This is a genomic window from Sphingomonas faeni (assembly GCF_023195535.1).
Lineage (GTDB): Bacteria > Pseudomonadota > Alphaproteobacteria > Sphingomonadales > Sphingomonadaceae > Sphingomonas > Sphingomonas faeni_B.
The window spans coordinates 400,520-457,069 of record NZ_JALPNF010000003.1 but is presented as its reverse complement, the minus strand read 5'-3'; the positions used below and the strand labels follow the sequence as shown (position 1 = coordinate 457,069).

Here is a 56,550-nt window from a genome sequence, read left to right as displayed (position 1 = left end):
GCGATCCGGAAGCCCATCTGCCGCAGTTTGTAGAGCGTTTCGGCCGCGCGCTCGGCATCGTCGAAGATCGCGGTCTCGGTGATTTCGATCTGGAGACGCGCGGGGGCGATGCCTGCGCGCTGGACGCTCTCCATGATGTGCCCGACGAAATTGTGGCGGCGAAACTGGCGCGGCGAAAAGTTGACCGAGACATATTGCCCCGGCCATTGCTTCAGCACCTCGAGCGCCTCGCGCAGGACCCAGTCGCCGAGCTCGTGGATCAGGTTCGATTCCTCCGCGATCGGGATGAACGTCGCCGGGCTCATCAGCCCATATTCCTGCGTGTTCCACCGCACCAGCGCCTCGAATCCGACCACGTCGATCGCGTCGCGGGAAACGATCGGCTGATAGACGAGGCTGAGTTCGCCCCTTGCGATCGCCTGGCTCAAGCCGCCCTCGACGCGGCGACGGAAACGGATACCCTCGTCCATGCCCTCGTCGAACAACCGGACGATGCCTCGTCCGCCGCGCTTCGCATCGTTCAGGGCAAGGTCGGAGCGGCGCATGACATCGACCGGATCGCGGCCCTGACCGCCGGCCGTCACGACCAGCCCGGCGGACGCACCGCCCTGCACCGAATTGCCGAACACCTGAAGGCTGACCGAGCATGCCGCGACGATCAGGTCGCAGGCCATCACCGCAGCCTCCTCGCCCGACGTTTCGAACAGGATGCCGAACTCGTCTCCACCAAGCCGCGCGACGATCGCACCATCGGGTGTCGCGCGGTTGAGGATTGCGCAGATTTCACGGATCAGCGCGTCGCCTGCAAGATGCCCAAGCGTGTCGTTGACCAGCTTGAACCGATCGAGATCGATCATCACGGTCGCGAACAGGCCGTCGGCACGCGTCCGTGCGGAAAGCGCTCGCAGGAAGGCGAGCCGGTTGGGTGCGTCGGTCAGCGAATCATGCGTTGCCAGATGCAGCGCCCGGCTTTCGTTCGCGGCCAGCTCGGCAGCCTGTTCTTCGAGTTGCACCACCTGTGCCGCCAGCAGGTCGCGCGCGGCAGCCAGATCGCGATCGTTCCGCCAGCGCTGTGCGAGCGCCGTCGCGGTCTGCAGGATCTCGGCGACTTCGAAAGGCTTGGCGATGTAGAAGATCTTGTCGGCCGGCCCCGCAACCTTGCTGATTTCGACCGGCGAGAAGTCCGAGAAGCCGGTGACGATGACGAGGTTGATATCGGGATCGAGCGCACGAATCCGCTTTGCGGTTTCGCGGCCATCGATTCCCGGCGGCATCCGGATGTCGATGAACGCGACCGCGAACGGATCGCCCTCAGCCAGCGCCTGCTCGACCGCGACCACGGCGTCGAGCCCTTGGTCGCAATGCGCCAGCGCGAACGCCGGCGCATTTTCGACGGTATGGAGCGCTTCGTTGCCGAACAGCTCGCCCACCATTGCGTCCAGCGCCATGCCGCGGCTCGATCGCGGACCGGCGAAACTCCGCCGGTAGCTGTCGTGCATCGGCGACTCGTCGTCCACGATCAGAATGCGCATCGATAACCGCTCCTCGCGAGGCAGGACCGGAGCCGTCCGGCGATAGCCTACCTGCCTCCCGTCCTTGTGATGATGCGGTAACGAAAGGTGGTTAAGACGCCGTGAACGACGTTTCCAGTTGATGCCCGAGCGCCTGTCCGCCGAGAACGATCGCCCCCAAAGGCCCGGCATTGTTGCCGAGAGCGGGCGGCACGATGAACGTCTCGGTCAACGCCACCTCGGGCAGCGTGATGTACCCGCCCAGACTGCGCGTCATTGCCGCCCGAACGCGCGGAAACAGGTGCGACGCGCCCATCACGCCGCCGCCCATCACGATCCGTCGCGGAATACCGGTCAGCACGAGCGTGTGGCAAAGCTGACCCAGCGCGTCGGCGACGCCGTCCCAGACCGGATGCTCGGCCGGGGCTTCGTCAGCCGGGAAGCCGATCCGCGCGGCGATCGCCGGCCCCGCGACGAGTCCCTCGATGCAGGCGCCGTGGAACGGGCAATTGCCGATCCAGTCGTCACCGTGAAATCGCGCGGGACGAATATGGCCAAGCTCGGAATGCGTCAGCCCGTCGACCGGGCGGTTGTTCGCGATCATGCCGGCGCCGACGCCGGTGCCGACCGTGACATAGGCGATATCCGGCAGGCCCTTTGCCGCCCCCCAAAACGCCTCGGCGAGCGCGGCGCCGACGACGTCGCTGTGGAAACCGGTGGGCACGCCGTAGCGTCGCTGCAACCGTCCGGCGATGTCGGTTCCCGCCCAGCCCGGCTTGGGCGTTGTCGTGATATGGCCGTAGTCGTGCGAGTGGCGATCGATCGACACCGGCCCGAAACTGGCGATGCCGATCGCCACGAACCCGCTCCAGCGATCCAGCACCGCCTCGATCGCGGTCAGCGTCTCGTCGGGCCGCGTGGTCGGGATACGCACGGTTTCCTCGATCCGGTCGGGCCCGCGCGCAAGAATGCAAATGCATTTTGTCCCGCCGAGTTCGATCCCTGCGACCAGAGGTGCTTCCGTCATCCTGAACTCCCAACGCGTTGCTGGCGCCCGCTTCCTTCGCTGGAGCCCTCCCGTCAAGAGCGGGCCGGCCGTGCGATCACGGTGAACGAGGATTTCATCCGCTGTCGATCCGCCCGGTCATGCGTTATGCCTGTCGAGTTCAACCGAACAGACAGGAATCTCCCATGGCAAAGAAGCCCGCAAAACCGGCGAAGGCGAACACCAACGTATCGGTCGAAGCGCAGCCGCAGTACAAGGTCGAGTATCGCGAAATCCAGGCCTTCGGCACGCTCAAGCGTTTGCCGATCGCGCTCGAGGACAACGCACGCGCGCAGAGCGTGGCGACGCTGAACCAGGTTCTCGCGGACACGATGACGATCCGCGACATGTACAAGAAGCATCACTGGCAGATGTCGGGTGCGACATTCTATCAACTGCACCTCCTGCTCGACAAGCATTACGAGGAGCAGGCCGCGCTCGTCGATCTCGTCGCGGAGCGTATCATGGCGCTCGGCGGCATCTCGATCGCGATGGCGCACGACGTTGCCGAGATGACGACGATCCCCCGCCCGCCCAAGGGTCGCGAGGACGTTCCGACCCAGCTCGCCCGCCTGCTCGAGGCGCACGAGATCATCCTGCGCCAGGCTCACGAGGGTGCGCAGGCAGCCGATGAGTCGGGCGACGACGGCACCAACGACCTGCTGGTGAGCAACATCGTCCGCACCCACGAGCCGCAGGTCTGGTTCCTGGCCGAGCATCTCGCCGCGACCGAACTGGTCCGCGAGGACAAGTAAGGTGATGTTGCAATCCTCCCCCGTCAGGGGGAGGTGGCAGGCACTTGCCTGACGGAGGGGGAGGAAAGGAGTCACGGCTGTTGCGTGGTCCTCCCCCTCCGTCGCCTCCAGCGCCACCTCCCCCTGGCGGGGGAGGATTGAACCTGCTCGCGGTGTCCCGCTATTCGACGGTCACGCTTTTCGCCAGGTTCCGCGGCTGGTCGACGTCCGTGCCCTTCAGTACCGCGACGTGATACGCCAGCAACTGCACCGGCACCGCATAGACCAAAGGCGCGATCAGTGGGTGGACCTTGGGCATGGTGATCGTCGCCATGCAGCCTTCGCCGGCCGCCTGGATACCGTCGTAGTCCGAGATCAGCACGACCTTGCCGCCGCGCGCCATGACTTCCTGCATGTTGCTGACGGTCTTGTCGAACAGCGGACCGGAGGGCGCGATGACGATGACGGGGACATGCTCGTCGATCAGCGCGATCGGGCCGTGTTTCATCTCGCCGGCGGCATAGCCTTCGGCGTGAATATAGCTGATTTCCTTCAGCTTCAGCGCACCTTCCAGCGCCAGCGGGTAATCCGTTCCGCGCCCGAGATACAGCACGTCGCGGGCGCCGGCGATGTTATGCGCCATCGCTTCGATCGCTTCGTCATACGCCAGCGCACCGTTGAGCGCCGCCGGCGCCTCGGCGAGGTGGCGGACGATCTCGCGCTCCTGATCCTTCGCCACCAAACCCTTCGCACGTGCCAGATTGGCGGCCAGCGCGGCGAGTACGGCAAGCTGACAGGTGAACGCCTTGGTCGAGGCCACGCCGATTTCCGGTCCGGCATGCGTCGGCAGCAGCAGGTCCGCCTCGCGCGCCATGGAGCTGGTCGGGACGTTGACGACGACCGCGATCTTCTGCCCCTCGGCCTTGGCATGGCGTAGCGCCGCCAGCGTGTCCGCAGTCTCGCCCGACTGCGAGATGAAGAGCGCGAGGCCGCCCTCTTCCATTACCGGCGCACGGTAGCGGAACTCGGACGCGACATCGAGGTCGACGGGGACGCGCGCGAACTGCTCGAACCAGTATTTCGCGACCATGCCCGCGTAAAAGCTGGTGCCGCAGGCGACAATCGTCACGCGCTTGATGCTCGACAGGTCGAACTCCGGGATCGGCAGCGAGACCTCGCCCTCCATCCGCTTCAGATACGACCGAAGGGTCTGCGCAACCACGATCGGCTGCTCGTAGATCTCCTTGAGCATGTAATGCTTGTGGTTGCCCTTCGAGATCAGGTCGCCGGTGACGCCCGAGATCGTGATCGCACGCTCGACGGGTGCGTTGTCGCGATCGTAGACCTGTGCGCCGTCGCGGGTCAGCACGACCCAGTCGCCCTCGTCGAGATAGGCGATCCGCTGTGTCAGCGGCGCCAGCGCGAGTGCGTCCGAGCCGAGGTACATTTCGCCCTCGCCGTGCCCGACGACCAGCGGCGAGCCAAGCCGCGCGCCGATCAGCAGATCCGGATGCTGGCGGAACAGGATCGCCAGCGCGAACGCACCGTGCAGCCGCGGCAGGATCTCTCGTACGGCGGACACCGGGTCCATCCCTGCCTCGATCTTCTCGCTGACCAGATGCGCGACGACTTCGGTGTCGGTCTCGCTGGTGAACGTACGTCCGCGCGCGATCAACTCGTCGCGCAGTGGCTTGAAGTTTTCGATGATGCCGTTGTGGACCACGGCGACCTCGCCGGTGGCGTGCGGATGCGCGTTGTTGGTGGTCGGGCCGCCGTGCGTCGCCCAGCGGGTATGGGCGATCCCGGTCTTGCCCGGCAGCGGATGCGCGGCGAGTTCGTTCGCGAGGTTGACGAGCTTTCCCGACGCACGCCGCCGCTCGATCGCGCCGTCATGATCGGTGGCGATGCCAGCCGAGTCATACCCGCGATATTCGAGCCGCTTCAGGCCGTCGAGCAACCGGCCCGCGACGTCTTCGCCGCTCAGAATTCCAACGATACCACACATAACGCCTGTCCGTTCTCGTTCAGTCGACCGAGAGGAGCTGTTCGCCCCGCTCGATGACAACATGGGTCTGATAATAATATTTGCCGGTCGGGCGGCCGTCGTAGGTAAAGTTGATCCGTACCCGGCGGGCTTCGCCGTCGACATGGATCGTCCGCCCCTGCAACGCGGTGTCGACGGGGGTACCGAGCCGGCTTTCGAGCTGCGCCTGCGCGATCGGCCGAACCTCGAGCGAGAGGTTGCGCGGGTCGCGGTAGTCGCTTTCCGAATTGAGATAAAGGCTCGATCCCTGTCGTCCCGACGCACGCACCGTCATGACAAAGACGCCCGGATACGCACCGGGGGCCAGCGCCGCTGCCCGCTCGATCGCGACCATCGGCACTACCGCATCGCGCGAATTCTGAGGCGTGGCGCAACCAGCCAACGCTGCGAGTACCGCCAGTGCAACGATCCTCATGCCCGCTTCCTGGCAAGCATTCTCTCACGGAAACGCGCCGCCCAGCCGGGTTTGGCGATCTGTTCGGGGCGGACCAGCGCGAGCGCGTCGGCCTCGACATCGGCGGTCACCACCGAGCCGGCCGCGACGATCGCACCCGCGCCGATATTCACGGGCGCGACCAGTGCCGAGTTCGAGCCTATGAATGCGCCTTCGCCGACGACCGTGCGGTATTTGAAATAGCCGTCGTAATTGCAGGTAATCGTGCCCGCGCCGATGTTCGCGCCGGCCCCGATGTCCGCATCCCCGATATAGGTGAGGTGGCTGACCTTCGCGCCTTCGCCGATCACGGCCTTCTTCACCTCGACGAAATTGCCGACCTTGGCATCGGCGTGCAGATCCGCGCCGGGGCGCAGCCGTGCGAACGGCCCGACGGTCGCGCCCTTGCCGATCGTCGCGCCCTCGACATGGCTGAAGGCATGGATCGTCGCGCCGTCCGCGACGTGCACGCCGGCGCCGAACACGACGTTCGGCTCGACCACCACGTCGCGTCCCAGCACCGTGTCGTGGGCGAACCAGACCGTGTCGGGCGCGATCAGCGTGACGCCGTCGGCCATCGCCTGCGCGCGGCGCATCGCCTGCCACGCCGCTTCGACGCCCGCGAGCTCGCCACGACTATTGACGCCGGCCACCTCGTCCGCGCCGGTCTCGATCACCGCCGACGATCGGCCTGCAGCACCCGCGAGCCCGACGATGTCGGTAAGGTAATATTCGCCTGCCGCATTGTCGTTGCCGAGCCGGTCGAGCAGTGCGAACAGGTCAGCGGACCGCACCGCCATCAGCCCGGAGTTGCACAGCGTCACCGCGCGCTCCGCCTCCGACGCGTCCTTATACTCGACGATCCGGTCCATCCGGCCCGCAGCGTCGGCGATGACGCGGCCATAGGCACCTGGATTTGCGGGACGAAAGCCGAGCACGACGACGGCGGGCGAATCGTCGCCGCGCAGGCGGGCGATCATCCGCTGCATCGTCGCGGCGGTGACCAGCGGCACGTCGCCGTAGAGGATCAGCACGTCGCCCTCGAACCCGGCCAACGCCGCACGCGCTTGCGCGACCGCATGCCCGGTGCCGAGTTGCTCGGCCTGGAGCGCGGTGGCGATGCCGAGCGGCGCGACCGCCGCCTCGACCTGTTCGCGCCCTGCACCGGTCACCACGACCGTCTTCGCCGGGCGCAACGCAGCGGTGCTGGCGACGAGGTGCAACAGCATCGGCCGCCCCGCGATCGGGTGGAGCACCTTGTGCAGATCCGATTTCATTCGCGTGCCCTTGCCCGCGGCAAGGATCACGACCGCAACGGAATGGCCGGAAATCGGTTGGTCGGAAGAATGCGTCGTCATAGGATTTCCGCTGCCACGAAAGCCTTGCCAATTCTATACCGTGGCTGGCAGGCCCTGCCGCAATGACGCATTTTTTATTTGAAACCGTGGGTTTCGACCTCGACGGGACGTTGCTCGACACCAGTGGCGACCTCGCGGCGGCGGTCAACCATGCGCTGACGTCGGCCGGTCGGTCGCCGCTGACCGTCGAGCAGGTCAAGCCGATGATCGGCGGTGGTGCGCGGCATATGCTGAAGCAAGGCCTGACCGCGACCGGCGGGTATGAAGAGGCCATGCTGGACGAACTCCACGCCACGCTGCTCGCCTATTACGAAGCGAATATCTGCGTGCTGACCACGCCGTATCCGGGGGTGATCGACGCGCTGGACGCGCTGGCGGCGCGCGGTGTGACGCTTGGCATCGTCACCAACAAGATCGAGCGGTTCGCGCGGACCGTGCTGGCCGCGTTGAACCTGACCGACCGGTTCGCATGCATTCTGGGTGGCGATACGATGGCGGAATCGAAGCCGTCGCCGATGCCGATCCACGAGATGATACGGCAGTGCGGCGGGGGACGTGCTGCGTTCGTCGGCGATTCGATCTTCGACATCCAGGCGGGGCAGGCGGCGGGCGTTCCGACGATCGCATGCAGCTTCGGCTTCCTGATGCAGCCCGTCGGGGAATTGGGCGCGGATGCGGTGATCGACAATTTCGGCGAATTGATCCCGACGCTCGAAAGGGTCGGCGCATGAACCGGACCGTCCTTACGCGGGTCGCGCTGGTGCTGGCCGTGGTATTCGCCGTGACGATGGCGCTGCTGCCGAAGCCGCCGCATGTGCCGATCGATCAGTTCGGCGACAAGTTCGAGCATATGCTCGCGTTCGCGACGTTGGCGCTGCTGGCCGCGCTGTCCTATCCGACCGCGCGGCTGTTCCGGATCGGCGAGCGACTCTCGTTCCTCGGCGCGCTGATCGAGGTGCTGCAGTCGATCCCGTCGCTCCACCGCGATTGCGACATCCGCGACTGGATCGCCGATACGGTGGCGATAACGATCGTTTTGCTGATCGTCTGGATCGTCCGGCGCGGTCGGGGCGCGCGACTGCCCTAGGACTTGCGCCACTTCGTCCAGAGGTGCCGTGCGAGCATCGCCGGCGGCATCCGCAGCCAGTGCGAGCGGACGTAGAATGCCAGCCGCGTGACCGGCCGGATCGGCCTGCCCCAGCCATCGCGCGCGGTGATACGGCGGATGTAGAGACGATCGGTGCCGCTTGCCTTGCGGTCGCCGAACAGCGTGTCGACCAGGCGTAGCGACCGGGTCATTTCGCGCGACAGACCGTGTCGCTGCGCCTCGGCATCGAGCCCGTCGGTACCGAACTCGTCGATCAGGCAGCGGATATCCCACAGGTTGCGGAGGCCGCCGGCAAGGTCGCCGTCGGCGAACAGGTGGGCCGCCGCATGGACCAGCATGCCGTTGGGGGAGAGCGTTCGCAGGCCGCTCTCGAGCGCCACGCTGTCGTCGATCAACGCCCCCGCATCGGGCGTGACCCGGGTGGTCAGCGGCAGGATCGTATGATGGACATCGATCATCCGGTCGCGCTCGCGGTGGATCAACGGCGGGAGTTCGTGCATCCAGCGCCGGTAATAGGCGTCGTCATACGGGTCCGGCTTCACCCACTCCCAGCCCGCCGCGAGCAATGCCGCCTCGACCGCGTCGATCGCTGCGCGCGGCACCAGTATGTCCAGATCGCCGATCGACCGCCCCTGCCCCGCCGACAGTCCCGCCGCGACGAACGCGGTGCCCTTGAGCAGCACGGGCTGACATCCGATCGCGGCCAATGCCCGCCGGGCCATCTCCGCCTCCCACAACGCAGCGCGGCGGCCGTGCTCCGCGGCGGCGCGCGCATCCGCGAGGATCGCTTTCGCCGCATCCGGCATCGGCAAGCCGTCGACGCGCAGGGCAAGCGTACCGATCAACTGCTCCGCCCGCGCCATGGCCAGCAACGCCGTCCAACCGGCGGCATCGAGCCCGACCACGCTGCCCGGATCGGCGAGCGCGCGCGCGAGTAGCCGAGCATCGTTCACAGCGCCGACCATAACGCCTCGACCTGGTCGATCGCACTTGCCCCATCCGGATAGTCGACCGCGACCGAGGGGACGTCCGCGATCAGCCCCGTCAGCGCGCGAAACCCGGCCTCGCCGAGCGCCACGTAATTGGTCGAAGCCTGCGTCATCCGCACGAACGCTTCGGCGGGCGGCACCGGTCGCGTCTCCGCTTCGAACCCATAGCGCGGAAACAGCAGCAGCGCGGGCGTGGCTGGCATATCCATCAGCGCGATCGCCCGCGCATCGGGCACCATGTGGCGAATGTCGCCCTTCGGCGTTGCCGGAAGCAGCGGCCCCATCCGCGCATCCGGCCATGCCGCCTCGGCCGCGGCAATGGCGTCGTTCTTCAGGCTGATCAACCGTGGAAAGGCGTGGATCAGCCCGGTCGCGGGATCGAGCAACGCGAACTCGTCGCCCATGAACCGCCAGCCCTTCGCCGCGAGCAAGGTCGCCAGCGTCGACTTGCCCGCCCCGGAAATCCCGGTCATCAACAGCGCCCGTCCATCGCGCTCGACCGCGGACGCATGCAGCAACAGATAGCGCCGCGCGCCGAGCGCCATTTGCAGGTTCATCGCCATCTCGGCGGCGAGCAGCCCTTGCCGCAACGGCAAAGGCGCCGCCTCGGGCAGCATATAGTCGCCGCCGATCTCGACGGAGGGGCGGATAAACCGCCGCCATGGCCGCCGCGCGAACAGGCGCACGGTGAAGTCGGGTATGCCGTCATGCGGCTGGGGGTAATCGCGGTAGAGGGTCTCGAGCGCAGCGATCGGCGCGCGCCAGTCGGAGCCGATGCGGAAGCCGACCGGGCCGATGCGGACGGAGAAGGCGTGCTTCATGCGCGCTCGACGAGCCCCGCATCGACCAGTTCGTCGAGCCGGGCCGCCAGCGCCTCGCGTGTGCCGTCATCCAGATCATAGTCCCGGCCGAGCCGCGCCAGCAACGCATCCAGCGACGATGCCCCCTCCCCCAGCACCGCCAAAATCTGCGGTGCGGGTTCGGCCAGCAGGTGGGTGATCCCCGATGCGCGGTGATAGGCTGCGGTGAACGCGTCGAGCGGAGCGATCAGCAGGCTGCCGTCGGGCGCCGCTCGAAAGATCGGCTCGGGCACGGCCTCAGCCGCGCGGCATTTGCAACGATGCGAAGCAGGTGAAGCCGCCCTGGCCGCGCTGCAACCGGCGGATGTATTTGACATAGGCACGACTGCGCTCGGATTCGGTGCCGGGCAGCGTGCTGCCGCTGGCCATGGCGCGCTTGACGTCTTCGCCCTTGAACGGACGCGATGACGGCGGAAATGCACCCCGGGTCCGCGCCGGCACGACCTTGCCATCCGCATCGATATAGCTGCCCGCCCGACCTGGATCGGGGACCGGAATCTCGCAGTTCAATACCGAGCCGGCGGTCTGGGCCAGCGCAGGACGGATCGAGACGACCGCCCCCGCCGTCACCGCACCCAGAGCCAGCACGCGTCGACGCGTCGGTACACCCGCATCGGCGCCTACGCTTGCATCGGGGTCCTTGTCAGGCAGCCCCTGGGTTAGTCGCGTGTCGTCCATGATGCCCCTACTAGACGACAGCCCTTTCACAATCCTGAAGCGCTGACAATATCGCCGCATCAAAGCTTGCGGGAGCGTACCGGAGTAGGACGATCCGGCAGGCTGGCCCGGTATCCGATTACGTATCGCGCCGGTAGCGCCGAGCATCCTCATTCACGACGGCATACCGGTTTGCGGCGCGCCGCTGTATGGCGCAGTGGGTGGGCGCCGATTCCGTCCCAGGAGACCGCAATGCTTTCCGGATTTGGCCTGCGTACGTTTTGGGCGATCATCGTCGTCGTCGTCGCGGCGGTGGCGGTGTTCGTTATCACGCGCGACGTGCAGGGCGCGATCGTCGCGCTGGTCGGCGGGATTGCGGCGGCGCTGGTCGCGGCGGGAACCGGCGACGAGACCCCTGCCCCGACCGATACGACCACCGCGACATCCTCCATGCTCGACGATGTGCTCGATGCGATCGTCGCTCCCGTCATGCTGGTCCAGGACGGGCGGGTCACGCTCGCCAACCGCGCCGCACGGACGTTGCTCGGCACGCATATCCTCGGCGAGGACGCCCGCGTCGCGATCCGCCATCCCGCGGCCGCCGAGCGACTCGGCACGCCGGGACCGATCGATGGCGAGCGGCCGATCGAGCTGGTCGGGCTCGGCACGCGCGACCAGCGCTGGGAGATGCGGCTCGGCGAGGCGTCGGACGGCCAGCGGATCGTCCACCTCGTCGACCAGACCGGCAATTACGCCGCCGAGCGGATGCGGATCGATTTCGTCGCCAACGCCAGCCACGAACTGCGCACGCCGCTCGCCTCGATCCTCGGCTTCATCGAGACGCTGCGCGAGGAGGCGGGCGAGGATGCCGAGGTCCGTGCGCGCTTCCTCAAGGTGATGGACGACGAGGCGCGGCGGATGCAGCGGCTGGTCGAGGATCTGATCTCGCTGAGCCGGATCGAGGCGGAGAAGTTCCGCTTGCCCGACAGCGCGGTCGACCTGGCACAATTGGTGGCGGACGTCTGTGCGGAGGTGGCCGATGCGGCAGGCGACCGCGGCCTCGACTTGGTCGCCACGCTCGACCCGCGTCTTGCCCCCGTATCCGGCGACCGCGCGCAATTATCGCAGATGCTGCACAACCTGATCGGCAACGCGATGAAATACGGGCGCGCGGGCACGCCGGTGTCGATCGACCTGAAGCGCGACGATCTGAACATGATCCGCCTGTCGATCCGCGACGAGGGCGACGGGATCGCCGCGGTGCATATCCCGCGGCTGACCGAACGCTTCTACCGTGCCGACGCCGGGCGCAGTCGCTCACTGGGCGGGACGGGTCTCGGGCTCGCGATCGTCAAGCATATCGTCGAGCGCCATCGCGGACGGCTCGACATCGCCAGCCAGGTCGGCGTCGGCACGACGGTTTCGGTCCTTCTGCCGCCAAGCGGATTCGCGCCAAAAGGCGGTGTCATAAAAGGGTAACTCAACTGTCACACAGGATCGTCTTAGCGCCGCTATGGGCGGTGGATGACGGGAATTCGGGTGCAACGGCTTGCTCTTACAGGACTGATGGTGGTGGCGTCGGGCGCGCTGGCGGCGTGCGTCGATCAGGCGAACGGCGGCGGTGCCGGCTCGCGTGACCAGATCACCGCGGTCGGATCGTCGACGGTCTATCCGTTCACGACGATGATCGCCGAGCAGCTCGTCGCCAACGATCCCGATGCGAAGGCACCGGTGATCGAATCGACCGGCACCGGCGCCGGGATGAAGCTGTTCTGCGCCGGGATCGGCGCGGCGCATCCCGATATCGAGGATGCCTCGCGCCGGATGAAGGCGAGCGAATACAAGAGCTGTGTCGAGAACGGTGTCCACGACATCCTCGAAATCCAGGTCGGGATCGACGGTATCGCCTTTGCCGAGGCGAAGAACGGCCCCAAGATGCAATTGACGCCGACCGATCTCTATAAGGCGCTGGCGGCAAATCCGGGCGGTAAGACCAACACCGCGCGTGTCTGGCGCGACGTGAACCCGGCGCTGCCCGCGGTGCCGATCCAGGTCTACGGCCCGCCGGCGACCAGCGGGACGCGCGATGCGCTCGCTGAGCTGATCCTCACCAAGGGCTGCGAGGAGAGCGATCCGGCTGCGAAGCCGCTCGCGAAGTCGGATCCGGATGCGCACAAGGCGCTCTGCACGCGGGTCCGCGAGGACGGGGTGTATGTCGATGCGGGCGAGAACGACAATCTGATCGTCCAGAAACTCCAGTCCAACCCGAATGCGATCGGCGTGTTCGGCTACAGCTATCTCGAAGAGAATAAGGACGACGTGAACGGCGTGTCGATCTCGGGCGTCGCGCCGACCTATGCGTCGATCGCGGACAATGCGTATCCGGGGTCCCGGCCGCTCTATATCTATGTGAAGAAGGCGCACCTGACCGCGATCCCGGGCTTGCGGAACCTGCTGAAGCTGTACGCCGCGAACTGGGGCGTGACGGGGCCGCTGGTGAAGCGCGGACTGATCGCGGCACCGGCGGCGGTGCAGGCGCGCTCGGCGGCGATTATCGCGAATGAGACGGTGCTCGATCCGGCGGTGCTGTCGTGATGCGCTTTTCGTCCAACCGCATGCCCGTCCTGGTTCCCCCGCGAACGCGGGGACCCAGGAGCCAAGCTCGATATCGGAACTTAGCCGGCCCCCCGCGTCCGCGGGGAAACCGGCGTTTGGCGATGCGGGCTGAGCATTTCACCACCACCCCGGCGAAGGCCGGGGCCCAATTGGGCAACGCCCCGTTGGCTGATGCCACGCGCCATTACCTCGACCTTCCCAATTGGGCCCCGGCCTCCGCCGGGGTGGTACTTATGGACGGGCGAGAACTATAATGTCCGCCATCGCGCTCCTCTTCCTCGTCGCTGGCCTCGGCCTCATCGGCTGGCTCACCGCACGCGTCCGCGCCACCCGCTTCCGCGCGGGCAGCACCGCACGGTTCAGTTCGCTCCCCGCGCATCACGGCTGGTACGTCGCGCTGTGGACTGCGATCCCGCCGCTCGTCTTCCTCGTAATCTGGTCGGTGACGTCGCCCGCGCTCGTCACCGATGCGGTCCTCGCAACGCCGGCGGCGATCCAGCTTCCCCCACCCGGCTTCGACCGCGCCTCGATCCTGTCCGAAGCGCGCAGCCTGGCCGAAGGGCAGAGCTTCGGAGCCTTCCACGGCCTCGCGCAAACGCTCGCGCCCTCCTACGCCGCGGCGCAATCACGCTACGACTGGATCGCCACCGCACTCGCGCTGCTGCTCGCCTTCGCCGGCGGCGCGTTCGCGTTCACTCGCGTCAAACCCGGGTTCGGCGCGCGGACGCAGATCGAGCGGGTCGTCATGCTCGCGCTGCTCGGCGCGTCGCTGATCGCGATCCTGACCACGGTCGGCATCGTCGCGTCGCTGCTGTACGAATCGGTGCGGTTCTTTTCGGTCGTGCCGATCACCGACTTCCTGTTCGGCACGCATTGGAGCCCGCAGGTGATCGACGCGCGCGATCCGGGCGCGTCGCTCGGCGCGGTGCCGCTGTTCTGGGGGACGTTCTTCATCGGCGCGGTAATCGCGATGATCGTCGCCATTCCCTTCGGGCTGATGAGCGCGATCTACCTCACGCAATACGCCAAGCCGACCACGCGCAAGTGGATGAAGCCGATCCTCGAGATGCTCGCGGGCGTGCCGACCGTCGTCTACGGCTATTTCGCCGCGCTGACCGTCGCGCCGGCAGTGCGCGATCTCGCCGTGTCGATCGGGATCAGTTGGGCATCGTCGGAAAGCGCGCTCGCCGCGGGGCTCGTGATGGGCATCATGATCATCCCGTTCGTCTCGTCGATGGCGGACGATTCGATCGCCGCCGTCCCCTCGTCGATGCGCGACGGCAGCCTCGCGATGGGCGCGACCTCGTCCGAGACGATCCGCCGCGTGCTGCTGCCGGCCGCCCTGCCCGGTGTCGTCGGCGGCGTGCTGCTGGCCGTGTCGCGCGCGATCGGCGAGACGATGATCGTCGTCATGGCCGCAAGCGGAGTCGCGACGCTGACGCTCAACCCGTTCGCCAGCACCACCACCGTCACCAAGCAGATCGTCGACCTGCTGACCGGCGAGGCGGAGTTCGACAGCCCCAAGACGCTCGCCGCGTTCGCTCTGGGCTTGACGCTGTTCGTCGTCACGCTGCTCCTCAACATCGTCGCGCTCCGCGTCGTCAAACGGTACCGCGAAGCCTATGACTGACACGCTCGTTCCCTCATTGCCGACCAGCGGCGCGGAGCCGGTGCGTCGCGTGCCGACCGACTGGACGACGCAGGCGATGCAGTCGCGCATCCGCCGCCGTTACGCGTCCGAGCGTCGCTTCCGCTTCGCCGGGCTCGCCGCGGTGTGGATGTCCGCCGCCTTCCTCGCCTTCCTGCTGGTCTCGATGCTGAGCCAGGGCGCGAGCGGGTTTGTCGAGACGCGCGTTGCGCTGCCGGTCGATCTCGCCGCCGCAAAGCTCCCGATCTCGCCGTCGCGCTTGGTCGGACGCGGGGCCGATCTCGCGCTTGCCGGCGCCGGCCTCGAAGGCACGGTCCTCGCCGCCGCCAGTACCGCCTACGGCAAGGACGGTGCGAACCTGTTGTCCGACGGCGCCTGGGCGGTGGTGCGCGACGCGATCAAGGCGGACCCGTCGCTGCTCCAGCGCCGGGCCGTGTTCGAGGTCCCCGTGTCGAGCCCGATCGACGTCGCCGCCAAGGGCGTCGGCACGAACGAAGCCGAAGCGATCTATGCGCGCCTTACCGCACGCGGCGTGCTGTCGCGCGGGTTCAACACCGGCTTTCTGACCTCGGCCGATTCGACCGACGCCACCCGCGTCGGTATCTGGGGCGCGTTCAAGGGATCCTTGCTGACGATGGCGGTCACGCTGCTGCTCGCCTTCCCGATCGGCGTGCTGTCGGCGCTGTATCTCGAGGAATATGCGCCGAAGAACCGCTGGACCGACCTGATCGAGGTGTCGATCAACAACCTCGCCGCGGTCCCCTCGATCATCTTCGGGCTGCTCGGGCTCGCGGTCTTCCTCGGCACGTTCGGGATGCCACGATCCGCGCCGATCGTCGGCGGGCTCACGCTCGCGCTGATGACGATGCCGGTGATCGTGATTGCGGGGCGCAACGCGATCAAGGCCGTCCCGCCGTCGATCCGCGATGCCGCGCTCGGCGTCGGCGCATCGCCGGTGCAGGTCGTGTTCCACCACGTATTGCCGCTTGCGCTGCCCGGCATCCTCACCGGCACGATCATCGGCATGGCACGTGCGCTCGGCGAGACCGCGCCGCTGCTGATGATTGGCATGCGCGCCTTTATCGCCGCGCCGCCGTCGGGCCTGAACGATCCCGCGACCGTTCTGCCCGTCCAGATCTTCCTCTGGTCCGATCAGGTCAGCCGCGGCTTCGTCGAAAAGACGTCGGCGGCGATCATCGTCCTGCTCGTCTTCCTGCTCGCGATGAACGGCGTCGCGATCTACCTCCGCAACCGATTCGAGACCCGCTGGTGATGACCAAGAACCTCAAGATGACCGCGCGCAACGTGTCCGTCGCGTACGGCAGCAAGCTGGCGATCGACAACGTCTCGATCGACGTCGACCAGGACGAGGTGGTGGCGTTCATCGGCCCGTCGGGCTGCGGCAAGTCGACCTTCTTGCGCACGCTCAACCGCATGAACGACACCGTCGCCAGCGCCCGCGTCACCGGCGAGATCAAGCTCGATGGTCAGGATATCTATTCGCCCGACATGGACGTGGTGCAGCTCCGTGCCCGCGTCGGTATGGTGTTCCAGAAGCCGAACCCGTTCCCGAAATCGATCTACGAGAACGTCGCCTATGGCCCACGCATTCACGGTCTGGCCGGCGCGAAGGCGGACCTCGACCGGATCGTCGAGAAGTCGCTGCGCCGCGCCGGCTTGTGGGACGAGGTCAAGGATCGCCTCTCGGACAGCGGCACGGCCTTGTCGGGCGGCCAGCAACAGCGGCTCTGCATCGCCCGCGCGATCGCGGTCGATCCCGAGGTCATCCTGATGGACGAGCCGTGCTCGGCACTCGATCCGATCGCGACCGCGAAGATCGAGGAACTGATCCACGAACTGCGCGGCCGCTACGCGATGGTGATCGTCACGCACAACATGCAGCAGGCCGCGCGAGTCAGTCAGAAGACCGCGTTCTTCCACCTCGGCACGCTGGTCGAATACGGCAACACCTCGGACATCTTCACCAATCCCCGCGAAGAGCGGACCAAGGATTACATCACCGGCCGTTACGGCTGAGTCGGGAAACGACCATGAACACGCATACGGTCAAGGCCTTCGACAACGACATCGGCGAGCTCCGCGGGTTGATCTCGCAGATGGGCGGGCTCGCCGAGGACGCGATCGACAAGGCGATGCTGGCGCTGCAACGCAACGACATCGCGCTCGCCGAACAGGTCCGCGCCGCCGACAAGCAGATCGACGTGATCGAGGCGGAGGTCGAGCGCCTCGCGGTCCGGATCATCGCCTTGCGCGCACCGATGGCGGTCGACCTGCGCGAAGTCGTCGCTGCGCTGAAGATCGCCGGCGTCGTCGAGCGGATCGGCGATTACGCCAAGAACATCGCCAAGCGCGTGCCGATGATCGAGAGCGAACACCGGATCGAGCCGATCTCGATTCTGCCCGCGATGGGCCGGATGGCGAGCGAGATGGTCCACGACGTGCTCGACGCATTTGCCGCGCGCGACGCGGAAGAGGCAGTGCGGGTGGTCGAAAGCGACGCCGCGCTCGACGATTTCTACGACAGCATCTTTCGCACGCTCGTCACCTACATGGTCGAGAATCCGAAGACGATCAGCCAGGTCGCGCATCTGCTGTTCGTCGCGAAGAACCTCGAGCGGATCGGCGACCACGCCACCAACGTCGCCGAGATGGTCTATTTCGCCGCGACCGGTACGCAGATGGTCGACCGTGAACGCGGCATCAAGCAGGAGCAGGCATAATGGCACGCGCGAAAATGCTGCTGGTCGAGGACGATGCCGCCCTCGCCGAATTGCTGGTCTGGCATTTCAAGCGCGAGGATTTCGAGATCGCGCATACCCCCGATGGCGAGGAAGCCTTGCTGCTCGCCAAGGAGAAGGTGCCCGACATCGTCCTGCTCGACTGGATGGTCGAGGGGTTGTCGGGGATCGAGGTCTGCCGTCGCCTGCGCCGCGCGCCCGAGACGCAGAACGTGCCGATCATCATGCTCACCGCGCGCGGTGAGGAAGAGGATCGTGTGCGGGGGCTGGAGACCGGCGCCGACGATTACGTGACCAAGCCGTTCTCACCGCGCGAGCTGGTCGCCCGCGTCGGTGCGGTGTTGCGCCGAGTCCGCCCTGCCCTCGCGGGCGAAGCACTCAGCTATGCCGACATCGAGATGGATACCGTCGGCCACAAGGTCCGTCGCTCGGGCGAAGTCGTATCGCTCGGACCGACCGAGTTCCGCCTGTTGAAGCATTTTCTCGAGCATCCCGGCTGGGTGTTCTCGCGCGAACGGCTGCTCGATGCCGTGTGGGGTCACGACAGTGATATCGAAAGCCGCACGGTCGACGTCCACATCCGGCGGCTGCGGAAAGCCATCAACGTCGGCGAACGTCCGGACATCATTCGTACCGTCCGGTCGGCCGGCTATTCGCTCGATACGGGCGGCTAAGGACACTGTCCCGCTCTGGGTCTAGCGGTGGGGCGAATGGAATCGGATGCGAAACGAAGGACCTATGCGCGACTTAGTGCGTTCAGACGTCGCGCTACCAAAATGGTGCACCCATTTAGGAGATTCGTATGAAGACCATTCTTCTCGCCGCCGCCGCTCTTCTCGCGTCGCCCGTGATCGCCCAGACGACCCCGCCGGCCGATCCCGCCGCGCAGACCGCACCGGTCGATCCCGCGATGCAGACGGCACCTGCAGACCAGGCCGCACCGGCCGATCCGGCGATGGCAGCCCCTGCCGATCCTGCGATGGCCGATCCCGCGATGGCCGCTCCAGCCGCACCGATGGCAGCACCCGCACCCGCTGGTGGCGTGACGTTCGGTCAGCCGACCGTTACCCCGCCGACGCCGGCACCGGCCGAGTATCCGGTGTGCTCGAAGACGGTCAAGGACGGCTGCCGCAACCGCGGCGGCAAGTAAGCCCTTCGCGCAGGCGGTAGTGATCCTGCCGCTTGCGTAGACGGCTTTACGTTCTAGGAAAGGCGCTCCAATCATAAGAGAGGGGCGCCTTTTTCCATGTCTATCAGCTTTGAAAATCGAGTCGCGATCGTCACCGGCGCAGGCGGCGGTCTCGGTCGCGAATACGCACTCGAACTCGCCCGCCGCGGCGCCAAGGTGGTCGTCAACGATCTCGGCGCGTCGCGCGACGGCACCGGCCATTCGGATGCCGCGCTGAAGGTCGTCGAGGAGATCGAGGCGGCCGGCGGCGAGGCGATGTCGAACGGCGGCAGCGTCACCGACTACGACCAGATGGTCGAGATGGTTGCCAGAGCGTCCGAGAAATGGGGCGGCGTCCACATCCTGATCAACAACGCCGGCGTGCTGCGCGACAAGAGCTTCGCCAAGATGGAGCCCGCCGACTTCAAGTTCGTCGTCGACGTCCACCTCAATGGCTCGGCGAACGCCACCAAGGCGGTGTGGGACACGATGCGCGCGCAGAATTACGGCCGGATCCTGATGACCGCGTCGTCGACGGGCCTGTACGGCAATTTCGGCCAGGCGAACTACGGTGCAGCCAAGCTCGGGCTGGCCGGGCTGACCAAGACGCTCGCGATCGAGGGCGCGAAGACCAACATCAAGGTGAACACGATCGCCCCCACCGCGGGCACGCGGATGACGCAGGACATCTTCCCCGAAGAGGCGTTCAAGGCCTTCTCCCCCGACAAGGTGGCGCCAGCGGCCGTGTTCCTCGTGTCCGAAGACGCGCCGACCAACATGATCGTCGGCGCAGGCGCCGGCGTGTTCCAGGCGGCGTACGTGACGCTGACCCAGGGCAAGCTGCTGACCGGCGACGACCTGTCGGTGGAGGGTGTCGCGGCGAACTGGGACGCGATCATCGATCGTACCGGCGAGATCGTACCGCAGTCGGGTTCCGAACAGTCGATGACCATCCTGGGCAAGCTGCAGGGACGATGACCTCCGCAACTCGGGGAACGCGCGGTCCAAGCGAGCCCCGACTTCGGTTCGGGGACGTGAATGATCCCGTGCGGTTCACGACTCGTCAAGGGATCAGCCGAACCAGGTCGTCTCGATAGCGGCTATAAAACACGGCATTATTCAGCCCGGCATCAAGGTCGGGGCCTTTTGGTTCCGTCGTGATAGTGGAGCGACGGCGTTCTTGCTCGTCCGTACGTCGCTCCACCCGTCACGTTTATCTCTACTCATAGAGTCATGATGCGGTACGCCCGGCGATCACTGCGGACCGGACCCGCGCAACGGCGCTACGGCCTCCTTGCCGAATTTCATGATCATCTCGCCGATCTCGCGGGCCTGGCTCATGCTGCGCCGGCTCTGCTCGCGGAGATATTCGCTCTGGATCTTCATGACCTGCGTCAAATCCTTCGCACTGGCCGCCTCGCGCATCGCGGCAAACGCCTCACGGGCATTCTGCTCGGCCTGGTCGATCATGGTCTTGCCGATCGTCGCGCCGCCCTCGGCAATCTTGCCGCCCGACTCTTTCATGGCCTCCCCGGCTCGCTTGGCCGGATCGATGATCTTCTCGGAAAAAGTATCGCGCGCTTGCTCTGCACCGGCGCGCATCGTGTCGGCCGCGTCCTTGGCGACGCCCGCGGCGCGATCGGTCGCCGCCTTGTTCTTTGCAGCGCCTTCGTCGATCGCGCTTTTGAGGTTCTCGGCCATGCTATCGCTCCTGTGTAAATGAAGGATAATGATGCGCCTTCAACCGGCGCCGCACAATTTGGTTGCGCGTTTCCGGTCAACCCCACCAGCCGGCTGCCGCGTCCGGGCGCCACCGCACTAAACCGGATTGACCGGTATTTTTACAAGTCACGCCCGTTCGCTTGCATGCCCCCCTGTTTATCCCAATAGGGATGCGGGATTTCGAAGGACGTCAATATGCGCATTACGATGATCGGTTCAGGCTATGTCGGTCTTGTCTCGGGCGCCTGTTTTTCGGATTTCGGGCATGACGTGATCTGCGTCGACAAAGACCAGTCGAAGATCGACGCGCTGCATGCCGGTCGCATGCCCATCTTCGAGCCAGGCCTAGATCAGCTCGTCGCGTCCAACGTCGCGGCAGGACGGCTGACCTTCACCACCGATCTCGCCAGCGCTGTCGCCGGCGCCGATGCGATCTTCATCGGCGTTGGCACGCCCTCGCGCCGCGGCGATGGCCACGCCGATCTCAGCTATGTGTTCGCCGCGACCGAGGAGATCGCCGCCGCCGTTACCGGCCCGACCGTGGTCGTGACCAAGTCGACCGTCCCCGTCGGCACCGGCGACCGGGTCGAGGCGATCCTGCGGGAGAAGCGTCCCGACATCGACGTCGCGGTCGTGTCCAACCCCGAATTCCTCCGCGAAGGCGCCGCGATCGGCGACTTCAAGCGTCCCGACCGGATCGTCATCGGCACCGAGGACGAGCGCGCCAAGCAGGTGATGCGCGACGTCTACCGTCCGCTGTACCTGAACGAGTCGCCGATCCTGTTCGTAAGTCGCCGTACGTCCGAGTTGATCAAATACGCGGCGAACGCGTTCCTCGCGACCAAGATCACCTTCATCAACGAGATCGCGGACCTGTGCGAGGCGGTCGGCGCCGACGTGCAGGACGTGTCGCGCGGGATTGGTCTCGACAACCGCATCGGCAAGAAGTTCCTGCATGCAGGACCGGGTTATGGCGGCTCGTGCTTCCCCAAGGACACGCTGGCGCTGCTCAAGACCGCCGAGGATTACCAGACACCGGTCCATATCGTCGAAGCGGTCGTGAAGGTGAACGACAGCCGCAAGCGCGCGATGGGGCGCAAAGTGCTGGCGGCGCTCGGTGAAAACCCGCGGGGGAAGACGGTTGCGCTTCTCGGCCTGACGTTCAAGCCCAACACCGACGACATGCGCGACGCGCCCAGCCTTGCGATCGCCACCGCGCTGGCGGATGCGGGCGTGAAGGTGCGCGCGCACGATCCCGAGGGCATGGAACCGGCCAAGGCGCTGCTACCCGATCTGGCGTATTGCACCGACGCCTACGACGCGGCCGAAGGCGCCGATGCCGTGGTGATCGTAACCGAATGGGACGCATACCGTGCGCTTGACCTCGCACGGTTGAGGGGGCTGCTCGCGGCACCGGTGATGGTCGACCTCCGCAACGTCTACCAGCGCGCCGACGTCGAACAGGCCGGATTCGCGTACACTGCAGTAGGCCGCTGAGCAGAGCGCAACGGCGACACTGGGCCGCACCATTTGCACCACCCCGGCGAAGGCCGGGGCCCAGTTGGAAAGATGGTCGCAACGGGGCGCCGCCCTCGATTGGCAAAACGCCCCAGATGGACCCCGGCCTTCGCCGGGGAGGCGCTTGGTTCGAACGATAAATGCGGGGCCATCGCCCGCAATTGACGGTGCCTCAATATGCCAGCGCGCACCCGTCGGCACGCATCTCGCTCGCGGCTGCGTAAACCCGCGTGGACCCGTCCATCCGGTGCTCGACGCTTTCGTAGCGGCCGAACCCGCCATCGGGATCGCCGATCGTCCAGCCGATCTCCGCCAGCCTTTGCCGCGTCGCGAGCGGCACGCCGGTCTCGAGCCGCAACAGCCCGGTTGGGCCCATTCCAGGCGAGTCCTCGCCCATCGATTGCGACGACCCCTCGTGATGCCAGCGTGGCGAATCGCCCGCCGACTGTATCTCCAGCCCATAGTCGACGCGGTTGACGATGATCTGCGTCTGCCCCTGAGGCTGCATGTCGCCGCCCATGACGCCGAAACTCATCCACGGATCGCTTCCGCGCGTCGCGAAGCCGGGTATGATCGTCTGGAACGGCCGCTTGCCCGGCGCATAGATGTTGGGGTGGCCGTCCTTCAGGCTGAACAGCTGGCCGCGATCCTGGAACATGAATCCAAGACCGTCCGCGACCAGTCCCGATCCCATGCCGCGGAAATTGGACTGGATCATCGACACCATCATGCCGTCCTTGTCGGCACAGCTGAAATAGGTGGTATCGCCGCGGCTGGGCGCCTGGCCCGGATAGACCGGCGTCAGGATACGGTCCGGCCGGATCAGTTTCGCGCGCTCGGCCGCGTATTGCTTCGAGATCAGCCATTCGACCGGCTGCTTGGCAAAGTTCGGATCCGCGTAATATCGCGCACGATCCTCATAGGCCAAGCGCTTAGCCTCCGCCTGGAGATGGATCGACAGCGCCGATTGGAACCCAGCACCCTTCAGGTCGAAGCGTTCGAGGATGTTGAGCATCTGCAAGGTCGCCAGCCCCTGCGTGTTCGCGCCGAGCGCGTGCACCGTCGTCCCGCGATAGTCGGTCTGGCTGGGCTCGATCCATTCGGAACGATGCGCGGCGAGATCCTCGTACCGAAGCCAACCGCCGATCCGCTTGAAGTACCGGTCGACGGTCCGCGCCACGTCACCCTGGTAGAAGGCATCGCGCCCACCCGCCGCGATCGCACGATAGGTCCGCGCGAGATCCGGGTTGCGGAATACCTGTCCCAGCGCAGGCCCCCTGCCGTCCGCGAGGCCGTAGGTGCGCAGTGCGTTGGCGACTTCCTCCAGGCCGTTGCCCGGACGCTTGAACGCGGCGAGGCTGCGGCGGATGTAATAGGCGACGATGTCAGGCACCGGCGCGCCGGCCTCGGCATGCGCGATCGCCGGCTGGAACAGGTCCGCCCAAGGCAGCTTGCCGTAGCGCTGGTGCATCGTCCACCAGGCGTCGACCGTGCCCGGCACCGACACGCTGATCGCACCCAACGCCGGCAGTGCGCCGTTCTTCGCGCGCGCCCGCACCGTATCGAGGCTGAGGCCCCGCGGGCTCTTGCCCGAACCGGCGAGCCCGACGACCTTCTTCAGCTTGGGGTCCCAGATCATCGCATAGGCATCGCCGCCGATTCCGCTCGACGTGGGTTCCAGAAACCCGAGGCACGCGTTGATCGCGATCGCCGCATCGACCGCCGAACCACCGCGCTTGAGGATGTCGATCCCCGCCTGCGTCGCCAGCGGATGCGCCGTACCCGCCGCGCCGTTCAGACCGTAAGCCGCGGTGCGCGAGGCGAAGCTCGCGCCGACCGGGCGGTCGCCCGCGTGCACGTCGGGCCTGATGAAACGGTCCAGCCCGGTCTCCCACGTCGGCGGCAACGGTGCTGCGGCAGCGGTGGTGGCGGGCTGTGGCGCACCGCCCTGCCCTGGTCCCTGAGCGCCCTGTGCGCCGGGTGTGCCGCGCGTCGCGCCGGTCTGGGCCTGCGCCATGTTGGGCAAGAACGCAGTGGCGGGCAGGGCCGCGATGAAGGTACGACGACGCATGATGGGCTCCCCTTGTACGGCGGCATGATTGCGCGACAGGCGATAAACGGCAAGCCCGCTGCTCCCCGATCGGTTTCTGACCGCCCGCTACGCGCAGAACTCGGGGGCAACTCACTGGACCTTTTGCGCTTTTACCCTATATACCGAACGGTATGAATAGGCTTTGCACGCTCACCGCCCCCAAGGGCCGCCCCCGCGAGTTCGATCTCGACGAAGCGCTGGCGGGTGCGTTGCGCGTGTTCTGGCGCAACGGCTACGAAGGCGCGTCGATGGCCGAATTGACCGCGGAGATGGGGATCACCAAGCCCAGCCTCTACGCGGCGTTCGGCAACAAGGAAGCGCTGTTCCACAAGGCGCTCGACCTCTACGAGCGCGAGAAGCTCGCCTACATGACCTCCGCGTTGGAAGCGCCGACCGCGCGCGCCGTAGCGGAAAGGCTTCTCCGTGGGGCATTGCAGATGCAGATGAGCACCTGCGATCCCAAGGGATGCCTGAGTGTCATCAGCAGCGTCGCGTGCAGTGCGGAAGCCGAGCCGATCAAGGCCGAGGTCGCCAAGCGTCGCGCGTCGTCCGAGGCCGCGTTGATGAAGCGCTTCGACGAGGCCAAGGCTGCGGGCGAGTTCCCCGACGGTCTCGAATCGCATGCCTTGATGCGGTACCTGTTCGCGATCATGCAGGGGCTGTCGATCCAGGCCGGTTCTGGCGCGACCTGCACCGAGCTCAACCAGCTCGTCGAGACCAGCCTGTCGGTGTGGCCGACCAAGTAAGCCGGTCGGTCCGCCGACATAAAAGTCACGCTTCGTTACGGTCGCGATAAAAAATACCGGCCGGTACAAAAGTCTGTTGACTAGATGAACCCCAGGTTTATATACCGACTGGTATCGAAGCTCTCTCCTACTTCGGAGGGGGCAACCGGGGACACAAACCCATGACCACGGTTCAAACCTAACACCGGACGGCTTCGGCCGACCGGACTCTCGAAAATTCAAGCGGGCAAGCGCGGCACGAGGATGTGCCGGCAACGACCGCGCACGCCTTGCGACCAGCTGACGTCGGTGGATCGTCCACCGACGAAGGCCAGCGCTTGCCCGAAAAATCAAAAGGGGGACAATCCCATGGCTTATCTCGACCTCGACAACATGTTCGCTTCGCCCGTCACCAGCCGCACGCAGGCTGTAGCAGCCCCCGCCCCGACCGGCTTTTCCGCGCTCGAATGGAGCGTCATCGCGCTCGCCAAGCGCGACACGTTGCGCAGCCTGTCCGGCCCGAGCCGTATCTCGCGGGCGATGGGCAGCCTGTTCGGCCTGAGCACCGCGTCGCGGCTCGCCGACCCCCGGCTTGAGGCGTTGCGCCGGATGGCGGTGTACGCCTGGCGCCGCGGCTTCGCGTTGCCGATGGCCGAGATCCAGAACTTCCTCGCTGCCGGCTTTGCCGAGGCACAGATCGAAACGCTCGTCGAGAGCGTCACCGGCATGCGCGTCGGCGCCCAGCAGAAGCGGAGCATCGCAGCGTGAACCAACTTACCACGATCACGGCCGCGAACGATGCCGACGTCGCATCGTCGCCGCCCACCGACCGTCATCGACGGCCCGCATGGCAGCGCGGCGCGATGGTGCTCGTGCCGATCGCGTTGCTCGGCGCAGTCAGCGTGAAGATGTTCGATCACCCCGACGCGGCGATGGCGGCACCCCCGCCCGCCTCCGTCACGGTAGCCTCGCCGCTGGTGCGACAGGTCAGCGAATGGGACGATTACGTCGGTCGGTTCGCGCCGAGCCGCACGGTCGAGATTCGTCCGCGCGTCGCCGGCGAAGTCACCGGCATCCACTTCCGCGACGGCGAAATCGTCAGCAAGGGCCAGTTGCTCTTCACGATCGATTCTCGGCCGTTCGCCGCGGCCCTCGCCGAGGCGCATGCCAACGTCGCGAGCGCTAAAAGCGCGTTGTCACTGGCCCGGACCGACCTCGGTCGCGCGCAGCGACTTGTGGCCGATGAGGCAGTCTCGGCCGGCGAAGTCGACGCCCTCCGCGGTAAACTCGAAGCAGCCCAGGCCGCGCTCGCCGCGGCGCAGGCCCGTGAACGCGCCCGCGCTTTGGACGTCGGCTTCACGCAGGTTCGCGCACCGATCGGCGGTCGTATTTCCGATCGCCGTGTCGATGCCGGCAACCAAGTCGCGGGCGGCGAAGGCACCGGCGGGACGGTGCTGACGACGATCAACGCGCTCGACCCGATCTACTTCACGTTCGACGGCTCCGAGGCGCTGTACCTCAAGACGCAGCGTGCACGTCAGCCCGGCGCGACGCCGGCAGCGGTCGAGATCCAGTTGCAGGACGAGACCGAACATCGGTGGAAGGGCAAGCTCGACTTTACCGACAACGGCCTCGACCAGCGCTCGGGCACGATCCGTGGCCGCGCGGTGCTCGCCAACCCGGGGTATTTCCTGACGCCGGGGATGTTCGGCAACATGCGCCTCGCGAGTGCGGGCACGCGGCAGGCGCTGCTGGTGCCCGACGATGCGGTGCAGACCGATCAGGCGCGGAAGGTTGTGCTGACGATCGATGCGAAGAACGTCGTAAGCCAGAAGCCGGTCGAGCTTGGGCCGGTGGTCGATGGCCTGCGGATCGTGCGCTCGGGGATCGGGCCGAACGACCGGATCATCATCCAGGGCACGCAGATGGCGATGCCCGGCGCGACCGTCGCGCCGAAGGTCGGCCGGATTTTGGTGGCCTCGGGTACGACGGCGCCAGCCTCCGTCCAGCCCATCTCGGGTGAAGCCACGCTCGCGCAATAGGCGTCCACCCCGGCGAAGGCCGGGGCCCAATTGGGATAGCGTTTCGACTTATCACTGCGGTTCGTCCAATTGGGCCCCGGCCTCCGCCGGGGTGGTGTTGGCGCGCGTCCGTCGCTCTTCTTTCGAGGACACAAACCATGCGCTTCTCGCGCTTCTTCATCACCCGGCCGATCTTCGCGGGCGTGATCGCGGTGATCATCACGATCGTCGGCGCGATCGCCTACATGACGCTGCCGGTGTCGCAATATCCCGACATCGTCCCCCCCACCGTCACCGTCAGCGCGACCTATCCCGGCGCCTCCGCCGAGACGGTCGCCGAAACCGTCGCCGCGCCGATCGAGCAAGAAATCAACGGCGTCGACAACATGCTCTACCAGTCGTCGCAATCGACCGGCGACGGCAAGGTGACGATCACCGTCACCTTCAAGATCGGCACCGACCTCGACGCCGCGCAGGTGCTCGTCCAGAACCGCGTCGCCGTCGCCGTCCCTCGTTTGCCCGAAGACGTTCAGCGCCTCGGCGTGGTGACGCGGAAGACTTCGCCCGACTTCCTGATGGTGGTGAACCTCGTCTCGCCCGACAACTCGCTCGATCGCGGCTATATCTCCAACTACGCGCTGACCCAGGTCCGCGATCGCCTCAGCCGCATCGACGGCGTCGGCGACGTGCAGCTGTTCGGCGCGCGCGATTATTCGATGCGCGTCTGGATCGACCCCGGTCGCGCCGCCGCACTCGACCTCACCGCCGGCGAGATCGTCGCCGCCCTGCGCGCGCAGAACGTCCAGGTCGCCGCGGGCACGCTCGGGCAGCCGCCCTATGACAAGGGCAACAGCGCCTTCCAGCTCAACGTCGAGACGCAAGGGCGCCTCACCGATCCCAAGCAGTTCGCCGACGTCGTCATCCGCACCGACGCACAAGGCCGCCAAGTCCGCGTCTCGGACGTCGCGCGCGTCGAACTCGGCGCGCAGGATTACGGCGCCAACACCTATCTCAGCGGCAAGCCCACGGTCATCGCCGCGGTCTTCCAGCGTCCCGGCTCGAACGCACTCGGCGCGGCGCAGGCCGTCACCGCCGAGATGGAGAGCATGTCGAAGCGCTTCCCCAAGGGCCTCGAATACAAGGTCATCTACAACCCGACCGAATTCATCGCGCAGTCGATCGACGCGGTGAAGCACACGTTGTTCGAGGCGATGATCCTCGTCGTGCTCGTCATCCTCGTCTTCCTGCAGAAATGGCGCGCGGCGATCATCCCGATCGTGGCGATCCCGGTCTCGCTGATCGGCACCTTCGCGGTGCTCGCGGCCGCCGGATACAGCCTCAACAACCTGTCGCTGTTCGGGCTCGTCCTCGCGATCGGCATCGTCGTCGATGATGCGATCGTCGTGGTCGAGAATGTCGAGCGCAACCTCGAACACGGGCTCTCCCCACTGGAGGCAGCGCGTACGTCGATGGACGAAGTGTCGGGCGCGCTCGTCGCGATCGTGCTCGTGCTGTGCGCGGTGTTCATCCCGACCGTGTTCCTCACCGGGCTGTCGGGCGCGTTCTACCGCCAGTTCGCAGTGACAATCTCGACCGCGACGATCATCTCGCTGCTGATCTCGTTGACGCTGTCGCCAGCGCTCGCCGCGATGCTCCTCAAGCCGACCGCCCCCGCTGATTCCGGCAACCGCCTGACCCGTACCGTGCGCCGCGCCGGCGATGCCTTCAACCGCGGGTTCGAGCGGATGAGCGACAGCTATGCCCGCCTCACCGCGCGCCTAGTCACCGCGCCGCGCCGGATGATGGTCGCCTATGCCGCGCTGATCGCGGTCACCGTGGGCGTGTTCATGGTCACCCCGTCGGGCTTCGTCCCCGCGCAGGACCAGGGCTATTTCCTGACCGTCATCCAGCTTCCGCCCGGCTCGTCGGTCGAGCGCACTGATGCCGTCATGCAGAAGGTTGCCAAGCGCATCCTGCCGCTCGCCGGCGTCAAGGGCGCGGTCATGCTGGCCGGTTTCGACGGCCCCTCACAGACACTCGCCCCCAACTCGGCCGCCGCCTACATCCCGCTCAAGAGCTTCGAGGAACGCAAGAAGCTCGGCGTCACATTGGCCAGCATCATGGCCGAATCGCAGAAGGCGACCGGCGACATCACCGAAGCGCGCCTGCTGATCGTCCCGCCGCCGTTGATCCCGGGCATCGGCTCGGCCGGCGGGTACCGCCTGATGGTGCAGGACCAGGGTGGCCACGGTTACGCCGACCTCGGCAAGACAAGCTACGCGCTGATCGGCCAGGCGAACCAGACCAAGGGTCTCGCGCAGGTCTACACCTTCTTCGACACCGCCACGCCGCGCATCTTCGCCGACGTCGACCGCGCCAAGGCCAATCTCCTCGGCGTTCCCCCCGAGCGCGTTTTCGAGGCGTTGCAGGTCTATCTCGGCTCGGCCTTCGTCAACGACTTCAACCTGCTCGGCCGCACCTACCGCGTCACCGCGCAGGCCGACGCGCCGTTCCGCAACACCACCGCGGATATCGCCAACCTCAAGACGCGCTCCAACTCGGGCCAGATGGTCCCGGTCGGTTCGGTCTCGACCTTCAAGGACAAGACCGGCCCGTACCGCGTCGTCCGCTACAACCTCTTCCCCGCGGTCGAGGTCGATGGCGACACCGCCAAGGGCTATTCGTCCGGCCAGTCGCTGGTCGCGATGGAGAAGCTCGCCGATGCGTCGCTGCCCGCCGGCTACGCGCATGAATGGACCGGCATCGCCTATCAGCAGAAAGCCGCCGGCAGCACCGCCGCGCTCGTCTTCGGCATGGCGGTGGTGTTCGTCTTCCTCGTGCTCGCCGCGCAATATGAGAGCCTGACGTTGCCACTCGCGATCATTCTGATCGTGCCGATGTGCCTGTTGGCCGCGATGACCGGCGTGAACCTGCGAGGTATGGACAACAACGTCCTCACGCAGATCGGCCTGGTCGTGCTGATTGCCTTGGCGGCGAAGAACGCGATCCTCGTGGTCGAGTTCGCCAAGCAGGCCGAGGAACAGGACGGCCTCACCCCGGTCGAGGCGGCGGTCCGCGCGGCGAAGGACCGGTTGCGGCCGATCCTGATGACGAGCTTCGCGTTCATCCTCGGCGCGGTGCCGCTGGTGATCGCGACCGGGGCCGGTGCGGAACTCCGCCAGGCGCTCGGCACCGCGGTGTTCTTCGGGATGATCGGCGTGACCGGGTTCGGTCTGCTCTTCACCCCCACCTTCTATGTCGTCGCGCGAGCGCTGGCGATGCGGTTCGAACGCCGCCGGCCTGCCCCCGCCGCGACCCTTCAGCCAGCCGAATAGGACCAGCATCATGAAGTCCGCCCTCCTCGCGAGCCTCTCGGCGCTGACGCTCCCCGACTATGTCGCGCCGATCACCCCACCCAAGGCGGCGGCATCGTTCGTCACCGCGAATGCTGCCACCGTCACGACCGCGCCGGATAACGATTGGTGGCGGATGTACCGCGACCCGGTCCTCGACGGCCTCGTCGCGGACGCATTGGCCACGAACACCGACCTCCGCGTCGCCGTCGCTCGCCTCGACAGCGCCCGCGCCTCGCTGCGCGGCACGAAGACCGACCGCGAGCCGCAAGTAAACGCCGGCGCGAGTGGCAATTACGCGCGCACCTCGCAACTCCAGAACCTCCCCGGTTTCGACCGCCAGCGCGCTACCTATGATGTCGGGCTCGACGTCAGCTACGAGGTCGATCTCGCCGGCCGAGTCCGCCGCAACGTCGAGGCCGCGCGCGGCGACGTCGGTGCGGCGCAGGCCGATGCCGACGCGGTCCGGGTCTCGATCGTCGCGGCCACCACCCGCGCTTATGTCGACGCAGCCTCGTCCGCCGAACGCCTCGCAGTCGCCAAGCGGATCGTCGAGCTGCTCGACAAGTCGAACACGCTGACCGGCAAGCGCGTCGACGCCGGTCGCGCAGCCCGCCTCGATCAGGTCCGGATCGCCGCCCTGCGTGACCAACGCGCCGCCAACATCCCGCAGATCGAAGCCGAGCGCCAAGCCGCGCTCTTCCGCCTCGCCACGCTTACCGGTCGCACCCCGCAGGACCTGCCCGCGACAGCCGGTGCCCGCACCACCACGCCGCGCCTCGACCAGCCGATCCCGATCGGCGACGGCGCGACGTTGCTAGCCCGCCGACCCGACGTCCACGCCGCCGAACGCCGCCTCGCCGCGGCCACCGCCCGTATCGGCGTCCAGACCTCGCAACTCTATCCGCAAATCTCGCTTGGCGGTTCGATCGGCTCGACCGCGCTCAGCGTCGGCGACATCTTCACCGGCGGCCCGATCCGCTGGCTGCTCGGCCCGCTGCTGAACTGGTCGCTCAACCAGTCCGCCGCCCGTGCCCGCATAGCGGGCGCCGAAGCCGACACCCGCGGTGCACTCGCCAATTTCGACGGCAGCGTCCTCACCGCACTCGAGGAAACCGAGACCGCGCTCTCGAACTACGCCCGCGAACTGGACAGGCGCACGCAGCTCCAGTCCGCGCACGACAACGCCGCCACCGCCGCCCGCATCACCCGCGCCCGCCAGCGCGAAGGCCAGATCGACTTCCTCGACGTCCTCGACGCCGAACGCACGCTGGCGGATACCGACACGGACCTCGCCGCGGCGGACGCGCGTATCGCCGGCGCCCAAGTCGACCTCTTCCGCGCGCTAGGCGGCGGCTGGCAGACGCGGACGTAACCTTCACGATCCTCCCCCGCCAGGGGGAGGTGGCAGGCGCTTGCCTGACGGAGGGGGCGGTAAGCGACCCATTCGTTCCGTGTCCTCCCCCTCCGTCGCCTGTGGCGCCACCTCCCCCTGGCGGGGGAGGATCGTGACGTCCTTTTCCTACAACCCGATCTGCAAGCTCGCGCGCAGCGACAGCGCCACGCGGCCCTGCTGCTGCTCGGCGCCAAACTCGCCGCCGAGCCGGAACACCGAACTCCCGCCGACCGCGCGCAGCTTGCCGACCCAACCGCTAGTCCGCTCTTCCGGCGTCAGTGTGAACGACTGCTCGCCCTCGAATGCCGCCGTCGTCGCGCCGAGCCCGCCGCCGACGAGTTCGCGCCGGCCGCCTTCCGCCTCGACCCTGAACCAGCCCTGGTCCGGGCTCGTGCCCCCGAAGTTCAGCCCCAGCGCCGTGCTCGCCGTCACCGCCAGCTCGTCGCTGCTGCGCGACTGGACCACGAGGTCGATAGCCTTGCCACCGCCGGTCTCGCTGTAACCGTCCTCCTTCAGCTTGTAATAATCGATGGCCAAGACCGGCCGGAACACGAAGATGCCCTTGCCGCCGTCCCACGAGACGCCGCCCGATGCGGAATAGAGCGTGCCGTTCCAATCGCCGTTCGTGGTCCGATCGACCGCTTCGCTACCGATCGCACCGCTGAAATCACGCGAGCCGTCGAACTTGATCGTGGCACCCGAGACGCGCGCATTGGCCTGCAGACCGCCCCAATGCCCGCGCCAATATCCGGCCAGCTCATACTGGTTCGATCGCACTTCGTTGTTGGTGCCATCATCGGCATCCTGCCCGTTCAGATACGCGAGCGAGGTGCCGAAATTGCCGACGCCGGTCTTGTATTCCGCACCAGCCGAAACGCCCCAGCCGCTGATGTCGTAGCCCGCGGTATCGGCGACGCTTTTCGACGTGCCCCATGCGACCTGCGTTACCCAATAGCCCCACTTCCCCTCGTCCTTGAACGGGCCATGCGGGTCGGCGAGGACGCGGGCGGTCGCGCGCGAGCCCATCGTGACCGCCTCGAATGTGCCGCCGGCATGATCGGGCAGCATCTGGCGGACCGAGCCGCGGAATGCGTCGCCATCGGTGATGTTGAGAAACGCCCCGCCGATCTTCGCGTCGTTGCCGAGCGCCTTGTAGATCGCGTCATAGGCCGACGCCTGCGAGCGGTTGAGCCCGAGTTCGGTCGACGATTTGCGCGCGACGTCGACCGCAAGCTCGTTGCCCGTGGCGGTTGCGATGCTGCCCTTGTAGAGGAACGGGAGCAGAGTCGTGGTCGCGGTGAGGTTTGCGGCACCCGTCAGCGTTCCGGCGCGCAGGACGGTGTAGCGCCCCTCGGCATCGACGACGCTGGTGAGCTTCAGCGCGAGCGTCGAATCCTTGTCGAAGGCTGCAGTGCCCGCGACCTGGATGGCCGTGCTGGTGCCACCAGCCTTGTCGAGCGTCACCGCGAGCACGCCGCCCCCGGCGACCGAGAGCGAGGCGATCGACGCGGCGTTGGTGATGTCGAGCGTGCCGCCGGCCACCGCGACCGCGAGCCCTTGCGCGTTGGCGAGCGTACCCGAGAAGCGCGAGGTGCCGCCGAGCGTCAGCGTGTCGGTACCGCCACCGAAGTCCGCCGCACCGACGAACACCGACGTCCCAGCCAGCGTCAGCGCGTCGTTGCCCGCGCCGAACACCGCGCCGCCGGTGAAGTTCGCGTCGCCCGATAGGGCCAGGCGGTTGTTGCCGCTCCCGAACCGCGCAGTGCCGGTGACGGTGCCGTCGGCGACGTCGAACAGGTCGTTGCCGGTGCCGAAGCGCACGTCGCCGACCATCCCGGGTGCGGCGATGCCGGTCGCGACCGCGGTCTGGCGGACGATCGTGCCGGTCGTGTTCGCCGAGAGGTCGATCGCGACGTTGCGCTCGGAGGTGGCGAGCGCGCCCGATGCGCCGATACTGCCGCTATTCTCGATTAGCGTGACGGTGCCCGACCGGTCGAGGATGCCGATCGCGGTGCCGTCGGCGGCCTGCGCGGTCGCCTTGATCGTGCCGCTGTTGCGGACCGTCGCGACCGAGGCACCGGTGTCGATCAGCACCGCCGTCGAGCGCGATGCCGCCGTGCCGCCGCCGGCTGCCGAGATCGTGCCGGCATTGCGGATTTCGGGGGTCGACGCACCGCTACCGAGCTTCAACCCCGTCGCGCTCGCGCCGTTTGCCGCCGCCGCGACGGTGCCGTTGATGCCGATCCCGCCGGCGATCGTCACCGCGCCACCAAGCCCGCCGATCGCCAGGCCGTTACCCTCGACGCCACCATAGACGCCGCTACCCGCGATGCCGCCGTCGACGATCAAGCCGAAGCCGGTTCCCGTCCCCGCGACCGCGCCGATCGCGACCGCACGCGTCGCCGAGCCGATCTGCACCGCCGGCGCCGCGCCATAGGAGGTGATCGCCGCCGAGCCTTCGGTGGCGTCGGGCAGGCCGTCCTTGTCTTCGTCGGTATCGGTGGTGCTCGCGTCCTTCGGCGGCACCGCGAAGATGATCCCGCCCGAGACGTCGCTGGCGACGACCAGCGCCGATCCGCCCTGCAACAGGTCGTCGGCTTCGAGCTTCGACGGATCGGCGGGGGCCGTCACGTAGCGATAGCCGGTCGAGCCCAGCGCGCCCTGGACGACCAGCGCACCCGTGATGTTACCATCGACGCGTGCAGCCACCGCGCCCTGCCCGATCGCCGCTATGGTGCCCGCGAGCCGGACGTTGCCGGTCACGTCCGCGATCCGCACGCCGGTCGAGCGATCGCCGGTGACCGAGGTCTGCCCGTCATGCGTGAACGCGCCGGTCAGCGGCCCGCCCAGCCAGATGCCCGCGGAATCGTTGCCCTTCACCGTGATCGCGCCGCTGTTGACGATCGCGCCCGTGTAGGCGCCCGCGGTGCGGATGCCGGTGCGTCCGGTGCCCGCCGCGAACGGCCCGTCGAGGTCGCCGTCCTTGTCGGTATCGGTCGCGACATAGCTTTCATCGACGATGATCTTACCCGCCGCCGCGTTGGTGATGCCGCCGCCAGTGCCTGCGTTGGCGAGGATGCCGGTCGATCCGTCGGCGTTGGTGACCTGGATCGTACCTTCGTTGGTGACAGAATTGACGCTGTCGACCGTGACCGCGGTGCCGCTGGTCGGCGTCACCGAACCCGCCGCGGCGATGCGGATGTTGTCGGGTGCGCCCGCCTTGGTCGTCGAGGTCCGCACCGCATCGGTCCGCTTGGTGTCGATCACGGTCTGCGCCTGCAGCGGCGACGTGATCGCGAACAGGCAGGTGGTGGTCAGCAGGAGACGACGCATACGGAACCCTTTTCGATGTGTTTTCGAAAAGAGGACGGAGGCGGGGCTCGCGAACCTTGAACCGCGCGCTATTATCCCGTGGCACCAGGACCCCGGCGGCGCGTTGTCGGCTCGATAATTTCAGGGAAACGCCAGCATGATCACTACCATCGCCGAACTCGACCGCATCCGCGACGACAGCAAGCGGCTCGTCACGACGCGCTCGATGATGTCGGCGGGGGCTGCGGTCGTGCCGATCCCCGGCGCGGATATCGTCGCGGACATCGGCCTTCTCACCAAGCTGCTGCCCGAAATCAGCAAGCGCTTCGGCCTCGATCACGACCAGGTACAAAAGCTCGAGCCGCAGATCGCGCAGCAGGCGCTGGTGATGGCGTCGAGCCTCGGCAACACGATGATCGGCCGGATGGTGACCAAGCGCATCGTCGTCGCCCTGCTCCGCCGCGTCGGCGCGCGCGTCGCGGTGGGATCGATGGCGAAATTCATCCCCTTCGCGGGCTCGGCGGTGGCCGCGACGATCAGCTTCGGCGCGATGAAGCTGGTCGGTAATTCGCATGTCGAGGATTGCTACAAAACCGCGCTGGCGCTGCTCCCCGCCGACCAGCGCGCGCTAGCAAAGGGCTGAAGCCGTTAATCCTCCCCCGCCAGGGGGAGGTGGATCGCGTAGCGAGACGGAGGGGGAGGACACGCAACGGATGTGATTGTTACCTCCCCCTCCGTCTGGCAAGGGACAGCCAGCTCCTCCTGGCGGGGAAGGATTGCAGCGTCAGAACGCCGCGTCCAAACCTATCCGCACCGTCCGCGGTCGCTGCGGCGTAATCTGCCCGCTCCCGACCTGGAACGGCGTCCCCAACGCGAACCGGTTGCCGACGCTATCCGTCAAATTCGTCACCCCGAGCGTCACCCCCAACGAAGCCCGCCCAACCCGCGCCGTCAGCGCCGTATCCAGATAATCCCCCTGCTCCTCGCCGAGCACAGGCCCGACCCCGAGCCGCGACCGCCCGACATAGCGCGCCCATCCATATACCCGCAGTTCCAGATCCCGCCCGACATCCCGCCGGTAATCCGCCCCAAGCCGCCCTGCATAGCGCGCGATGTTTGGCACCTGGCTCATCCGCGCGAGCGCCACGAACAGCGCCGGGCTGGGCTCGGTCACGCGGCTGTCGTTATAGGTGAAGCCAGCGTCGAGCGTCAGCCCGGCGACCGGCTTCCATCCCCCCGCCGCGCTGAACGTCCAGATCCGCCCGTCGCCGATATTGGCGGTGCTCGGCAGGCCGGTCGCGTCGGTGAAGTCAGCCTGGATATCCTGCCAGATCGTGTGCGACACGCTCGCCGACAGATACGCGCTGTCGATTCCCGCAAGCCCATAGCGCACGCCGCTCTCCAGCGTCCGCACGCGATCATTCTCGAACCGCCGCACGAAATCGCTCTCGATCGCCAGCCCGCCCGGGCGGAATCCCTGCTGATACCGTCCGTACAGCGACACCTTCGGCAGCGCCGCAGCGATCAGCGAGGCGGACGGCAGCACGCTCGTCTCGATCCGGTCCGCCGTCACGCGTGCGCGGGCAAGCGCGACCGTCTCCAGCCGCGCCGGTGCGATGTCCTCGCCGGTGCCTGCCAGCGAGGCGCGCGTGACTCGGGCGCCAGCGGTCGCGATCAGTCCGCGCACCAGTTGCACGCTCCCCTCGCCGTACAGCGTCGCCTCGTCGATGCTGTTGGTCACGCCCGTCACCGGCGCCAGCGCATCGACCGGCCCGAGCGACCGCGACAGCCGCGTCCGGTTTTGCGTGAAACTGCCACCGACCACCCAGCCGAACCCGTTCCGCATCGGCCGCCAGACCCGCGTCTCGTTCGCGATCATCGACGTCGCGTTGCGCTGTGCGAACACGCGGGCTTCGCCTTCGGGCAGCGTCGCGTCGTACCGCTCGGTCAGCGCCTGGCCGACGATCCCGGTCGAGGACTTGACCTTCAGCCCGCCGATCGCGCCCGACACGACCACCTGCCCCATCGTGTAATCCGCCGAGAAGCCCTGCACGATCGCGCTCGACCGGGTCAGCGGTGGCGCGTCGCGATCGGCATATTGGCTGTCGTCGCCCTTGGTCCATTGCCCGATCCCGCCAAGATCGACGGTCCACCCATTCCCCGCATCGAGCCTCAGCATCGCGCGCCCGCCGCCGATCCGCGTCCGGTTCACGTCGCGCCGGTCGAGCACCGGATTGTCGATATACCCGCCCTCGCTGACGCCGTAGCCGACGACGCGCAGCGCCACCCGCTCGCCGAGCGGCACGTTCAGCGTCACGCCCAAATCAGCACCCGGATCGCCGTGCCACGTGGCCGACAGACCGCCCGCGATCGACGCCGACACCGCGCCCAGCTCCGGCGCATTCGGCACGGTGCGGATGATCCCGCCGAGCGACCCTGCGCCGTACAGCGTCCCCTGGGGCCCTTCGAGCACCTCGACCGACGCGATATCGTACAGCCGCAGATCGGGATCGGGCGCGTTGTAGCTCAGCCGCAGGTCCCCGAAATATTGCCCCACCGTGGTCTGGGTCGGCCCAGTGAAACTGGAATCGGCGATCCCGCGAATGAACAGCTTGTTGCGCCCGGCGCCGAGATGCGTCGAGGACACGCTTGCCAGCCGCGCAAGGATCGCCTCGGTCCCGCCCGCGCCGCCGAGCGCGAGATCGACCCCGTCGAGCAACGCCACCTGCCCCGCAAAATCGCGCAACCGCACGTCGCGCTTGCTGCCGGTGACGACGATATCCGCGCCCTGGACCACCGGTGCCGGCACGGGCACGATCTTAGGCCGTTTCAACCGGACTATCGCGACATGCGGCGCGCGCGCAACGAGCCGCCATCCCAACGGTCCTGCGGCTGCAACGTCGGCGTTTGCCGCGACTGCCAGCCGGTCGAGCGCCTCGCGCGCGCTCATCCGCCCACGCACTGCCGGCACACGCCGCGCCCACAGCCCCGGATCGCCGATGACGATGCTCGTCCCCGACTGCCGCCCGAGCGCCAGCACCGCATCGCCGAGCCGCCCTGCCGGCAGGTCGACCGCCCCCTGCCCCGCCTGCGCGGGAGCGGCGACGGCGAGCGCCGCGACGACCAGACATCCGCGCATCCTCACGAGCGCGAGGACATCACCCAGTGACCGCCACGCTTGCGGATCGCCACCCCCAGCAACGGCGCGGCCAGCCTCGGATCGCCCACCAGCTTGGCGGTGGCGATGCTGCCGCTGAACGGCCGCTTCGCCACGGTCGGGTCGGCGCGCAGGTCGACGCCGAGCGCGCGCGACAGATCGTCCGCCACCTCCGCCAGCGTCGCGCCTTCATAGGCCAGCACGCTGTCGCGCCACGATCCGACGCTGGCGACATCGACCGCCGTCACGATCGCCTTGCCGTCGCGCACGAGCAGCCCCTGCCCCTTCACGAGCCGGATGCCATCGCGTCCCGGGTTATAGTCGACTGCGCCCTCCGACACCGCGACGTGGGTCTCGCCACGCGCGTACTTGACGTCGAACGCGGTCCCGACATCGACCAGTCGCGCGCCGCCGACGCTCACCTCGAACGGATCGCTATCGTCGTGCCGGACCACGAACATCGCCTCGCCGCGCTCCAGCGTCGCGATCCGCGGGTCGTCGCGATCGAGCATCAGCCGTGTCTCACCACCCATCGCGATGCTGCTCCCGTCAGCGAGCTGCACCGTCCGCATGGCGCCGGCCGCGGTCTCGACCGCATAGGGGTGCGCGCGCGTTTCGAGCGCCTCATAGCCGACGAACAGCGCCAGCGACGCCGCGATCGCGCCGCCCGTCCAGACCGGCCAACGCCGCTTCGGCATCGGCACGACGACCGGTGCCGCCGCCTCGGCCGGCACGGCCGCCGCCATCTCCTCGATATCCGCCGACATCGCATGATACGCCGTCGCATGACGCGGGTCCGCCTCCAGCCAGGCGTGGAACGCCGGCCAGTCGTCGAACGCGTCGCTGCCGGTCTGGACGACCCAGTCCAGCGCTTGCGCGTCGATATCGTCATGCTCCGCCATCATGGCCTCCTATACGCGATGACGGAGACGATCCGGTACGACCTTGAAAACTCAAGTCTCGTCATAGCGCCGCTTTGCATCGATCATCGCACGATACGCTTTCCGCAGGTCGCCCTCGACGGTGCTGAGGCTCACCCCGAACTCCGTCGCGACCGTCCGCTGCTCGACCCCGTCGATCCTGTGCCGTCGAAATATCCCGGCCGCGCGCGTCCCGACCGACTGCAATGCCGCCTCCGCCAACGCCGCCTGCTCACGCGCGATCACGACGCGCTCGGCGGACGGCTCCTCGGACCGATCGAGCGACGCGCCGCCGGTCGCCTCGGTCCATTCCCGATCCCGCTTCTCCGCCTGACGCACCGCGCGGTGGCGGTCGAGCATCAGGTTGTTCGCCATCCGGTACAGATACGACAGCGGCGACGCGATCGGCCCGGTCGGTGCCGATTGTATCCGCATCCACAGCTCGTGCAGCAGATCCTCGGCCGCATCGCCCGCACCGAGCGACCGGAGAAACCGCAGCAGCGTGTCGCGGTTCGCGAGGAAAACGGCCTCAAGGCCCGAGGAGTCCATGTTCCGCCCGTGTCGATAGGCCGCCGATCGGCGCGCCACGGCGCCGGGTTCGCGGGGAGACCTACAGCGCTTGCCCCCCCCGCACAATCGGAACGCGGTCGGAACGGAATCGCGTCCGCCGGGTCAGGCCCGGCTGCTGATCGAGGATGGAACTACGTCTTCCGCGATCCGCACGATACCAGGCGATACTCGGGATGATCGCCCTGTACCGCTGCCAGATGCGAATCCGTCCCCGCCAACCGGCCATGCAACGACGGTCGCAGATGCACGAAGGCGAAACGCGCCAGCATTCCCTCGTCGAGGTCGGTCCGGGGAAAAACCGGCGACTGCGCGCGCCGATTATCGCTGCCCGCCGCTGCATCCGGGTATTTCCCTACTTCTGCGCGCCGCGGTTGGCGGTATCCAGACGGAGATGGCATCCGTTCCCCTTCCCTCTGCCGATCATGTTGCCGATGGCGACGTGCAGGCGCCGTCGCGCGCCGATTGCGCGTCGTGGCTGCCACGCGACCGCGAATGGCTGTTGCTGGCAGGGTATGGCGTAGCGTTTCTCGCGTTGCACCGGCTGGCGATCCTGTGGAGCGGGACAGGCTATTATTCTCTCTGGTTTCCAGCCGCCGGGGTGCGTCTCGCCCTGTTCTGGCGGTTTGGCGCGCGCCTGGCGCCGACTGCGGCGCTCACCGAGATCGCCGTCCAGTGCCTGACCGGAATCGTCGTCTTCACCCAACCCGAATGGCCGCGCGCCATATTCGGCGTCGCCAGCCCCGTATTGGCGTATGGCATCGCGGTCTCGGTGGTGCGCCGGGTCGCCGATGGTGCCACCGGCAGCCTGGCGACCGCGCCGATGCCGCTCGGGCTCGCCTCCGTCCTTGCCCCGCTGACCGCGGTTGCGTTCGCATTGCCATGGTCGATCATCCGGCCCGACCTCACCAACGTCGCCAGCGTCCGCGACGTCATCGCGTCGCTGACCGGGTTCGCGGTCGGCGACATGCTCGGCGTCCTGCTGATTGCCCCGCCGCTGTTGTGGATCGCCGATCTGTCGAGCGGTCGGACGGTCATGCCGGCGATGTTTCCGTCGCGCCGGCACATCGCCGAGGCCATCCTCGTGCTCGGCCTGTCGCTGGCGCTGGTGGCGACGCTCGCGACGATCGGCCTCGGGCTGCCCGCGACCCCGGTGCTGCTCGCGATCGCCTGGATCGGGCTGCGCTTCGGACGGGCCGCGGCGTGGGCGGCGATCGTTGTCACCGCGATCCTCGTGCTGCCCGAGACGACCGGCGCGGTCCCGGTCGACCAGCGGCTCGCGCTTCACATGAGTCTCGCTGCGGTCACCGTGGTGGGCTATCTCGCGGGAAGCTTCGCCGACGCCGAAGCGCGGGCGCTCGCCGCCGTGGCGCGGCGCGACCGGATGCTGTTCCAGGCCGAACGCCTGAAGACGCTGCGCGCGATGTCGGTCGCGGTGATCCACGAGATCAGCCAGCCGCTGTCCACGCTCGCGATCGAAGCGCGTCATCTGGTCGAGATCAGTGCCCGCGCCGATCCCGAGATCGCCGAAACCGCGCGACTTATCGAGCGCAAGACCGCGACGTTGTCGACGCTGGTCCGCCGCCTGCGTCGGTTCGGCGGTCGTGCGGTCGACGAGCCCTCGCTATTGCCGGTCGCGACGCTGCTCGACACGGTCACGGCGCTGGCCAGACCCGAGGCGAGCGTGGCGGGCGTCGCGATCCGTATCGCCCCCGTCGATCCCGAATGGACGGTGATGGCGCAGGAGATCGAGATCGCGCAGGCGCTCGTCAATCTGGTCCGCAATGCCGTGCAGGCGACCGACGATGGCGTGGTCGAGATCGCCGTGACGCGCCGCGACGACCGGATTGCGATTGCGGTCGTCAACCATTGCACCGATCACCCCCTCGTCCATGAGGGCATGGGCGTCGGCTCCCTGGTGGCGAAGGCGATCGTCGAAGCGCATGGCGGCACGCTGTCCCGCGCCGATCGCGGACTGGCGCGGATCGCGCATGTCGTGACCCTTCCGCTTGCCGAAACGCCGATCGGGTATGTCGCATGACGCTGACTTTATGCAGTCCCGCAACGGTGTACGTGCTCGACGACGACGACGATCTCGGCGCCAGCGTTGCTCGCCTGCTGATGCGGCACGGTCACGTCGCACAGGCGTTCGTCGACCCGATCGCGTTGCTGCGCGATTATCCGCGCACCCCTGCCGCCTGCATCATCTCCGACGTGATGATGGGCGACATGGACGGCTTCGCCTTTGCCGATGCCGTGCGGGAACTCGATCCCGACGTCGCGCTGGTCTTCATGACCGCATGGCCCACTACCGCCAACGCGGTCGACAGCGTGCGACGCTATGGCGGACTCGACTACCTCGAAAAGCCGATCGACGAGGACCGCTTGCTGACCGCGGTTGCCGAAGGGGTCGCGTGGTCGAACGGTCGCCGGTTGCTGACACGACGTACCGCGTTGCTGACGACGCGGGAACGCCAGGTGTTCGACATGCTGGTACGCGGCCATAGCAACAAGGCGATTGCGGGCGCGCTGGGGCTCAGCATCAAGACGATCGAAAACCACCGTGCGGCGATCGTTACCAAGACCGGTACCAATGGGCTCGCGCAATTGATCGCGCTCGTCTCATGAACGGTCGCGCGGCTGCAAGCGCTCCCCAATCATCCAGCCAAGGGACGGAAAGGGCGCGCTTTCTTTTGCCGCAACCATGTCTCCATGTCTCAAAGTTGAGCGCTGTGGACATTTCGCGGTTGTACAATCTGGATCAAGTGTCGGCCTTGGCAGGGGGTCGTCGACGGTCGTCGCGCGCACCCGGAAGTGGGATGTGACGATGCTGGTTTTTCCAATGCGCTCGACCAAAAGCGTCGATGGGCTGCTGATCTCGGGACCATCGGTAGAGGGCCAGCTACGATCGCGGATCGACGCGCTCGGCACCATGCGTCCCCGGTCCGCGGGCGCCTTCGAGATTTCGCGCCTGCCGGGGACCGCTCGAGTCCTGGTGATCCCCGAAGGCACCCGGGTCTCCGCGCGGATTCGCAATCGCTATTACGATCGGCTGCCCGATGTCGCCATCGTCGGCCCCTCGAGCCAACCGGTCACCTTGCAGATCAATGGCACGGCGCCGGTCGAAATCCCGTTGAGTCCGCTAGACTGGTCGCGGTTGACGGCCGTCGTGGCAGCGACGATGTCCGATCGGATCGTCGGCGCGCGCGATCTTGGCATTACCTGCCTCGACGACGTGGCTGATTTCGATATGGCCAGCGCGGACGGAACCAGTTCGGACGTGCTCGACTCGGATCTCGCCGACTCGTACGTGGCCGACCCACATGTCGCGGACCTTGCCGCCAGGGCGATCGCGCGGCTTGCCGAAGCGGTGGTCGCGCGCGACATGACGTCGCTCGATGTCGCGACCACCACGCTGATCGCAGAACTGATGGCGCTGATCGACGCCGGTAGCGTCGACGATGCCGCGACTGCCGCCAGTCAATTGGCGACGACTCCGCATAATCTTCGCCGTATCGCACTGCGCTGGTTCGGTTTTCCACCCAAGACGCTGTTGATGCGCCGCCGTTTCATTGCCGCGCTCGAACGGTTTCAGGAGACCGGGATGGATTTTGCTACGATCACGAACTTTGGTTATTTCGATGCGTCGCACTTTCTCCGCGACGCCAACCGCTTTTTAGGGACCACGCCCCGGCGCTATCTTCGCCGCATCGACAAATAATTTCTTGCAAAACCTGGATCTAGTCGAAATGTCTAGGGATAATCCGGCAGTGTGATAATCTAATCTAGATCAAGTCTTACAGATTAGGAAATGAGCATGAGTCATGAACGATCAGATCGTTTGACCACTGCCGAGGCTTGGCAACAGCGGGCGGACTACCACCGCAACCGTGCCGCGCAGGAAAAACTACTTGCCGAGCGTTCGAAGACCGAAGCGGGTCGCGCCGCGCATCGCCTTCTCGGCGACCGGCATCTTCAGATGATGACGTCGGCTGAACATGTCATGGCGATGACCGACCCCGAAATGCCGCAGAGCTCATCCTTGCAGATGACAGGCTGGCTCATGCGGCAATGCTATAGCGATCAATCCTAACGAAGGGTCGGCGTAGCGTCCGCATCGACCGTTCCTAGGTTGATCCCGTCGTAAAGCGCTAGCAACGCCGTTACTTCCTCGACCACCGTCTCTTGTTCGGCCCGCCACCGCGTCGTCGCGTCGTGCTGCGGGATGCCACCTTGTCCGTCATGCAGCGTAAAGCCCTGATCGATCAGCCATATCGCATCTGCCGCCCGGGCGCGCTGACGCCGCAGGTGATAGACCCATTGCTCGATGATTCCCGATGGAACCAGCCTGTCCAGATCGCCCATTCGCAAACCGGTACGGCAAGCGCCACGGCAATGCCAGAGTGCAACCGATCAATCCGCACTCGCCGAGAATCGCACGGGATCCGCGCGCGCATCATGGTCTCGCCGCGGTACTCGGTGATCGAGCATTCCTCTTTTTGTAACGCCCCCGCCGCCCAAACACGCCGACGACGCTTTGCGTGCGGCACGCAGATCGTTAGAGCGCGCGGCGATGAACGACCCTTCCATTATCCGCCGCCTTTATGGCCGACGCCAAGGCCACAAGCTTCGCCTCGGCCAGGCCGCGCTTGTCGAGGAAACGCTTGCGGACCTTTCGGTACCCGACGAGGGTCCCCTCGACGCCGCGACGCTGTTCGGTGATACCGACGGCAATGGCCGTTCCCTCCATGTCGAAATCGGCTTCGGCGCGGGCGAGCATCTTGCCGCCCAGGCTGCGGCCAATCCCGATATCGGGTTCATCGGCTGCGAGCCGTTTCTCAACGGCGTGGTCGGCGCGCTCTCCCATATCCGCGACGGGGCGCTGACCAACGTTCGGCTGTATATGGGCGATGCCCTCGAAGTCATCGAGCGCTTGCCCGATGCCAGCCTCGACCGTCTCTACCTTTTGCACCCCGATCCCTGGCGCAAGGCGCGCCATGCCAAGCGGCGCATGGTCAATCACGGACCGCTCGATACGATCGCCGCCAAGCTGAAGCCCGGCGCGGAGTTCCGGCTCGGCACCGACGACCCGACCTATTGCCGCTGGTCGATGATGATCATGAATGCGCGCCGCGATTTCGTCTGGCAGGCCGAAACCCCACACGACTTCCTAACCCGCCCCGACGACTGGCCCGAGACGCGCTACGAACGCAAGGCGCGGCGGCAGGGTCACGAGGTCTGGTACTTCCGGTACATCCGGACCTGACGGCGGGCGGTTTTCAGCGACGATCCAAAGCTTTCGGGCCATCTCGTCGGTGGACGGTGATTGTCCGGCGTGAGGCTTCTCGCTTACAAGGGCTCCAACGAGGCGCATCGGCTACCAGTGCGCCCAGGGAGAGACAATGGCTCGTCAGCTCGAACGATTCCCGAACCTCGTCTCGATGTTCTTCGCGCGCGCCGCGGAGAGAGGCGACGCGCCGTTTCTCTGGACCAAGGCGAGCGGCGCCTGGGTCGCCACCAGCTGGGCCGACGCGGCGCGGCAGGTCGCGAGCCTCGCCACCGCGCTCACCGCGATCGGCCTGAAGCGCGGCGACCGCGTCATGCTGGTCAGCGAGAACCGCCCCGAATGGTGCCTGAGCGACCTCGCGATCATGGCGGCGGGGTGCATCACCGTGCCGACCTACGTTACCAACACCGAACGCGATCACCTCCACATCATCGAGAATGCGGGTGCCTGCGCGATCATCGTGTCGACCGCCAAGCTCGCCAGGACGTTGCTCCCCGCGGTGGTGCGCTCGAACCAGGCGCAGACCGTCATCGGTCTCGAGGACATCAAGGTCCCCGCCGGAATCGATTTCCACAACTGGCACGCTTTGATCGCCGCGCACCAGACCGCCCCCGAAACCGCCGCCGCCCGCGCCGACTTCGCGCGCGAAGACCTCGCCTGCATCATCTACACCTCGGGCACCGGCGGCGCCCCGCGCGGCGTGATGCAGCACCACGGCGCGATCCTCCACAATTGCGCAGGGTGCGCGAACGTGATCTCGGAGGATTTCGGCTGGGACGACGAGGTATTCCTGTCGTTCCTGCCTTTGAGCCATGCCTACGAACACACCGGTGGCCAGCATTTCCCGATCTCGCTCGGCGGCCAGATCTATTACGCGGAAAGCCTCGAAAAGCTCGCCGCCAACATCGAGGAGACGCGCCCGACGATCATGTTCGTCGTCCCCCGCCTGTTCGAGGTCCTCCGCACGCGCATCTCGAAGACGATCGAGAAACAGGGCGGTGCCTCCGCCTACCTCCTCGCCCGTGCGCTCGAGATCGGCGGCAAGCGCTACGCCGGCCGCCTCCGCCTGATCGACCGCCCGATGCAGGCCGCCGTCGCCACCCTCTTCAAGCCGAAGATCTCGAAGAAGTTCGGTGGCCGGTTAAAGGCGATGATCTCGGGCGGTGCACCGCTCAATCCCGAAGTCGGCCTGTTCTTCGAGTCGCTCGGGCTGACGTTTCTGCAAGGCTATGGCCAGACCGAAGCCGCCCCCGTCATCTCCTGCAACCGCCCCAAGGCCGGCGTCCGCATGGACTCGGTCGGCCCTGCGCTCAAGGACACCGAGGTGCGGATCGCGGAGGACGGCGAGATCCTGGTGCGCGGCGAACTCGTCATGCACGGCTATTGGCGCAACGACGCCGAGACCGCGAAAGTCCTGAAGGACGGCTGGCTGCACACCGGCGACATCGGCGAGATCGACGATCGCGGCCGGATCCGCATCACCGACCGCAAGAAAGACCTGATCATCAACGACAAGGGCGAGAACGTCGCCCCGCAAAAGGTCGAGGGGATGCTGACGCTCCAGCCCGAGATCGTCCAGGCGATGATCGTCGGCGATCGGCGGCCGTACATGGTCGCGCTGGTCGTGCCCGATCCGGAGTGGACGCAGGAATGGTGCGCCGCCAACGGCGACGCGTGCAGCTTCGCGCGGCTGGCGGAGAATAGCGAGTTCCGCACGGCCCTGGGCGCGGCGATCGAACGCGTGAACAAGGATTTGACGGTAACCGAACGCATCCGCCGCTTCGTGCTGGCGGATGGCCCGTTCACGATCGAGAACGAGCAGCTGACGCCGAGTTTGAAGATCCGCCGGCATGTGTTGCGGCAGGTCTACGGCGAAAGGTTGGACGGCTTGTATAAACCCTAAAACCTAAGCCCTCTCCCCTCCGGGGAGAGGGAGGGGCCCGCCCGTGCTTGCGGGTGGGAGCGTGAGGGGCGTGAGGCTCGGGCGATCATCCCAAAGCCCCTCACCCTTCCGTCGCCAAGCGGCTCCTCCTTCCCTCTCCGCTGCAGGGAGAGGGGCAAACCTCACTTCTTCGCCGCGTCCGGCACGACCGCCATCGTCCAGTCCTTTTCCGGCCGCAGATACTTCGCCGCCGTCGCCTGCAACTCCACGGGCGTCGTCGCGACCAGATCCGAAGCGATCCGCTGCGTCGCCGCGATCCGCCGCGGGTCGAACGTCGCGCCCCCCAGCTGCTGCAACCAGAACTGGTTCCCGGTCGAGGCGCGCAGGATATACTGCCCCATCGGCTTCTTGATCCGGTCCAACTCGTCCGCGGCGATTGGCGTCGACACCAGCTCGGCCGCGATCTGCCGCGCGATCTGGAAGAAGAACGACACCTTCTCCGGCGCGACCTGCCCGATCGCGACCATGCGGCCGCCGGTGTTCATCCCGACCGGCCACTGGCTCGACACGTTCGGGCTGTAGCTCGCCCCTGCCGCCTGCCGCAGCCGCTCGAACAGACGATCGCTGAACACTTGCGCCAGCACGTCCAGGCGCCGCGCCTCGACGATGTTGTCGATCCCACCGCCGGTCGGCCAGGCGATCACCGCCGCCGCCTGGTTCTCCGGGCCGGTATGCGCACGCATCACCGGCGTCGTATTATGCGCCGGAAAACCGACCGGAGCACCGACCGTAGACACCGCCGTCCGCGGCTTCATCGCCCCGAACGACTTGGCGACTGCGGCAATCGCCTCGTCCGCCTTCACGTCGCCGAAGATCGAGACTTCGATCGGTCCGGTCTTCAGGATCGGCTCCCAGAACGCACGGAAGTCCTTCGCGTTGAGCGCCTCGACGGTCTCCTTCGACGGCGTCCCCCAGCGCGGATCACCGGCCCGCAACAGACCTTCGAGATCGCGCGACAACACGCCATCGGGCGACGAATCATACCCCGCAAACCCGGCCAGCGCCGCCACTCGCGCACGCGCCACCGGCGCCGGATCCCAGGCCGGGAAGGCGAGCTTGGCCGCCATCAGCCGCAACTGATCCGAATAATCCGCCGGCGAGGTGATCGCGCCGAGCGTGAACGCGTCGTCGTCGATCCCGAAGTCGAGGCCGATCCGCCGCCCCGCGGTCAACTGGTCGAGATCGCCCTGGTCGAGCTTGCCGATGCCGCCCGCAACCAGCGCGAGATCGCCCGCCCAGGCCGGCGTCGGCCGGTTCGACGGGATCGCGGTATAGCCGCCACCGAACCGCACGCGCACGTAAACGCGCCCGGTCTCGCCCGCGTTGGGGAACAGCAGCACGCGCGTCCCGTTCGCGAAATTCACCTGCTCCATGTCGAACGCGGTGATCTTTTCGCGGCTCGCGACCGTCCCCGGCTTGCCGAGCGACGGCAGGTTCGAGAAATCGACCGACGCCTGCGCGCGACGCTTGCCCGCAAGCCCCGAGACGTCCGCCTTCAACGCGGTCGCCAGCTTGTTCGCAGCACCGGCATCGGGCGTCTGCGTATTCACGAGCGCCCGCGTCGCGGTGCCCTCGAAGATCGCCTTGCTCGAGGCGAGCAGCGTGGCGGGCGTGAACATCCCCTTCGCCTTGGCGTCCTGCAAAATCTTGTAGGACGTCTCGGGCCCCGCCACCGTCTCGCGGATGTCGAGCGCGCCGACCATGTCGTCGGCCTGCTTCGAGCCGGCCTCGACCTTCGCGGTCTCGACGCTGGTCCGCATGATCGTGTCGAAATCGGCATATTCGCGGTCGACCTCGGCCTGGCTCGGCGGGTTGGTCTGCGCGTCGGCGATCACCGCGCGCACGTCCTTCAACGCCGCTTCCCAGTCCGTGCCGATCGGCACGATGTTGACGCTGGTCAGGTTCGCCGAGCGCGACACGTCGTCGATCGACACGCTCGCCTGAAGGAAACTCCCGCCCGCACGCGCCCGCGTTTCCAGACGCCGGCTGATCAGCCGGGTGGCCAGCACGTCGACCAGCCGCTTCTGGTTCATGATCGCGGTGTCGTCCTTATACTCCCACGGACGGACCACGCCGAGCGTGACCACTGCCGGAATCGCAGGCTCGGCGACCGTCGCGGAGACCGGCGCCTTCGGGTCAGGCTTGCCGAAATCGGGCGCGGGCACGACCGGGTCGGTGCGCTTCCAGTCGGCAAAGTTCTTGACGATCAACCGCCCGAACAGCGCCGGATCCATGTCGCCCGAGATGATGACGACGGTGTTCTCCGGCCGATACCAGCGATCGTGAAACGCCTTTACCGTGGCGCCGGTGGCGGCCTCCAGCGTGTTGATGTTGCCGATCGGCGAGCGATCCGCGAGCGGCTGTCCGGCGAAGAACGTCGCGCGGATCGCATCGCCGAACCGCACCTGCGGCCCCGGCTGCTCGCGCTGTTCGGCCAGCACGATCGGGCGCTCGGCGGCGACCGACGCGTCGGTGATCGTCGGCTTTTCCATCATGCCGGCCATGATCTTCAGGCTCTCGTCGAGCCCCGCCTGCGTGGCCGAGGGAAGATCGAGCTTGAACGTCGTCGAGGTCGGCGTGGTCTGTGCGTTGGTATCCGACCCGAAGGTCGCCCCGAACCGCTGCCACACGCGCTTCGCCTCGCCGTCCGGCACATATTCGGACCCGCGGAACGAGAGATGCTCGATGAAATGCGCAAAGCCGCGTTCGCTGTCGGTTTCGTTCAGCGAGCCCGCATCGATCCGCACGCGTACCGAGACCTGGCCCGGCGGCACGCCGTTCTTGCGCACCGCGAACCGCATGCCATTGGGCAGCGTCCCGAACTTCCACTCCGGGTCCCGCGTGAGGTCGCTGCCCTTGTAGAGCCACGCGGTCGTATCGATCCCGGTCAGCTCGGGCAGCGTCGGCGCTTCTTTAGCGGGTGTGGAGGCGGCCTGCTGACTTGCCATCTGGCCGCTCGCCGGGATAGCGAGGCCGAGCAGGACGGGTAGCAGGACGGGAGCGCGATACAGGCGCGATAAGGATACCATGGCGCATCTCTAGCGTCCCCGCGCGCGCATCGCCAGCGTCGCACCATGGGTGGGGGTCGCGGCTGCCATCATTTCGTCCAACACCCGCGGTATATCGTGTTCAAACAAAGGGATCGGCGCCGTGACGCGTCGGGATGCAGGATAGAGATGACGGTCGAAGCGGAACTGGGGCAGTCTTCATTGTGGCGAGATTCGGGCGAGCCGGCCGTACGCCGCAGCACCCGCATGCCTGATCTCGCGCGCGTGCCCGATCTGAACGTCATCTCCGGCGCACCCAGGCCCGGCGCGCCGATGGTCGCCGAAGCCAACCGCCCTTTGATCATCCGCATCGGCAAGCATTTACGCGGCGTATTCGACCGGATGATCGCCTCGTCCTCGCTGGTCGCGAACGATCCGGTGCTCGACGTCCGCGATTTCGCCTGGACCGCGGTGCTGCGCGAGAACTGGGCCGCGATCCGCGACGAGGCCGTACATGTCGCGCTCAAAGGCGAGGCGTCGCCCAGCCTCGCGACGATCTCGCCCGATCATCGCTCGATCGCCGAGGTCGACAAATGGCGATCGTTCTTCCTCTACGGCTACGGCTATCCGATCGAGGAGAGCCTCGCCCGCTGCCCTCATACGGCGGCGGCAGTCGCGCGCATCCCTGGTCTCAACAGCGCGTTCTTCTCGATCCTCGCGCCCGGCACGCACATCCCCGAGCATCGCGGCGTGACCAAGGGGCTCATCACCTGCCACCTCGGCCTGATCGTGCCGCGCGACGGCGACGTCCGGATGCGCGTCCACGACCGCGTCGTGCGCTGGGCCGAAGGCGAGACCTTGGTGTTCGACGACACCTACAACCATGAGGTGTGGAACGACACGAACGGCACGCGAGTCGTCCTGCTGATCCAGTTCGAACGCCCCCTGCGCAACCCCGGCAAGTGGATCGCCGACCTGTTCCTCGGCATCGTCCGCCGCTCCGCCTTCGTCCAGGACGCGGTCCGCAACATCGGCAGCTGGAACGCCGCGGTGAAGGCGATGGACGTCTGAGTTTATCCAATCAATGATCCAATAATCAGTCGCCATAGCCAAGTCCGTCACCCCAGCGAAAGCTGGGGTATCCCGGTTCGGGCCACCCGCGTCCCAGCGGGAGACCCCAGCTTTCGCTGGGGTGACGGACTTTAGTGGTGAGGACGTTCGGATCTTCTCTAAGTTAAGCCCCCCGCCCCTCACCCCCCGAAAGAAACCGTTTCCCGTTCCGCGCTTGATCCACCGCGCTCGTCGGGCCACATGCGGTGCATGCTCATCGAAACGGAATCAACCCCGAACCCCTCGACGTTGAAGTTCCTGCCGGGACGCGCCGTCATGGACGCCGGCACGCGCGACTTCGCCACCCCCGAGGAGGCCGAGACCAGTCCGCTGGCCGAGGCGATCTTCAATCTCGGCGACGTGACCGGCGTGTTCTTCGGCCGCGATTTCGTGTCGGTGACCGCCGCGCCGGGCGTCGCCTGGTCGGACCTGAAGCCCGACGTGCTCGCGATCCTGCTCGATCATTTCTCCGCCGCGATGCCGCTGTTCAAGCCTGCACGCGCCGGTTTCTCGGTCCCGTCCGACGAGCCCGCTCTGTCGGACGACCCGGCCGATGCCGAAATCGTCGCGCAGATCCGCGAACTGATCGACACGCGCGTCCGCCCGGCGGTGGCGAACGACGGTGGCGACATCGTCTATCGCGGCTTCGACAAGGGCAAGGTGTTCCTCCAGCTCCAGGGTGCCTGCGCCGGCTGCCCGTCGTCGAGCGCGACGCTTAAGAACGGCATCGAGCAGCTCCTCAAATACTACGTCCCCGAAGTCACCGAAGTGCGAGCCGTCTGATGCGCCAGAAACTCGACGATAGCGTTCTCGACACCGTCTTCCGCGACGCACGCACCTATAACGGCTACACCGACGAGCCCGTCGCCGAGAGCGAATTGCACGCGATCTGGGACCTGATGAAGTGGGGCCCGACCTCCGCCAACCAGCTGCCAGCGCGCCTGATCTGGTGCGTCAGCGACGAATCGAAACAGAAGCTTGCCGATGCGTGCAGCGCGCAGAACAAGCCGAAGATCCTGAACGCCCCCGTCTCGGTGATCATTGGCATGGACACCAATTTCCACGAACACCTCCCCGAGTTGTTCCCGCACGCCGATGCGAAGTCGTGGTTCGACGGCAACGCCGAACTGCGCGAGGCCTCGGCGTTTCGCAACTCGTCGTTGCAGGGTGCGTATTTCATCATCGCCGCGCGGATGCTCGGACTCGATACCGGGCCGATGTCGGGCTTCGACGCGGGCAAGGTCGACGCGGCGTTCTTTCACGACACGCCGGCGGTGCGGACGAATTTCATCTCGACGCTCGGCCACGGCGATCCCGCGACGATCTACGCCCGCTCGCCGCGTCCCGACTTCGCGAAGTTCAACACGATAGCCTGAACGCGCTAGCCGACTGCGCTAGCCAAATACCGTCACCCCAGCGAAAGCTGGGGTATCCCGGTTCTGGCCACGGCCTTCGCCAACCGGGAGACCCCAGCGTTCGCTGGGGTGACGGACGTTGGGATGTGACGGAATACACAATGCGCACCTTAGTCATCGAAACATCCACCACAGCCTGCTCGGTCGCCCTCCTCGAGTCCGGCGCCGTCATCGCCCGCGCGCACGACGTCGTCGGCCGCGGCCATGCCGAGCGCCTTATCCCGATGATCGCCGAGCTCCCCAACGGTGGTCGCGCCGACCGCATCATCGTCGACTGCGGCCCTGGCAGCTTCACCGGCGTCCGCGTCGGTATCGCCGCCGCCCGCGGGCTTGCGCTCGGCTGGGGTGCGAAGATCGCCGGTTTCTCCTCCCTCCCCCTCGTCGCCGCCGCCGCTTTCGCCGACCGCTTAACCGACGATATTGCGGTCGTGATGGAAGGGGGCCATGGCGAAGTCTTCATGCAAGCCTTCGCCACCGATCTGTCGCCGCGATCCGACATGGTATCGCTGAAGCCCGCCGCCGCGCTCGCCGCGCTGACAGGACGGCGCGCAGTCGGCAACGGCGTCCGCTGGCTCGCCGCGCTCGACGACACGATCGACCTGACCGAGGCGCTCCCCGACGCAGCCTCCGCGATCCTGCTCCCCGAGACGCTGAGTGCACTCGCTCCAAGCCCGATCTACGGCCGCGCCCCCGACGCCAAGCCCTCGGTCCCGAAATAATGGCCACCCGCCAAGTCGCGACCCGCGCGGTCTCGCTCCGCACCGGCGACGCCCGCGATCTCGCGATCGTCGACGCGCTGATGACCGAGGCGTTCGACCCGCGCTACGGCGAGGCGTGGACGCGCAGCCAATGCCTTGGCGTGCTCGCGCTCACCGGCGTCCACCTCACGCTTGCGTTCGTCGACGAGTTCCCGGCGGGTTTCACCATGACCCGCACCGTCGCCGACGAAGCCGAGCTGCTGCTGATCGCGGTGGCCCCCGACTATCGTCGCCGCGGCGTCGGCACCGCGCTGATCCGTGCGGCGATCGCCGAATGCTCGGTCGGCGCCATCGCGAAACTCCACCTCGAAGTCCGTGCGGGCAACGAGGCCGTCAAGATGTACGGCGCGCACGGCTTCACCAAGGTCGGCGAACGTCGTGCCTATTACCGCGGCAAGACCGGCGTCGCGTATGACGCCCACACATATTCGCGAGTTATCACCGGTTAAGGCTTATTGCGAGTCACTATCCCTTTTCGCAACAGCGCGAACGTCCTACATGGGGTGCAACGAGGGAATGACACATGCCGCGCAAGATCGATCTGGAAGCACTCTGCAACGAGAAAGGCCTGCGCATCACCGAGCAGCGCCGCGTCATCGCGCGCGTGTTGTCCGAGGCGGATGACCATCCCGACGTCGAGAAGGTCTATGAGCGCGCATCGCAGATCGACCCCGGCATCTCGATCGCGACGGTGTACCGCACGGTCCGGCTATTCGAGGAAGCCGGCATCCTCGACCGCCATGATTTCGGCGACGGTCGTGCGCGCTACGAGCCCGCGCCCGAAGCGCATCACGATCACCTGATCGACGTCGAGAGCGGCAAGGTGATCGAATTCGTCGATCCCGAACTCGAGCAGTTGCAGAAGGCGATCGCGGAGAAGCTCGGCTTCCGACTGGTCGATCACCGCATGGAACTCTACGGCGTCGCGCTCACCCGCAAGGACTGACGCGATCGGCCGGATCCGCTTTGGCGCGCGGCTGGCGGCGTTGCTGCTTGCGCTGATCGTCGCGCTGCCGTTGCATGGCGCATGGCGACTGTTCGGGCGGAAGTCGCCCTGGCCACCACGCTTCCTGGGGCTGGTCGCGCGGATTGTCGGCGCTCGAGCCCGCGTCGAGGGCGCCCCGCTCCAACACGACGTCGTCTTCGTCTCGAACCACCTGAGCTGGATCGACATCCTGCTCCTCTCCGGCGCGACCGGCAGCGCGTTCGTTGCGAAATCGGAACTCCGCGCTGCCCCGCTGGTCGGCTGGCTCTGCACGCTGAACCGCACAATCTTCGTCAGCCGCGCCGACCGCATGGCCGTAAACGCGCAAATCGCCCAGATCCGCGACGCGCTGGCGGCAGACTGGCCCGTCACCCTCTTCCCCGAAGGTACGACCGGAGACGGCGTTACCCTGCTCCCCTTCAAGGCCGCGTTGCTGGCCGCGCTCGACCCGCCCCCGCCGGGCGTAAAAGTCCAACCCGTCCGCATCGACTATGGCACGGCGACGAGCGAACTCGCCTGGGTCGGCGACGAGCCCGGCCAGCACCACGCCGCCCGCGTATTGCAACGAAAGGGCAGCTTCGTAGCAACGCTGCACTTCGCCGAACCCTTCGACCCCGCAGAGTATGGCGACCGAAAAGCCATAGCCGCCGAAGCAAGGCGCCGCATGGAAGCGCCGTAGCTCAAACAAAGAGTGTTCCCCCGCGAAGGCGGGGGCCCAGTCTGGACTCCCGCCTTCGCGGGAGAACAAGGAAGGGAAGCTCCTACCAACCCCAACACAAAACCCTACCCCGGCAAAACCCCACCCCGGCGAAGGCCGGGGCCCAATTGGAGGACGGTGCTAACGGAAGACGGCGCTCCGTTACTGCGACCTTTCCAATTGGACCCCGGCCTCCGCCGGGGCGGTGCTCCAGCAGCGCTACTCCAACGATGCTCGAATGGGCGCCCTAACAACGCCCCCTCCCCCCACACGCGGAAATTTGGTACGACCCCGCCCATGTCCCCTCCCAAAACCTTCCACGTAAAATCCTTCGGCTGCCAGATGAACGTCTACGACGGCGAGCGCATGGCCGAACTGATGGCCGCCCAGGGCCTCACCCAAGCAGACGCAGTCGACGCCGACGTCGTCGTCCTCAACACCTGCCACATCCGCGAACGCGCCACCGAAAAGGTCTATTCCGACATCGGCCGCCTCCGGAAGGACCAGCGTAAAAAGTCCGGCAAGACCCCAATGATCGCCGTCGCCGGCTGCGTCGCCCAAGCCGAGGGCGAGGAAATCTTCACCCGCGCCAAGGTCGACATTGTCGTCGGCCCGCAAGCCTATCACAACCTCCCCGACCTCGTCGCGAAGGCCGCCGCCGGCACGCCCTCGCTCGACACCGACATGCCGCTGCTGTCGAAGTTCGGCGCGCTCCCCGCCCGCCGGAAGGTCGCTCCCTCGGCGTTCCTGACCGTGCAGGAAGGCTGCGACAAATTCTGCACCTATTGCGTCGTACCCTACACGAGAGGTGCGGAGATCAGCCGGCCGTTCGCCGCCATCGTCGACGAAGCGAAGGCGCTGGTCGACGCCGGCGCGCGCGAGATCACGCTGCTCGGCCAGAACGTCAACGCCTGGTCCGAGAACGCCAATACTCCAGAGGGCCGCGGCCTACACGACCTGATCCGCGACCTCGACCGCATCCCCGGCCTCGCGCGCATCCGCTACACCACCAGCCACCCCAACGACATGACGCAGGGCCTGATCGACGCGCACCGCGACATCGAGAGCCTGATGCCGTTCCTCCATCTCCCCGTGCAGGCCGGCAGCGACCGAGTCCTGAAGGCGATGAACCGCAGCCACACCCGCGACTCCTACCTCCGCCTGCTCGACCGAGTCCGCGAAGTCCGCCCAGACATCGCGCTGTCCGGCGACTTCATCGTCGGCTTCCCCGGCGAGACCGACGCCGAGTTCGAGGACACGCTGAGCCTCGTCGACGCGGTCGGCTATGCGCAGGCGTACAGCTTCAAATACAGCCCCCGCCCCGGCACGCCTGCGGCGTCGATCGTCGAACAGGTCCCGGAATCGGTGATGGACGAACGCCTGCAACGCCTCCAGGCCGCGCTCAACCGCGACCAGCACGCCTTCAACGCCGCCACCGTCGGCCGCACTTGCACCGTCCTGCTCGAACGCACGGGCAAACTCCCCGGCCAGTTGATCGGCAAGTCCCCCTGGCTGCAGTCGGTCCACCTGCTCGGCAACCACGCGATCGGCGACCTGGTAGAGGTGACGCTCGCGGCAGCCGGCCCCAATTCCCTGACCGGCATCGAACGCATCGCCGAAGCCGCCTGACCCCGCTTGCGATCCTCCCCCGCAAGG

At 66.9% G+C, this 56,550-nt stretch carries 51 protein-coding genes (1 of these 51 running past the window's edge); 33 read left to right on the top strand and 18 right to left on the bottom strand.

Going from position 1 to position 56,550, the window contains the following annotated elements:
* Together SPHN_RS09360 and SPHN_RS09355 are read right to left on the bottom strand one after the other, a co-directional pair.
* Positions 1-1,532 carry the 5' portion of a putative bifunctional diguanylate cyclase/phosphodiesterase gene (locus SPHN_RS09360; RefSeq protein ID WP_248522876.1) on the bottom strand. It extends 370 nt beyond the left edge of the window, so only the first 1,532 of its 1,902 coding nucleotides appear in the window; its start codon is at positions 1,530-1,532; its stop codon lies beyond the left edge, outside the window.
* Positions 1,533-1,623: 91 nt separating this feature from the next.
* Entirely contained in the window at positions 1,624-2,538 is a 915-nt protein-coding gene (locus SPHN_RS09355; protein ID WP_248522875.1) for an ROK family protein, read from the bottom strand.
* A gap of 164 nt (positions 2,539-2,702) precedes the next feature.
* On the opposite strand from SPHN_RS09355, the gene SPHN_RS09350 reads away from it, so the two are divergent.
* Complete coding sequence (locus SPHN_RS09350; protein WP_248522874.1) at positions 2,703-3,311, top strand: Dps family protein; 609 nt, start codon at positions 2,703-2,705, stop codon at positions 3,309-3,311.
* A 160-nt stretch (positions 3,312-3,471) separates the two neighbouring features.
* Here SPHN_RS09350 and glmS read toward each other — a convergent pair whose 3' ends face one another.
* The 3 genes from glmS to glmU are packed head-to-tail and all read right to left on the bottom strand — an operon-like array spanning position 3,472 to position 7,125.
* Entirely contained in the window at positions 3,472-5,295 is a 1,824-nt protein-coding gene (gene glmS, locus SPHN_RS09345; protein WP_248522873.1) for a glutamine--fructose-6-phosphate transaminase (isomerizing), read from the bottom strand.
* A 19-nt stretch (positions 5,296-5,314) separates the two neighbouring features.
* On the bottom strand, positions 5,315-5,749 hold the full coding sequence (locus SPHN_RS09340) for a hypothetical protein (protein ID WP_248522872.1): 435 nt from the start codon (positions 5,747-5,749) through the stop codon (positions 5,315-5,317).
* Positions 5,746-7,125 (bottom strand): bifunctional UDP-N-acetylglucosamine diphosphorylase/glucosamine-1-phosphate N-acetyltransferase GlmU, encoded by a 1,380-nt coding sequence (gene glmU / locus SPHN_RS09335; protein ID WP_248522871.1) that lies wholly within the window; start codon positions 7,123-7,125, stop codon positions 5,746-5,748. Before glmU ends, SPHN_RS09340 begins: the two co-directional genes overlap by 4 nt.
* A 62-nt stretch (positions 7,126-7,187) precedes the next feature.
* Between glmU and SPHN_RS09330 the strand changes: the two genes are divergently transcribed.
* Together SPHN_RS09330 and SPHN_RS09325 are read left to right on the top strand one after the other, a co-directional pair.
* Positions 7,188-7,856 (top strand): HAD family hydrolase, encoded by a 669-nt coding sequence (locus tag SPHN_RS09330; RefSeq protein ID WP_248522870.1) that lies wholly within the window; start codon positions 7,188-7,190, stop codon positions 7,854-7,856.
* Positions 7,853-8,212 carry a hypothetical protein gene (locus SPHN_RS09325; protein ID WP_248522869.1) on the top strand — a complete coding sequence of 120 codons (360 nt, stop codon included), beginning with the start codon at positions 7,853-7,855 and terminating at the stop codon, positions 8,210-8,212. The genes SPHN_RS09330 and SPHN_RS09325 overlap by 4 nt, the downstream gene beginning before the upstream one ends.
* On the opposite strand, the gene SPHN_RS09320 is transcribed toward SPHN_RS09325, so the two are convergent.
* The 4 genes from SPHN_RS09320 to SPHN_RS09305 are packed head-to-tail and all read right to left on the bottom strand — an operon-like array spanning position 8,209 to position 10,760.
* Positions 8,209-9,198: a nucleotidyltransferase domain-containing protein gene (locus SPHN_RS09320; protein ID WP_248522868.1), complete on the bottom strand. Its 990-nt coding sequence runs from the start codon at positions 9,196-9,198 to the stop codon at positions 8,209-8,211. The two genes, SPHN_RS09325 and SPHN_RS09320, sit on opposite strands and share 4 nt — an antisense overlap.
* Positions 9,183-10,043, bottom strand: a complete 861-nt coding sequence (locus tag SPHN_RS09315) for an HprK-related kinase A (protein WP_248522867.1) — start codon at positions 10,041-10,043, stop codon at positions 9,183-9,185. Before SPHN_RS09315 ends, SPHN_RS09320 begins: the two co-directional genes overlap by 16 nt.
* Entirely contained in the window at positions 10,040-10,315 is a 276-nt protein-coding gene (locus tag SPHN_RS09310) for an HPr-rel-A system PqqD family peptide chaperone (protein WP_248522866.1), read from the bottom strand. Before SPHN_RS09310 ends, SPHN_RS09315 begins: the two co-directional genes overlap by 4 nt.
* Before the next feature lie 4 nt (positions 10,316-10,319).
* A complete protein-coding gene (locus SPHN_RS09305) occupies positions 10,320-10,760 on the bottom strand; it encodes a hypothetical protein (protein ID WP_248522865.1) in 441 nt (146 codons plus the stop codon).
* A 231-nt stretch (positions 10,761-10,991) separates the two neighbouring features.
* On the opposite strand from SPHN_RS09305, the gene SPHN_RS09300 reads away from it, so the two are divergent.
* The 9 genes from SPHN_RS09300 (at position 10,992) to SPHN_RS09260 (ending at position 19,908) form a co-directional block, all read left to right on the top strand.
* Positions 10,992-12,218, top strand: a complete 1,227-nt coding sequence (locus SPHN_RS09300) for an ATP-binding protein (RefSeq protein WP_248522864.1) — start codon at positions 10,992-10,994, stop codon at positions 12,216-12,218.
* An 87-nt stretch (positions 12,219-12,305) separates the two neighbouring features.
* A complete protein-coding gene (locus SPHN_RS09295) occupies positions 12,306-13,334 on the top strand; it encodes a substrate-binding domain-containing protein (RefSeq protein WP_248522984.1) in 1,029 nt (342 codons plus the stop codon).
* A gap of 274 nt (positions 13,335-13,608) precedes the next feature.
* On the top strand, positions 13,609-14,985 hold the full coding sequence (gene pstC / locus SPHN_RS09290) for a phosphate ABC transporter permease subunit PstC (protein ID WP_248522863.1): 1,377 nt from the start codon (positions 13,609-13,611) through the stop codon (positions 14,983-14,985).
* Between the two features lie 76 nt (positions 14,986-15,061).
* Positions 15,062-16,276: a phosphate ABC transporter permease PstA gene (pstA, locus tag SPHN_RS09285; RefSeq protein ID WP_432715074.1), complete on the top strand. Its 1,215-nt coding sequence runs from the start codon at positions 15,062-15,064 to the stop codon at positions 16,274-16,276.
* A complete protein-coding gene (gene pstB / locus SPHN_RS09280) occupies positions 16,276-17,040 on the top strand; it encodes a phosphate ABC transporter ATP-binding protein PstB (RefSeq protein WP_248522861.1) in 765 nt (254 codons plus the stop codon). The genes pstA and pstB overlap by 1 nt, the downstream gene beginning before the upstream one ends.
* Positions 17,041-17,054: 14 nt before the next feature.
* On the top strand, positions 17,055-17,744 hold the full coding sequence (gene phoU, locus SPHN_RS09275; protein WP_248522860.1) for a phosphate signaling complex protein PhoU: 690 nt from the start codon (positions 17,055-17,057) through the stop codon (positions 17,742-17,744).
* Positions 17,744-18,436 carry a phosphate regulon transcriptional regulator PhoB gene (phoB, locus tag SPHN_RS09270; protein ID WP_055873047.1) on the top strand — a complete coding sequence of 231 codons (693 nt, stop codon included), beginning with the start codon at positions 17,744-17,746 and terminating at the stop codon, positions 18,434-18,436. The genes phoU and phoB overlap by 1 nt, the downstream gene beginning before the upstream one ends.
* A 128-nt stretch (positions 18,437-18,564) precedes the next feature.
* Entirely contained in the window at positions 18,565-18,912 is a 348-nt protein-coding gene (locus SPHN_RS09265; protein WP_248522859.1) for a hypothetical protein, read from the top strand.
* Between the two features lie 96 nt (positions 18,913-19,008).
* Complete coding sequence (locus SPHN_RS09260; protein WP_248522858.1) at positions 19,009-19,908, top strand: SDR family NAD(P)-dependent oxidoreductase; 900 nt, start codon at positions 19,009-19,011, stop codon at positions 19,906-19,908.
* A 276-nt stretch (positions 19,909-20,184) separates the two neighbouring features.
* On the opposite strand, the gene SPHN_RS09255 is transcribed toward SPHN_RS09260, so the two are convergent.
* On the bottom strand, positions 20,185-20,631 hold the full coding sequence (locus SPHN_RS09255; RefSeq protein ID WP_248522857.1) for a phasin family protein: 447 nt from the start codon (positions 20,629-20,631) through the stop codon (positions 20,185-20,187).
* 216 nt (positions 20,632-20,847) lie between these two features.
* Between SPHN_RS09255 and SPHN_RS09250 the strand changes: the two genes are divergently transcribed.
* Positions 20,848-22,149, top strand: coding sequence for a UDP-glucose dehydrogenase family protein (locus tag SPHN_RS09250; RefSeq protein ID WP_248522856.1), 1,302 nt, complete (start codon positions 20,848-20,850; stop codon positions 22,147-22,149).
* A 193-nt stretch (positions 22,150-22,342) separates the two neighbouring features.
* On the opposite strand, the gene SPHN_RS09245 is transcribed toward SPHN_RS09250, so the two are convergent.
* On the bottom strand, positions 22,343-24,241 hold the full coding sequence (locus SPHN_RS09245; protein ID WP_248522855.1) for a gamma-glutamyltransferase family protein: 1,899 nt from the start codon (positions 24,239-24,241) through the stop codon (positions 22,343-22,345).
* Positions 24,242-24,393: 152 nt separating this feature from the next.
* Between SPHN_RS09245 and SPHN_RS09240 the strand changes: the two genes are divergently transcribed.
* The 5 genes from SPHN_RS09240 to SPHN_RS09220 all read left to right on the top strand — a co-directional run bounded on the left by SPHN_RS09240 (position 24,394) and on the right by SPHN_RS09220 (position 31,736).
* Positions 24,394-25,008 carry a TetR/AcrR family transcriptional regulator gene (locus SPHN_RS09240; protein ID WP_248522854.1) on the top strand — a complete coding sequence of 205 codons (615 nt, stop codon included), beginning with the start codon at positions 24,394-24,396 and terminating at the stop codon, positions 25,006-25,008.
* Between the two features lie 348 nt (positions 25,009-25,356).
* Positions 25,357-25,755 carry a hypothetical protein gene (locus SPHN_RS09235; RefSeq protein ID WP_248522853.1) on the top strand — a complete coding sequence of 133 codons (399 nt, stop codon included), beginning with the start codon at positions 25,357-25,359 and terminating at the stop codon, positions 25,753-25,755.
* Positions 25,752-27,029, top strand: coding sequence for an efflux RND transporter periplasmic adaptor subunit (locus SPHN_RS09230; RefSeq protein WP_432715068.1), 1,278 nt, complete (start codon positions 25,752-25,754; stop codon positions 27,027-27,029). Before SPHN_RS09235 ends, SPHN_RS09230 begins: the two co-directional genes overlap by 4 nt.
* Positions 27,030-27,166: 137 nt before the next feature.
* Positions 27,167-30,343, top strand: a complete 3,177-nt coding sequence (locus SPHN_RS09225) for an efflux RND transporter permease subunit (protein ID WP_248522852.1) — start codon at positions 27,167-27,169, stop codon at positions 30,341-30,343.
* 10 nt (positions 30,344-30,353) lie between these two features.
* Positions 30,354-31,736, top strand: a complete 1,383-nt coding sequence (locus SPHN_RS09220; protein ID WP_248522851.1) for an efflux transporter outer membrane subunit — start codon at positions 30,354-30,356, stop codon at positions 31,734-31,736.
* Positions 31,737-31,883: 147 nt separating this feature from the next.
* Here the strand turns inward: SPHN_RS09220 and SPHN_RS09215 are convergent, their stop codons facing one another.
* Positions 31,884-35,090 (bottom strand): autotransporter outer membrane beta-barrel domain-containing protein, encoded by a 3,207-nt coding sequence (locus tag SPHN_RS09215; protein WP_248522850.1) that lies wholly within the window; start codon positions 35,088-35,090, stop codon positions 31,884-31,886.
* A gap of 136 nt (positions 35,091-35,226) precedes the next feature.
* On the opposite strand from SPHN_RS09215, the gene SPHN_RS09210 reads away from it, so the two are divergent.
* A complete protein-coding gene (locus tag SPHN_RS09210; RefSeq protein ID WP_248522849.1) occupies positions 35,227-35,712 on the top strand; it encodes a hypothetical protein in 486 nt (161 codons plus the stop codon).
* A gap of 141 nt (positions 35,713-35,853) precedes the next feature.
* Here SPHN_RS09210 and SPHN_RS09205 read toward each other — a convergent pair whose 3' ends face one another.
* The 4 genes from SPHN_RS09205 to SPHN_RS09190 all read right to left on the bottom strand — a co-directional run bounded on the left by SPHN_RS09205 (position 35,854) and on the right by SPHN_RS09190 (position 39,985).
* Positions 35,854-38,208 (bottom strand): TonB-dependent receptor, encoded by a 2,355-nt coding sequence (locus SPHN_RS09205; RefSeq protein ID WP_248522848.1) that lies wholly within the window; start codon positions 38,206-38,208, stop codon positions 35,854-35,856.
* 2 nt (positions 38,209-38,210) lie between these two features.
* Entirely contained in the window at positions 38,211-39,128 is a 918-nt protein-coding gene (locus SPHN_RS09200) for a FecR family protein (protein ID WP_248522847.1), read from the bottom strand.
* 51 nt (positions 39,129-39,179) lie between these two features.
* On the bottom strand, positions 39,180-39,695 hold the full coding sequence (locus tag SPHN_RS09195) for a sigma-70 family RNA polymerase sigma factor (protein ID WP_248522846.1): 516 nt from the start codon (positions 39,693-39,695) through the stop codon (positions 39,180-39,182).
* Between the two features lie 152 nt (positions 39,696-39,847).
* The gene (locus SPHN_RS09190; RefSeq protein ID WP_248522845.1) at positions 39,848-39,985 is read right to left on the bottom strand and encodes a hypothetical protein; all 138 of its coding nucleotides are present in this window, start codon (positions 39,983-39,985) and stop codon (positions 39,848-39,850) included.
* Between the two features lie 122 nt (positions 39,986-40,107).
* On the opposite strand from SPHN_RS09190, the gene SPHN_RS09185 reads away from it, so the two are divergent.
* The 4 genes from SPHN_RS09185 (at position 40,108) to SPHN_RS09170 (ending at position 43,806) form a co-directional block, all read left to right on the top strand.
* Positions 40,108-41,754: an ATP-binding protein gene (locus SPHN_RS09185; RefSeq protein ID WP_248522844.1), complete on the top strand. Its 1,647-nt coding sequence runs from the start codon at positions 40,108-40,110 to the stop codon at positions 41,752-41,754.
* Complete coding sequence (locus SPHN_RS09180) at positions 41,751-42,341, top strand: response regulator transcription factor (protein ID WP_248522843.1); 591 nt, start codon at positions 41,751-41,753, stop codon at positions 42,339-42,341. The genes SPHN_RS09185 and SPHN_RS09180 overlap by 4 nt, the downstream gene beginning before the upstream one ends.
* 199 nt (positions 42,342-42,540) lie before the next feature.
* Positions 42,541-43,434: a helix-turn-helix domain-containing protein gene (locus SPHN_RS09175; protein WP_248522842.1), complete on the top strand. Its 894-nt coding sequence runs from the start codon at positions 42,541-42,543 to the stop codon at positions 43,432-43,434.
* Positions 43,435-43,530: 96 nt separating this feature from the next.
* Entirely contained in the window at positions 43,531-43,806 is a 276-nt protein-coding gene (locus SPHN_RS09170) for a hypothetical protein (RefSeq protein WP_248522841.1), read from the top strand.
* Here SPHN_RS09170 and SPHN_RS09165 read toward each other — a convergent pair.
* Entirely contained in the window at positions 43,803-44,078 is a 276-nt protein-coding gene (locus tag SPHN_RS09165) for a hypothetical protein (protein ID WP_248522840.1), read from the bottom strand. The genes SPHN_RS09170 and SPHN_RS09165 overlap by 4 nt on opposite strands.
* Positions 44,079-44,286: 208 nt before the next feature.
* Between SPHN_RS09165 and trmB the strand changes: the two genes are divergently transcribed.
* Both trmB and SPHN_RS09155 read left to right on the top strand, forming a co-directional pair.
* A complete protein-coding gene (trmB, locus tag SPHN_RS09160) occupies positions 44,287-44,979 on the top strand; it encodes a tRNA (guanine(46)-N(7))-methyltransferase TrmB (protein ID WP_248522839.1) in 693 nt (230 codons plus the stop codon).
* Positions 44,980-45,115: 136 nt separating this feature from the next.
* On the top strand, positions 45,116-46,903 hold the full coding sequence (locus SPHN_RS09155) for an AMP-dependent synthetase/ligase (RefSeq protein WP_248522838.1): 1,788 nt from the start codon (positions 45,116-45,118) through the stop codon (positions 46,901-46,903).
* 161 nt (positions 46,904-47,064) lie between these two features.
* On the opposite strand, the gene SPHN_RS09150 is transcribed toward SPHN_RS09155, so the two are convergent.
* Positions 47,065-49,971, bottom strand: coding sequence for a M16 family metallopeptidase (locus tag SPHN_RS09150; RefSeq protein ID WP_248522837.1), 2,907 nt, complete (start codon positions 49,969-49,971; stop codon positions 47,065-47,067).
* Between the two features lie 147 nt (positions 49,972-50,118).
* Here SPHN_RS09150 and SPHN_RS09145 point away from each other — a divergent pair, with 147 nt between their 5' ends.
* From SPHN_RS09145 to miaB, 8 genes are all read left to right on the top strand, one after another.
* Positions 50,119-51,000: an aspartyl/asparaginyl beta-hydroxylase domain-containing protein gene (locus SPHN_RS09145; RefSeq protein ID WP_248522836.1), complete on the top strand. Its 882-nt coding sequence runs from the start codon at positions 50,119-50,121 to the stop codon at positions 50,998-51,000.
* Positions 51,001-51,249: 249 nt separating this feature from the next.
* Positions 51,250-51,822 carry a NifU family protein gene (locus tag SPHN_RS09140; RefSeq protein ID WP_248522835.1) on the top strand — a complete coding sequence of 191 codons (573 nt, stop codon included), beginning with the start codon at positions 51,250-51,252 and terminating at the stop codon, positions 51,820-51,822.
* Positions 51,822-52,415, top strand: a complete 594-nt coding sequence (locus SPHN_RS09135; protein WP_248522834.1) for a malonic semialdehyde reductase — start codon at positions 51,822-51,824, stop codon at positions 52,413-52,415. The genes SPHN_RS09140 and SPHN_RS09135 overlap by 1 nt, the downstream gene beginning before the upstream one ends.
* A 140-nt stretch (positions 52,416-52,555) precedes the next feature.
* Positions 52,556-53,173, top strand: coding sequence for a tRNA (adenosine(37)-N6)-threonylcarbamoyltransferase complex dimerization subunit type 1 TsaB (tsaB, locus tag SPHN_RS09130; RefSeq protein ID WP_248522833.1), 618 nt, complete (start codon positions 52,556-52,558; stop codon positions 53,171-53,173).
* Complete coding sequence (locus tag SPHN_RS09125) at positions 53,173-53,661, top strand: GNAT family N-acetyltransferase (protein ID WP_248522832.1); 489 nt, start codon at positions 53,173-53,175, stop codon at positions 53,659-53,661. Before tsaB ends, SPHN_RS09125 begins: the two co-directional genes overlap by 1 nt.
* A 74-nt stretch (positions 53,662-53,735) precedes the next feature.
* A complete protein-coding gene (locus tag SPHN_RS09120) occupies positions 53,736-54,158 on the top strand; it encodes a Fur family transcriptional regulator (protein ID WP_056047123.1) in 423 nt (140 codons plus the stop codon).
* 40 nt (positions 54,159-54,198) lie between these two features.
* A complete protein-coding gene (locus tag SPHN_RS09115) occupies positions 54,199-54,876 on the top strand; it encodes a lysophospholipid acyltransferase family protein (protein WP_248522831.1) in 678 nt (225 codons plus the stop codon).
* A 315-nt stretch (positions 54,877-55,191) separates the two neighbouring features.
* Positions 55,192-56,523 (top strand): tRNA (N6-isopentenyl adenosine(37)-C2)-methylthiotransferase MiaB, encoded by a 1,332-nt coding sequence (gene miaB, locus SPHN_RS09110; RefSeq protein WP_248522830.1) that lies wholly within the window; start codon positions 55,192-55,194, stop codon positions 56,521-56,523.
* The last annotated feature ends 27 nt before the right edge of the window (positions 56,524-56,550 follow it).

Bases quoted from the DNA above. Each gene is read 5' to 3' on its own strand.
- miaB (WP_248522830.1), top strand. From the start codon at position 55,192: ATGTCCCCTCCCAAAACCTTCCACGTAAAATCCTTCGGCTGCCAGATG.
- SPHN_RS09210 (WP_248522849.1), top strand. From the start codon at position 35,227: ATGATCACTACCATCGCCGAACTCGACCGCATCCGCGACGACAGCAAG.
- SPHN_RS09185 (WP_248522844.1), top strand. From the start codon at position 40,108: ATGGCATCCGTTCCCCTTCCCTCTGCCGATCATGTTGCCGATGGCGAC.
- phoB (WP_055873047.1), top strand. From the start codon at position 17,744: ATGGCACGCGCGAAAATGCTGCTGGTCGAGGACGATGCCGCCCTCGCC.
- SPHN_RS09320 (WP_248522868.1), bottom strand. From the start codon at position 9,198: ATGGTCGGCGCTGTGAACGATGCTCGGCTACTCGCGCGCGCGCTCGCC.
- pstC (WP_248522863.1), top strand. From the start codon at position 13,609: ATGTCCGCCATCGCGCTCCTCTTCCTCGTCGCTGGCCTCGGCCTCATC.
- SPHN_RS09120 (WP_056047123.1), top strand. From the start codon at position 53,736: ATGCCGCGCAAGATCGATCTGGAAGCACTCTGCAACGAGAAAGGCCTG.
- SPHN_RS09220 (WP_248522851.1), top strand. From the start codon at position 30,354: ATGAAGTCCGCCCTCCTCGCGAGCCTCTCGGCGCTGACGCTCCCCGAC.
- SPHN_RS09315 (WP_248522867.1), bottom strand. From the start codon at position 10,043: ATGAAGCACGCCTTCTCCGTCCGCATCGGCCCGGTCGGCTTCCGCATC.
- SPHN_RS09265 (WP_248522859.1), top strand. From the start codon at position 18,565: ATGAAGACCATTCTTCTCGCCGCCGCCGCTCTTCTCGCGTCGCCCGTG.
- SPHN_RS09125 (WP_248522832.1), top strand. From the start codon at position 53,173: ATGGCCACCCGCCAAGTCGCGACCCGCGCGGTCTCGCTCCGCACCGGC.
- SPHN_RS09145 (WP_248522836.1), top strand. From the start codon at position 50,119: ATGACGGTCGAAGCGGAACTGGGGCAGTCTTCATTGTGGCGAGATTCG.
- SPHN_RS09200 (WP_248522847.1), bottom strand. From the start codon at position 39,128: ATGGCGGAGCATGACGATATCGACGCGCAAGCGCTGGACTGGGTCGTC.
- SPHN_RS09355 (WP_248522875.1), bottom strand. From the start codon at position 2,538: ATGACGGAAGCACCTCTGGTCGCAGGGATCGAACTCGGCGGGACAAAA.
- SPHN_RS09175 (WP_248522842.1), top strand. From the start codon at position 42,541: ATGCTGGTTTTTCCAATGCGCTCGACCAAAAGCGTCGATGGGCTGCTG.
- SPHN_RS09140 (WP_248522835.1), top strand. From the start codon at position 51,250: ATGCTCATCGAAACGGAATCAACCCCGAACCCCTCGACGTTGAAGTTC.
- SPHN_RS09330 (WP_248522870.1), top strand. From the start codon at position 7,188: ATGACGCATTTTTTATTTGAAACCGTGGGTTTCGACCTCGACGGGACG.
- SPHN_RS09340 (WP_248522872.1), bottom strand. From the start codon at position 5,749: ATGAGGATCGTTGCACTGGCGGTACTCGCAGCGTTGGCTGGTTGCGCC.
- SPHN_RS09150 (WP_248522837.1), bottom strand. From the start codon at position 49,971: ATGGTATCCTTATCGCGCCTGTATCGCGCTCCCGTCCTGCTACCCGTC.
- glmU (WP_248522871.1), bottom strand. From the start codon at position 7,125: ATGACGACGCATTCTTCCGACCAACCGATTTCCGGCCATTCCGTTGCG.
- SPHN_RS09190 (WP_248522845.1), bottom strand. From the start codon at position 39,985: ATGCTGGCGCGTTTCGCCTTCGTGCATCTGCGACCGTCGTTGCATGGC.
- SPHN_RS09240 (WP_248522854.1), top strand. From the start codon at position 24,394: ATGAATAGGCTTTGCACGCTCACCGCCCCCAAGGGCCGCCCCCGCGAG.
- SPHN_RS09205 (WP_248522848.1), bottom strand. From the start codon at position 38,208: ATGCGCGGATGTCTGGTCGTCGCGGCGCTCGCCGTCGCCGCTCCCGCG.
- tsaB (WP_248522833.1), top strand. From the start codon at position 52,556: ATGCGCACCTTAGTCATCGAAACATCCACCACAGCCTGCTCGGTCGCC.
- SPHN_RS09255 (WP_248522857.1), bottom strand. From the start codon at position 20,631: ATGGCCGAGAACCTCAAAAGCGCGATCGACGAAGGCGCTGCAAAGAAC.
- SPHN_RS09300 (WP_248522864.1), top strand. From the start codon at position 10,992: ATGCTTTCCGGATTTGGCCTGCGTACGTTTTGGGCGATCATCGTCGTC.
- SPHN_RS09155 (WP_248522838.1), top strand. From the start codon at position 45,116: ATGGCTCGTCAGCTCGAACGATTCCCGAACCTCGTCTCGATGTTCTTC.
- SPHN_RS09350 (WP_248522874.1), top strand. From the start codon at position 2,703: ATGGCAAAGAAGCCCGCAAAACCGGCGAAGGCGAACACCAACGTATCG.
- SPHN_RS09195 (WP_248522846.1), bottom strand. From the start codon at position 39,695: ATGGACTCCTCGGGCCTTGAGGCCGTTTTCCTCGCGAACCGCGACACG.
- SPHN_RS09325 (WP_248522869.1), top strand. From the start codon at position 7,853: ATGAACCGGACCGTCCTTACGCGGGTCGCGCTGGTGCTGGCCGTGGTA.
- SPHN_RS09135 (WP_248522834.1), top strand. From the start codon at position 51,822: ATGCGCCAGAAACTCGACGATAGCGTTCTCGACACCGTCTTCCGCGAC.
- SPHN_RS09260 (WP_248522858.1), top strand. From the start codon at position 19,009: ATGTCTATCAGCTTTGAAAATCGAGTCGCGATCGTCACCGGCGCAGGC.
- SPHN_RS09295 (WP_248522984.1), top strand. From the start codon at position 12,306: ATGGTGGTGGCGTCGGGCGCGCTGGCGGCGTGCGTCGATCAGGCGAAC.
- trmB (WP_248522839.1), top strand. From the start codon at position 44,287: ATGAACGACCCTTCCATTATCCGCCGCCTTTATGGCCGACGCCAAGGC.
- SPHN_RS09225 (WP_248522852.1), top strand. From the start codon at position 27,167: ATGCGCTTCTCGCGCTTCTTCATCACCCGGCCGATCTTCGCGGGCGTG.
- SPHN_RS09180 (WP_248522843.1), top strand. From the start codon at position 41,751: ATGACGCTGACTTTATGCAGTCCCGCAACGGTGTACGTGCTCGACGAC.
- pstB (WP_248522861.1), top strand. From the start codon at position 16,276: ATGACCAAGAACCTCAAGATGACCGCGCGCAACGTGTCCGTCGCGTAC.
- pstA (WP_432715074.1), top strand. From the start codon at position 15,062: ATGCAGTCGCGCATCCGCCGCCGTTACGCGTCCGAGCGTCGCTTCCGC.
- phoU (WP_248522860.1), top strand. From the start codon at position 17,055: ATGAACACGCATACGGTCAAGGCCTTCGACAACGACATCGGCGAGCTC.
- glmS (WP_248522873.1), bottom strand. From the start codon at position 5,295: ATGTGTGGTATCGTTGGAATTCTGAGCGGCGAAGACGTCGCGGGCCGG.
- SPHN_RS09235 (WP_248522853.1), top strand. From the start codon at position 25,357: ATGGCTTATCTCGACCTCGACAACATGTTCGCTTCGCCCGTCACCAGC.
- SPHN_RS09215 (WP_248522850.1), bottom strand. From the start codon at position 35,090: ATGCGTCGTCTCCTGCTGACCACCACCTGCCTGTTCGCGATCACGTCG.
- SPHN_RS09165 (WP_248522840.1), bottom strand. From the start codon at position 44,078: ATGGGCGATCTGGACAGGCTGGTTCCATCGGGAATCATCGAGCAATGG.
- SPHN_RS09305 (WP_248522865.1), bottom strand. From the start codon at position 10,760: ATGGACGACACGCGACTAACCCAGGGGCTGCCTGACAAGGACCCCGAT.
- SPHN_RS09245 (WP_248522855.1), bottom strand. From the start codon at position 24,241: ATGCGTCGTCGTACCTTCATCGCGGCCCTGCCCGCCACTGCGTTCTTG.
- SPHN_RS09250 (WP_248522856.1), top strand. From the start codon at position 20,848: ATGCGCATTACGATGATCGGTTCAGGCTATGTCGGTCTTGTCTCGGGC.
- SPHN_RS09170 (WP_248522841.1), top strand. From the start codon at position 43,531: ATGAGTCATGAACGATCAGATCGTTTGACCACTGCCGAGGCTTGGCAA.